The 52,057-nt window shown below is 70.0% G+C and carries 71 protein-coding genes (2 of these 71 only partly in view); 21 read left to right on the top strand and 50 right to left on the bottom strand.

The features are described 5' to 3' along the window. On the bottom strand, nucleotides 1-314 hold the start of the coding sequence (gene cds1 / locus AC07F3_RS19365; RefSeq protein WP_479115604.1) for an L-cysteine desulfhydrase Cds1. It extends 787 nt beyond the left edge of the window; 314 of the gene's 1,101 nt are visible here — the first part of the coding sequence; its start codon is at nucleotides 312-314; its stop codon lies off the left edge, out of view. 219 nt (nucleotides 315-533) lie between these two features. Here cds1 and AC07F3_RS19360 point away from each other — a divergent pair, with 219 nt between their 5' ends. Further along, nucleotides 534-863, top strand: a complete 330-nt coding sequence (locus AC07F3_RS19360) for a hypothetical protein (protein WP_479115602.1) — start codon at nucleotides 534-536, stop codon at nucleotides 861-863. 151 nt (nucleotides 864-1,014) lie between these two features. Continuing rightward, nucleotides 1,015-1,539, top strand: a complete 525-nt coding sequence (locus tag AC07F3_RS19355) for an ATP-binding protein (RefSeq protein WP_479115600.1) — start codon at nucleotides 1,015-1,017, stop codon at nucleotides 1,537-1,539. Between the two features lie 174 nt (nucleotides 1,540-1,713). Here the strand turns inward: AC07F3_RS19355 and AC07F3_RS19350 are convergent, their stop codons facing one another. Beyond that, the gene (locus tag AC07F3_RS19350; RefSeq protein ID WP_479115598.1) at nucleotides 1,714-2,001 is read right to left on the bottom strand and encodes an SHOCT domain-containing protein; all 288 of its coding nucleotides are present in this window, start codon (nucleotides 1,999-2,001) and stop codon (nucleotides 1,714-1,716) included. Nucleotides 2,002-2,167: 166 nt separating this feature from the next. Here AC07F3_RS19350 and AC07F3_RS19345 point away from each other — a divergent pair, with 166 nt between their 5' ends. The 3 genes from AC07F3_RS19345 to AC07F3_RS19335 are packed head-to-tail and all read left to right on the top strand — an operon-like array spanning nucleotide 2,168 to nucleotide 4,221. Continuing rightward, entirely contained in the window at nucleotides 2,168-2,737 is a 570-nt protein-coding gene (locus tag AC07F3_RS19345) for a TetR/AcrR family transcriptional regulator (RefSeq protein ID WP_479115596.1), read from the top strand. A gap of 36 nt (nucleotides 2,738-2,773) precedes the next feature. Further along, complete coding sequence (locus tag AC07F3_RS19340) at nucleotides 2,774-3,343, top strand: DUF4865 family protein (protein WP_479115594.1); 570 nt, start codon at nucleotides 2,774-2,776, stop codon at nucleotides 3,341-3,343. Next, nucleotides 3,337-4,221 (top strand): phosphotriesterase family protein, encoded by an 885-nt coding sequence (locus tag AC07F3_RS19335; protein WP_479115592.1) that lies wholly within the window; start codon nucleotides 3,337-3,339, stop codon nucleotides 4,219-4,221. Before AC07F3_RS19340 ends, AC07F3_RS19335 begins: the two co-directional genes overlap by 7 nt. Here the strand turns inward: AC07F3_RS19335 and AC07F3_RS19330 are convergent. After that, nucleotides 4,209-5,429, bottom strand: coding sequence for an ROK family protein (locus AC07F3_RS19330; protein ID WP_479115590.1), 1,221 nt, complete (start codon nucleotides 5,427-5,429; stop codon nucleotides 4,209-4,211). The genes AC07F3_RS19335 and AC07F3_RS19330 overlap by 13 nt on opposite strands. 179 nt (nucleotides 5,430-5,608) lie before the next feature. On the opposite strand from AC07F3_RS19330, the gene AC07F3_RS19325 reads away from it, so the two are divergent. Beyond that, a complete protein-coding gene (locus tag AC07F3_RS19325) occupies nucleotides 5,609-6,823 on the top strand; it encodes an MFS transporter (RefSeq protein WP_479115588.1) in 1,215 nt (404 codons plus the stop codon). A 53-nt stretch (nucleotides 6,824-6,876) separates the two neighbouring features. Here the strand turns inward: AC07F3_RS19325 and AC07F3_RS19320 are convergent, their stop codons facing one another. After that, nucleotides 6,877-7,281: a MarR family winged helix-turn-helix transcriptional regulator gene (locus AC07F3_RS19320; protein ID WP_479115586.1), complete on the bottom strand. Its 405-nt coding sequence runs from the start codon at nucleotides 7,279-7,281 to the stop codon at nucleotides 6,877-6,879. Between the two features lie 160 nt (nucleotides 7,282-7,441). Between AC07F3_RS19320 and AC07F3_RS19315 the strand changes: the two genes are divergently transcribed. Next, the gene (locus AC07F3_RS19315; RefSeq protein ID WP_479115584.1) at nucleotides 7,442-7,729 is read left to right on the top strand and encodes a DUF6332 family protein; all 288 of its coding nucleotides are present in this window, start codon (nucleotides 7,442-7,444) and stop codon (nucleotides 7,727-7,729) included. On the opposite strand, the gene AC07F3_RS19310 is transcribed toward AC07F3_RS19315, so the two are convergent. From AC07F3_RS19310 to AC07F3_RS19300, 3 genes are all read right to left on the bottom strand, one after another. After that, nucleotides 7,690-8,355: a response regulator transcription factor gene (locus AC07F3_RS19310; RefSeq protein ID WP_479115582.1), complete on the bottom strand. Its 666-nt coding sequence runs from the start codon at nucleotides 8,353-8,355 to the stop codon at nucleotides 7,690-7,692. The two genes, AC07F3_RS19315 and AC07F3_RS19310, sit on opposite strands and share 40 nt — an antisense overlap. After that, entirely contained in the window at nucleotides 8,352-9,611 is a 1,260-nt protein-coding gene (locus AC07F3_RS19305; RefSeq protein ID WP_479115581.1) for a sensor histidine kinase, read from the bottom strand. Before AC07F3_RS19305 ends, AC07F3_RS19310 begins: the two co-directional genes overlap by 4 nt. A 100-nt stretch (nucleotides 9,612-9,711) precedes the next feature. Then, the gene (locus AC07F3_RS19300) at nucleotides 9,712-10,410 is read right to left on the bottom strand and encodes a TetR/AcrR family transcriptional regulator (protein ID WP_479115579.1); all 699 of its coding nucleotides are present in this window, start codon (nucleotides 10,408-10,410) and stop codon (nucleotides 9,712-9,714) included. A 169-nt stretch (nucleotides 10,411-10,579) separates the two neighbouring features. Between AC07F3_RS19300 and AC07F3_RS19295 the strand changes: the two genes are divergently transcribed. Beyond that, the gene (locus AC07F3_RS19295) at nucleotides 10,580-11,035 is read left to right on the top strand and encodes a nitroreductase family deazaflavin-dependent oxidoreductase (protein WP_479115577.1); all 456 of its coding nucleotides are present in this window, start codon (nucleotides 10,580-10,582) and stop codon (nucleotides 11,033-11,035) included. Between the two features lie 37 nt (nucleotides 11,036-11,072). On the opposite strand, the gene melA is transcribed toward AC07F3_RS19295, so the two are convergent. From melA to AC07F3_RS19275, 4 genes are all read right to left on the bottom strand, one after another. Further along, on the bottom strand, nucleotides 11,073-12,383 hold the full coding sequence (gene melA, locus AC07F3_RS19290) for an alpha-galactosidase (protein WP_479115575.1): 1,311 nt from the start codon (nucleotides 12,381-12,383) through the stop codon (nucleotides 11,073-11,075). Nucleotides 12,384-12,444: 61 nt separating this feature from the next. Continuing rightward, nucleotides 12,445-13,332, bottom strand: coding sequence for a carbohydrate ABC transporter permease (locus tag AC07F3_RS19285; protein WP_479115573.1), 888 nt, complete (start codon nucleotides 13,330-13,332; stop codon nucleotides 12,445-12,447). Next, nucleotides 13,329-14,327, bottom strand: a complete 999-nt coding sequence (locus AC07F3_RS19280) for a carbohydrate ABC transporter permease (protein WP_114034907.1) — start codon at nucleotides 14,325-14,327, stop codon at nucleotides 13,329-13,331. The genes AC07F3_RS19285 and AC07F3_RS19280 overlap by 4 nt, the downstream gene beginning before the upstream one ends. A gap of 31 nt (nucleotides 14,328-14,358) precedes the next feature. Further along, a complete protein-coding gene (locus AC07F3_RS19275) occupies nucleotides 14,359-15,705 on the bottom strand; it encodes an ABC transporter substrate-binding protein (protein WP_479115571.1) in 1,347 nt (448 codons plus the stop codon). A gap of 368 nt (nucleotides 15,706-16,073) precedes the next feature. Here AC07F3_RS19275 and AC07F3_RS19270 point away from each other — a divergent pair, with 368 nt between their 5' ends. Further along, nucleotides 16,074-16,793 carry a TNT domain-containing protein gene (locus tag AC07F3_RS19270; protein WP_479115859.1) on the top strand — a complete coding sequence of 240 codons (720 nt, stop codon included), beginning with the start codon at nucleotides 16,074-16,076 and terminating at the stop codon, nucleotides 16,791-16,793. A gap of 40 nt (nucleotides 16,794-16,833) precedes the next feature. On the opposite strand, the gene AC07F3_RS19265 is transcribed toward AC07F3_RS19270, so the two are convergent. Next, entirely contained in the window at nucleotides 16,834-18,099 is a 1,266-nt protein-coding gene (locus tag AC07F3_RS19265; RefSeq protein ID WP_479115569.1) for a geranylgeranyl reductase family protein, read from the bottom strand. Nucleotides 18,100-18,276: 177 nt separating this feature from the next. Here AC07F3_RS19265 and AC07F3_RS19260 point away from each other — a divergent pair, with 177 nt between their 5' ends. Together AC07F3_RS19260 and AC07F3_RS19255 are read left to right on the top strand one after the other, a co-directional pair. After that, on the top strand, nucleotides 18,277-19,641 hold the full coding sequence (locus AC07F3_RS19260) for a M20/M25/M40 family metallo-hydrolase (protein ID WP_479115567.1): 1,365 nt from the start codon (nucleotides 18,277-18,279) through the stop codon (nucleotides 19,639-19,641). Nucleotides 19,642-19,723: 82 nt separating this feature from the next. Next, nucleotides 19,724-20,434 (top strand): MBL fold metallo-hydrolase, encoded by a 711-nt coding sequence (locus tag AC07F3_RS19255; protein WP_479115565.1) that lies wholly within the window; start codon nucleotides 19,724-19,726, stop codon nucleotides 20,432-20,434. Here AC07F3_RS19255 and AC07F3_RS19250 read toward each other — a convergent pair. Next, on the bottom strand, nucleotides 20,393-21,433 hold the full coding sequence (locus AC07F3_RS19250; protein ID WP_479115563.1) for an NUDIX hydrolase: 1,041 nt from the start codon (nucleotides 21,431-21,433) through the stop codon (nucleotides 20,393-20,395). The genes AC07F3_RS19255 and AC07F3_RS19250 overlap by 42 nt on opposite strands. Before the next feature lie 623 nt (nucleotides 21,434-22,056). Here AC07F3_RS19250 and AC07F3_RS19245 point away from each other — a divergent pair. Beyond that, a complete protein-coding gene (locus AC07F3_RS19245) occupies nucleotides 22,057-22,683 on the top strand; it encodes a GntR family transcriptional regulator (RefSeq protein WP_479115561.1) in 627 nt (208 codons plus the stop codon). A gap of 228 nt (nucleotides 22,684-22,911) precedes the next feature. On the opposite strand, the gene AC07F3_RS19240 is transcribed toward AC07F3_RS19245, so the two are convergent. After that, complete coding sequence (locus tag AC07F3_RS19240) at nucleotides 22,912-23,082, bottom strand: hypothetical protein (RefSeq protein WP_479115559.1); 171 nt, start codon at nucleotides 23,080-23,082, stop codon at nucleotides 22,912-22,914. 365 nt (nucleotides 23,083-23,447) lie between these two features. Here AC07F3_RS19240 and AC07F3_RS19235 point away from each other — a divergent pair, with 365 nt between their 5' ends. The 3 genes from AC07F3_RS19235 to AC07F3_RS19225 all read left to right on the top strand — a co-directional run bounded on the left by AC07F3_RS19235 (nucleotide 23,448) and on the right by AC07F3_RS19225 (nucleotide 24,127). After that, nucleotides 23,448-23,693 carry a winged helix-turn-helix domain-containing protein gene (locus AC07F3_RS19235; protein WP_479115557.1) on the top strand — a complete coding sequence of 82 codons (246 nt, stop codon included), beginning with the start codon at nucleotides 23,448-23,450 and terminating at the stop codon, nucleotides 23,691-23,693. 62 nt (nucleotides 23,694-23,755) lie between these two features. Beyond that, nucleotides 23,756-23,935 carry a hypothetical protein gene (locus AC07F3_RS19230; protein ID WP_479115555.1) on the top strand — a complete coding sequence of 60 codons (180 nt, stop codon included), beginning with the start codon at nucleotides 23,756-23,758 and terminating at the stop codon, nucleotides 23,933-23,935. 45 nt (nucleotides 23,936-23,980) lie between these two features. After that, nucleotides 23,981-24,127 (top strand): hypothetical protein, encoded by a 147-nt coding sequence (locus tag AC07F3_RS19225; protein ID WP_479115553.1) that lies wholly within the window; start codon nucleotides 23,981-23,983, stop codon nucleotides 24,125-24,127. A gap of 1 nt (nucleotide 24,128) precedes the next feature. On the opposite strand, the gene AC07F3_RS19220 is transcribed toward AC07F3_RS19225, so the two are convergent. The 7 genes from AC07F3_RS19220 to AC07F3_RS19190 form a co-directional block, all read right to left on the bottom strand. Further along, complete coding sequence (locus AC07F3_RS19220; protein WP_479115551.1) at nucleotides 24,129-24,314, bottom strand: hypothetical protein; 186 nt, start codon at nucleotides 24,312-24,314, stop codon at nucleotides 24,129-24,131. A 167-nt stretch (nucleotides 24,315-24,481) separates the two neighbouring features. Further along, on the bottom strand, nucleotides 24,482-24,607 hold the full coding sequence (locus tag AC07F3_RS19215; protein ID WP_479115549.1) for a hypothetical protein: 126 nt from the start codon (nucleotides 24,605-24,607) through the stop codon (nucleotides 24,482-24,484). Between the two features lie 83 nt (nucleotides 24,608-24,690). After that, nucleotides 24,691-24,927 (bottom strand): hypothetical protein, encoded by a 237-nt coding sequence (locus tag AC07F3_RS19210; RefSeq protein ID WP_479115547.1) that lies wholly within the window; start codon nucleotides 24,925-24,927, stop codon nucleotides 24,691-24,693. Further along, a complete protein-coding gene (locus tag AC07F3_RS19205) occupies nucleotides 24,924-25,073 on the bottom strand; it encodes a hypothetical protein (RefSeq protein ID WP_479115546.1) in 150 nt (49 codons plus the stop codon). Before AC07F3_RS19205 ends, AC07F3_RS19210 begins: the two co-directional genes overlap by 4 nt. Next, nucleotides 25,073-25,291: a hypothetical protein gene (locus AC07F3_RS19200; protein WP_479115544.1), complete on the bottom strand. Its 219-nt coding sequence runs from the start codon at nucleotides 25,289-25,291 to the stop codon at nucleotides 25,073-25,075. Before AC07F3_RS19200 ends, AC07F3_RS19205 begins: the two co-directional genes overlap by 1 nt. Nucleotides 25,292-25,293: 2 nt before the next feature. Further along, nucleotides 25,294-26,316: a hypothetical protein gene (locus tag AC07F3_RS19195; RefSeq protein ID WP_479115543.1), complete on the bottom strand. Its 1,023-nt coding sequence runs from the start codon at nucleotides 26,314-26,316 to the stop codon at nucleotides 25,294-25,296. A 23-nt stretch (nucleotides 26,317-26,339) separates the two neighbouring features. Next, a complete protein-coding gene (locus AC07F3_RS19190) occupies nucleotides 26,340-26,519 on the bottom strand; it encodes a hypothetical protein (protein WP_479115541.1) in 180 nt (59 codons plus the stop codon). 126 nt (nucleotides 26,520-26,645) lie between these two features. Here AC07F3_RS19190 and AC07F3_RS19185 point away from each other — a divergent pair, with 126 nt between their 5' ends. Next, nucleotides 26,646-26,867, top strand: a complete 222-nt coding sequence (locus AC07F3_RS19185) for a hypothetical protein (protein ID WP_479115539.1) — start codon at nucleotides 26,646-26,648, stop codon at nucleotides 26,865-26,867. 10 nt (nucleotides 26,868-26,877) lie between these two features. Further along, complete coding sequence (locus AC07F3_RS19180; RefSeq protein WP_479115537.1) at nucleotides 26,878-27,207, top strand: DUF6233 domain-containing protein; 330 nt, start codon at nucleotides 26,878-26,880, stop codon at nucleotides 27,205-27,207. Here AC07F3_RS19180 and ku read toward each other — a convergent pair whose 3' ends face one another. The 4 genes from ku to AC07F3_RS19160 all read right to left on the bottom strand — a co-directional run bounded on the left by ku (nucleotide 27,208) and on the right by AC07F3_RS19160 (nucleotide 30,444). Further along, on the bottom strand, nucleotides 27,208-28,137 hold the full coding sequence (ku, locus tag AC07F3_RS19175) for a non-homologous end joining protein Ku (RefSeq protein ID WP_479115535.1): 930 nt from the start codon (nucleotides 28,135-28,137) through the stop codon (nucleotides 27,208-27,210). 90 nt (nucleotides 28,138-28,227) lie between these two features. Beyond that, a complete protein-coding gene (locus AC07F3_RS19170) occupies nucleotides 28,228-29,109 on the bottom strand; it encodes a hypothetical protein (protein ID WP_479115533.1) in 882 nt (293 codons plus the stop codon). Nucleotides 29,110-29,113: 4 nt separating this feature from the next. Next, complete coding sequence (locus AC07F3_RS19165; RefSeq protein ID WP_479115531.1) at nucleotides 29,114-29,641, bottom strand: hypothetical protein; 528 nt, start codon at nucleotides 29,639-29,641, stop codon at nucleotides 29,114-29,116. A gap of 2 nt (nucleotides 29,642-29,643) precedes the next feature. Then, on the bottom strand, nucleotides 29,644-30,444 hold the full coding sequence (locus tag AC07F3_RS19160; protein WP_479115529.1) for a hypothetical protein: 801 nt from the start codon (nucleotides 30,442-30,444) through the stop codon (nucleotides 29,644-29,646). Nucleotides 30,445-30,886: 442 nt separating this feature from the next. On the opposite strand from AC07F3_RS19160, the gene AC07F3_RS19155 reads away from it, so the two are divergent. After that, complete coding sequence (locus AC07F3_RS19155; protein WP_479115527.1) at nucleotides 30,887-31,102, top strand: hypothetical protein; 216 nt, start codon at nucleotides 30,887-30,889, stop codon at nucleotides 31,100-31,102. Nucleotides 31,103-31,104: 2 nt separating this feature from the next. Here AC07F3_RS19155 and AC07F3_RS19150 read toward each other — a convergent pair whose 3' ends face one another. After that, complete coding sequence (locus AC07F3_RS19150) at nucleotides 31,105-31,740, bottom strand: recombinase family protein (protein ID WP_479115525.1); 636 nt, start codon at nucleotides 31,738-31,740, stop codon at nucleotides 31,105-31,107. Nucleotides 31,741-32,004: 264 nt separating this feature from the next. On the opposite strand from AC07F3_RS19150, the gene AC07F3_RS19145 reads away from it, so the two are divergent. From AC07F3_RS19145 to AC07F3_RS19135, 3 genes are read left to right on the top strand one after another with little or no spacing between them, the layout of a single operon-like run. Next, nucleotides 32,005-32,139: a hypothetical protein gene (locus tag AC07F3_RS19145; RefSeq protein ID WP_479115524.1), complete on the top strand. Its 135-nt coding sequence runs from the start codon at nucleotides 32,005-32,007 to the stop codon at nucleotides 32,137-32,139. Further along, nucleotides 32,136-32,447 (top strand): hypothetical protein, encoded by a 312-nt coding sequence (locus tag AC07F3_RS19140; RefSeq protein ID WP_479115522.1) that lies wholly within the window; start codon nucleotides 32,136-32,138, stop codon nucleotides 32,445-32,447. The genes AC07F3_RS19145 and AC07F3_RS19140 overlap by 4 nt, the downstream gene beginning before the upstream one ends. 2 nt (nucleotides 32,448-32,449) lie before the next feature. Continuing rightward, nucleotides 32,450-32,620: a hypothetical protein gene (locus AC07F3_RS19135; protein ID WP_479115520.1), complete on the top strand. Its 171-nt coding sequence runs from the start codon at nucleotides 32,450-32,452 to the stop codon at nucleotides 32,618-32,620. Nucleotides 32,621-32,746: 126 nt separating this feature from the next. On the opposite strand, the gene AC07F3_RS19130 is transcribed toward AC07F3_RS19135, so the two are convergent. The 24 genes from AC07F3_RS19130 to AC07F3_RS19015 all read right to left on the bottom strand — a co-directional run. After that, entirely contained in the window at nucleotides 32,747-33,226 is a 480-nt protein-coding gene (locus AC07F3_RS19130; protein WP_479115518.1) for a hypothetical protein, read from the bottom strand. Further along, complete coding sequence (locus AC07F3_RS19125; RefSeq protein WP_479115516.1) at nucleotides 33,226-33,447, bottom strand: hypothetical protein; 222 nt, start codon at nucleotides 33,445-33,447, stop codon at nucleotides 33,226-33,228. Before AC07F3_RS19125 ends, AC07F3_RS19130 begins: the two co-directional genes overlap by 1 nt. Continuing rightward, a complete protein-coding gene (locus tag AC07F3_RS19120; RefSeq protein WP_479115514.1) occupies nucleotides 33,444-34,106 on the bottom strand; it encodes a collagen-like protein in 663 nt (220 codons plus the stop codon). Before AC07F3_RS19120 ends, AC07F3_RS19125 begins: the two co-directional genes overlap by 4 nt. Beyond that, entirely contained in the window at nucleotides 34,103-34,417 is a 315-nt protein-coding gene (locus AC07F3_RS19115; protein WP_479115512.1) for a hypothetical protein, read from the bottom strand. Before AC07F3_RS19115 ends, AC07F3_RS19120 begins: the two co-directional genes overlap by 4 nt. Nucleotides 34,418-34,429: 12 nt before the next feature. Continuing rightward, nucleotides 34,430-34,786: a hypothetical protein gene (locus AC07F3_RS19110; protein WP_479115510.1), complete on the bottom strand. Its 357-nt coding sequence runs from the start codon at nucleotides 34,784-34,786 to the stop codon at nucleotides 34,430-34,432. A 2-nt stretch (nucleotides 34,787-34,788) separates the two neighbouring features. Then, on the bottom strand, nucleotides 34,789-35,718 hold the full coding sequence (locus AC07F3_RS19105; protein ID WP_479115508.1) for a GH25 family lysozyme: 930 nt from the start codon (nucleotides 35,716-35,718) through the stop codon (nucleotides 34,789-34,791). A gap of 1 nt (nucleotide 35,719) precedes the next feature. Continuing rightward, nucleotides 35,720-36,481, bottom strand: coding sequence for a C1 family peptidase (locus AC07F3_RS19100; protein WP_479115507.1), 762 nt, complete (start codon nucleotides 36,479-36,481; stop codon nucleotides 35,720-35,722). A gap of 58 nt (nucleotides 36,482-36,539) precedes the next feature. Continuing rightward, nucleotides 36,540-37,070 carry a hypothetical protein gene (locus tag AC07F3_RS19095; RefSeq protein WP_479115505.1) on the bottom strand — a complete coding sequence of 177 codons (531 nt, stop codon included), beginning with the start codon at nucleotides 37,068-37,070 and terminating at the stop codon, nucleotides 36,540-36,542. Between the two features lie 11 nt (nucleotides 37,071-37,081). Next, nucleotides 37,082-39,937 (bottom strand): hypothetical protein, encoded by a 2,856-nt coding sequence (locus tag AC07F3_RS19090; RefSeq protein ID WP_479115503.1) that lies wholly within the window; start codon nucleotides 39,935-39,937, stop codon nucleotides 37,082-37,084. Nucleotides 39,938-39,954: 17 nt separating this feature from the next. Continuing rightward, complete coding sequence (locus tag AC07F3_RS19085) at nucleotides 39,955-42,786, bottom strand: phage tail tape measure protein (protein WP_479115501.1); 2,832 nt, start codon at nucleotides 42,784-42,786, stop codon at nucleotides 39,955-39,957. 48 nt (nucleotides 42,787-42,834) lie between these two features. Then, nucleotides 42,835-43,311, bottom strand: a complete 477-nt coding sequence (locus tag AC07F3_RS19080; protein WP_479115499.1) for an SHOCT domain-containing protein — start codon at nucleotides 43,309-43,311, stop codon at nucleotides 42,835-42,837. Nucleotides 43,312-43,360: 49 nt separating this feature from the next. Beyond that, nucleotides 43,361-43,792, bottom strand: a complete 432-nt coding sequence (locus AC07F3_RS19075; protein WP_479115497.1) for a hypothetical protein — start codon at nucleotides 43,790-43,792, stop codon at nucleotides 43,361-43,363. A gap of 22 nt (nucleotides 43,793-43,814) precedes the next feature. Next, a complete protein-coding gene (locus tag AC07F3_RS19070; RefSeq protein ID WP_366342463.1) occupies nucleotides 43,815-44,015 on the bottom strand; it encodes a hypothetical protein in 201 nt (66 codons plus the stop codon). Between the two features lie 26 nt (nucleotides 44,016-44,041). After that, nucleotides 44,042-44,401, bottom strand: coding sequence for a hypothetical protein (locus AC07F3_RS19065; RefSeq protein ID WP_479115495.1), 360 nt, complete (start codon nucleotides 44,399-44,401; stop codon nucleotides 44,042-44,044). An 84-nt stretch (nucleotides 44,402-44,485) separates the two neighbouring features. Beyond that, a complete protein-coding gene (locus AC07F3_RS19060; protein ID WP_479115493.1) occupies nucleotides 44,486-45,631 on the bottom strand; it encodes a phage tail tube protein in 1,146 nt (381 codons plus the stop codon). Further along, nucleotides 45,628-45,822, bottom strand: a complete 195-nt coding sequence (locus AC07F3_RS19055; RefSeq protein ID WP_479115491.1) for a hypothetical protein — start codon at nucleotides 45,820-45,822, stop codon at nucleotides 45,628-45,630. Before AC07F3_RS19055 ends, AC07F3_RS19060 begins: the two co-directional genes overlap by 4 nt. A 56-nt stretch (nucleotides 45,823-45,878) precedes the next feature. Continuing rightward, complete coding sequence (locus AC07F3_RS19050; protein WP_479115489.1) at nucleotides 45,879-46,361, bottom strand: hypothetical protein; 483 nt, start codon at nucleotides 46,359-46,361, stop codon at nucleotides 45,879-45,881. 2 nt (nucleotides 46,362-46,363) lie between these two features. Next, on the bottom strand, nucleotides 46,364-46,912 hold the full coding sequence (locus AC07F3_RS19045; protein WP_479115487.1) for an NUMOD3 domain-containing DNA-binding protein: 549 nt from the start codon (nucleotides 46,910-46,912) through the stop codon (nucleotides 46,364-46,366). 2 nt (nucleotides 46,913-46,914) lie between these two features. Further along, the gene (locus AC07F3_RS19040) at nucleotides 46,915-47,577 is read right to left on the bottom strand and encodes a hypothetical protein (protein WP_479115485.1); all 663 of its coding nucleotides are present in this window, start codon (nucleotides 47,575-47,577) and stop codon (nucleotides 46,915-46,917) included. Between the two features lie 41 nt (nucleotides 47,578-47,618). Beyond that, nucleotides 47,619-47,894, bottom strand: a complete 276-nt coding sequence (locus AC07F3_RS19035; RefSeq protein ID WP_479115484.1) for a hypothetical protein — start codon at nucleotides 47,892-47,894, stop codon at nucleotides 47,619-47,621. 61 nt (nucleotides 47,895-47,955) lie between these two features. After that, the gene (locus tag AC07F3_RS19030) at nucleotides 47,956-49,320 is read right to left on the bottom strand and encodes a hypothetical protein (protein WP_479115482.1); all 1,365 of its coding nucleotides are present in this window, start codon (nucleotides 49,318-49,320) and stop codon (nucleotides 47,956-47,958) included. Nucleotides 49,321-49,433: 113 nt separating this feature from the next. After that, nucleotides 49,434-51,392 carry a hypothetical protein gene (locus AC07F3_RS19025; RefSeq protein ID WP_479115480.1) on the bottom strand — a complete coding sequence of 653 codons (1,959 nt, stop codon included), beginning with the start codon at nucleotides 51,390-51,392 and terminating at the stop codon, nucleotides 49,434-49,436. Further along, nucleotides 51,392-51,562, bottom strand: coding sequence for a hypothetical protein (locus tag AC07F3_RS19020; RefSeq protein WP_479115478.1), 171 nt, complete (start codon nucleotides 51,560-51,562; stop codon nucleotides 51,392-51,394). The genes AC07F3_RS19025 and AC07F3_RS19020 overlap by 1 nt, the downstream gene beginning before the upstream one ends. 50 nt (nucleotides 51,563-51,612) lie before the next feature. Then, a protein-coding gene (locus AC07F3_RS19015; RefSeq protein WP_479115476.1) for a hypothetical protein crosses the window boundary here: on the bottom strand, nucleotides 51,613-52,057 show its 3' portion. The gene runs 62 nt beyond the window's last position; the window shows 445 of its 507 coding nt (coding positions 63-507); its start codon lies off the right edge, out of view — the gene reads right to left on this strand; the stop codon is at nucleotides 51,613-51,615.

The following is a 52,057-nucleotide window of genomic DNA, read 5'->3' as shown; positions in this document are numbered from 1 at the left end:
ATCAGCTTGGCGAAGTACGCCTCGGAGACGGCGGTCGAGCCGCTGGACGCCTCGATCACCGGCTTGCCCGGCCGGATCCAGCCATTGCACAGGCCGTACAGGAACAGCGAGCGCGCGAGGCGGTGCTTGAGGCTGCCGGTGGGGTGGGTCGACTCGTCCTTCAGATAGAGGTCGATGCCCCAGGCCTCGGGCAGGGGAAAGCGCAGGAGGTGGGTGTCGGCGGAGCGGTTGGCATCGGCCTGGACCTTGCGCACGGCCTCCTTGAGCCAGGCGCGGTACTCCGGATCGCTGCGGTCCACATCGATGGTTTCCATGCCACTCCTCGTCGTGTTCTGGGTGCCGCCCCCACATCCGACAATACCCCTCTCACCTGCACAAACGTTCCCTTTGAGGATCCATAGGAGTGGCTTGTGGGGCGCCTGGTGGCACCTGGGCGCGGCTGGCCCGGACCCGATCCCCCGTGCGCCCTGGTGCGTAGGCTCGTCGTTGTGCAGACTGCCCACCAGGAACGATGTGAAGGGGGCCGGACGGTCATGGCGGAACCCGAGTTCAGTGCGAAGGGCGTACGGATCGAGCGGTGGACGCGTTCGCTGACGCGAGCCGGCCAGGTGCTGATCAAGGACGGCAGGCTGGCGCTGCTCACCAGCAACGGGCGGGAGATCGACAGCGCGCCCGTCGACGCGGTCAGCGCGGCGCGACCCCGGTTGCCGTGGCTCGCCAAGGAGGACCGCACGGTGGCGCGGCTGAACGGCACCCGCTACCGCCTGACGATGGGCGAGGAGCCGGACCGCTCGCGCGGCAGCGATCTGACCCAGCGATTCCTGCAGGCCATCCGTCAGACGACGCACGGCGCGCACGGCTGAAGCGCGTGAGCTTCCAGGGACGCGAGTTGCGGAGTACGCACCCCTGAGTCACGCTGATGTCACATCACCGAGGGTTGACCGGCGGTGACGCTCTGAGCAAGGCCGCCGGACCAGACAGCTACTTCCGGACCTCATTCGGGGAGTCGCAACCGTGATCAGCCAGCCAAGCAGGCAGTGCACGGTGGAGCTCCAAGCCCTGCCGTCGCGGATCGGACAGGTCCGCAGAATCGTATCGGCGCAGTTGCGCTACTGGCATCTGGATCCGTTGATAGACGAGGCGGCGCTCGGCGTCACCGAGTTGCTCACCAACGTCCACCGGCATGCCGAGCCCGACAAGATGTGCACCGTGGTCATCGAGCTGCTGCTCGACCGCCTCACCATCTCCGTCCACGACCACGATCCGACGCTGCCCGCCGTGCGGGACGCCGACGCCCTGGCCACCAACGGCCGCGGGCTCGCCCTGATCGCCGCGGTCAGCGAGAGCTGGGGCGTGCGTCCGCTGGGCGAGTCCGGCAAGACCGTGTGGTTCACGCTGGCCGTGCCCTCCCCCGCCGTGGCCCTGCCGCCGTACCCGCTGTACGGATCGAAGCCGACCACGCCGTTCACCTCAAGCCGGGCCTCGCACACGGTGCGTGGACGGGCGACGGCCGCCGCCCGCTCTCCCGTCGCGGGCTGACCGGGCGGGGCGGCACGGCAGCGCTCAGCCGTCAACCTGCCTTCGGCTAGCGGCACTTGGGACGTGAACGCGACGGCCACCCGACCGCCGGAGCCCCCCGCGCCGCCGCCGAGCAGACAGCCAGGGCCCTCACGTCACCGCCACCGGCGCCGTGGACGTCGACGGCGCCGGGGGTCACACCGCGCCGCCCTTGCCCGGAGGGGTCAGGGTGGTCCGCCCGAAGTGTTCCTCCAGGACGGAGATCCGGCGCCAGTACTCCTCCTCGTCGATCTCGCCGGCGGCGAACCGGCGGCCGAGCACGGCGATGGGCGAGCGGTCGTCCATCGGCGCCCGCCACGGCCCGCGGCGGCCCCGCGGGCCCCCGCGGCGCAGCACGGTGACGACGGCGAGGACCACGGCGGCCCAGATCAGCGGGAAGAAGAGGACCCAGGGACCGGGTCCCGCGTAGGCCAGGGTGTTCATTGTTGTCAGCTCCCTCGGTGGGGGGGTCGGTGATGCTTCGAGCCTCTCTCCGGCCAGGAGTGCGAGTCGTCGTACGGCCAGCGGCAGTCGCCGTACCCCGCGGGGAGTAGACCGGCGCTCGCCGCCTGCTCTGGATTCTGTACCTACTGGTATGTACAGTGATCGCATGAGCACTCCGGAGCGTCTGATCGAAGCCACCCGCGAGCTGTTGTGGGAGCGCGGTTACGTAGGCACCAGCCCCAAGGCGATCCAGCAGCAGGCGGGCGCCGGCCAGGGCAGCATGTACCACCACTTCGCGGGCAAGCCCGACTTGGCACTGGCCGCGATCCGGCGCACCGCCGAGGACCTGCGGGCCGCCTCCGCGGCCGCGTTCGGGGGCGACGGCACCGCGTACGAGCGGATCTCGGCGTATCTGCTGCGCGAGCGCGACGTGCTGCGCGGCTGTCCCATCGGGCGGCTGACGATGGACCCCGAGATCATCGCGAGCGCCGAGCTGCGCGCACCCGTCGACGAGACGCTCGACTGGCTGCGCGCCAGGCTCGCCGAGATCGTCCAGGAGGGCCTGGACCGGGGCGAGTTCGCCGCGCATCTGGTGCCGGGCGAGATCGCCGCCGCCGTGGTGTCGACCGTCCAGGGCGGCTACGTCCTGGCGCGCGCCTCCGGTTCGTCCGACGGCTTCGACGCGGCCGTGCGCGGACTGCTCTCGCTGCTCGCCCCGCCCCCCGCGTCCCGCTGACGCACCGCCCCACCCCCTTCGCCCGAGGAGTACGCGATGCACGCCCTGCAGTACGAGATCACGCTGCCCGCCGACTACGACATGGAGATCATCCGCAAACGCGTCGCCACCCGGGGCCATCTCCTGGACGACTTCCCCGGGCTCGGCCTGAAGGCCTATCTGATGCGCGAGCGCGCGGCCGGGGCACCGGTCAACTCCTATGCCACGTTCTATCTGTGGTCCACCGCCGAAGGCATGAACTCCTTTCTGTGGGGCCCCGGATTCCAGGGTCTCGTCGACGACTTCGGGCGCCCCCGGGTGCAGCTCTCGACGGGCCTGTCCTACCAGGAGGGACCCGCGTCCGGCGCCGTACCCACCGCGGCGACGCGGCTGCGCGTGCCGGTCCCGCACGATGTCGAACCGGCGCGGTTCGTGGCGGACGAGGCGGCCGGGGAGACGGCGCCCGGAGTGGTGGCGAGCGCCGTGGCCCTCGACCCGAGCCGCTGGGAACTCGTGCGGTTCACGCTGTGGGAGCAGCCCGATCCGCCCGCGCCGGGCGAACGCTTCCAGGTGCTGCACCTCTCGCAACCCGGGCGTGCGGGGCTGCGGTCGGGGCGGCAGTGGTGACCGCCGCGCACACGGTGCTCGGCCCGGTGCCGGCCGACCTGCTCGGGGTCGTCGACGCCCACGACCACCTCTTCATCCGCAGCCCGCTGCTGCCCGGTCAGGAGCTGGCCGACGTGAGCGACGCGGCGGAACGGCTCGCCGGGTTCGGCGCGCTCGGCGGCACCACCGTGGTCCAGTGGACGCCGTACGGCATGGGGCGCCGGATCGCCGAGCTGCCCGCCCTGTCGCGCACCGCGGGGGTGCACGTCATCGCGGCCACCGGCCTGCACCAAGCCGCCCACTACAGCACGGAGTTGCTCGACTCGGTACGCGGCCGGCTCGCCGAGCTGTTCGTCGGCGAGCTGACCCAGGGCATCGGCGACACCGGGGTCACGGCGGGCCTGATCAAGGTGGCGGGCGGATTCCACGGGCTCGACGAGCATGCCACGCTGACGATGGGAGCCGCCGCCGAGGCACATCACCGCACCGGGGCGCCGATCGCCGTGCACCTGGAGCTGGGCACGGGCGTGCTCGACGTACTCGACCTGCTCTGCGGGGAGTTGGAGGTACCGCCCGGCTCGGTGATCCTCGGCCACCTCAACCGCTCCCCCGACTTCACCGTGCACCGCCTGGCCGCCGAGGCCGGGGCCAACCTCGCCTTCGACGGACCCTCACGGGCCAACCACGCCACCGACTGGCGGATGCCGGACGCGCTGCGGGCCCTCGCGGACGCCGGGTTCGCCGACCGGCTGCTGCTCGGCGGGGACACGGTGACCCCGGACACCCCGGGCATGCCGTATCTGCTGCGCCGGGTGCGGCCCAGACTCGAAGTCGCCCTGGGCGAGGACCTGGTGGAGCAGATCCTGATCGACAACCCGGCGCGGGTCTACGCCTGGTGAGCCAGCGCGCCGAGCGGGTCGTCGAGCACCGGCTGCCAGGCCAACTCGGCCGCTCCGACCAGGCTGTTGTGGTCGAGGGAGCAGGCGAGGATCGGGACGCCGCCGCTGCGGCCCCACAGGCTGCGGTCGGCCACCACGGCCCGCAGCCGGTCCGGGTCCGCCTCCAGGAGCGCCTTGTGGAGGCCGCCGAGGACGATCCGGTCGGGGTTGAGGATGTTGACGAGTCCGGCGAGGCCGAGGCCGAGCCGGTCGATGAGCTCCTCGGCGGCGCGGCGCACGGCGGCGTCCGCGTACGCGTGGCGCAGCAGTCCCCGTGACTGTTCGAGGAGCGACACCTCGGGTCCGGGGACGCGGCCCGCGGCCGTGAGGAACGCCAGCGGGTCGGCCTCGACGTCGAGGCAGCCGCGGCTGCCGCAGTAGCAGGGGCGGCCGTCCGGGTTGACGGTGAGATGGCCGACCTCCAGGGCCAGGCCCGAACTCCCGGTGTGCAGACGGCCGTCGAGCACGAGCGCGCCGCCGACGCCGCGGTGGCCGGTGGCGACGCAGAGCAGGTGCTGGGCGCCGCGGCCCGCGCCGTGCCGGTGTTCGGCGAGCGCCGCAAGGTTGACGTCGTTGCCGGTGAAGGCGGGGCCGGTGATGCCGGCCGCGCGGACGCGCTCCGCGAAGATCTCGCGCACCGGGGCGCCCGCGGGCCACGCCAGGTGCAGGGGGTTGAGCGCGGTGCCCTCCGGTTCGGCGACGGCGGACGGCACGGCCAGGCCCGCGCCCACACACCTGCGGCCGCTGCCCTTGAGGAGGGCCGCGCCCGCGTCGACGACCTCGCCGAGCACCTGCGCGGGATCCGCCGAGACGGTCACGCAGCCGGGGTCCGTGGCGACGATCTCGCCGCCGAGGCCGACGAGCGCGGCGCGGAAGCCGTCCGCGTGCACCTGCGCGGCGAGCGCGACGGGCCCGTGGTCGTGGACGGCGAGCCGGTGCGAGGGGCGACCCTGGGAACCGGCCGCGGCAGGCCGGGAGTCGACCTGGATCAGGCCGAGCGCCTCGAGCTCGGCGGCGACCGCGCCCGCGGTGGCGCGGGTGACGCCCAGTTCGGCGGTGAGCACGGCGCGGGTCGGCGCGCGGCCGGTGTGTACCAGTTCGAGGGCGGGTCCGAGCGCGCCGCGGCCCCTGTCCAGCCTGGTCCTGGTGGTCGTCGCCTTGCCGTTCATGGGGGCGAGTCTCCCATGACCCCGGACGGAAGCGATCCTTCCGGAAGTTGGCCGGGCGACGGGTCCGGTCGCGGGTCCCGGCGGCCGCGGCGCGGGGCTCCGCCCGGGACACCGTGCGCGCGGCCTCAGCGCCGCGCGGGCCGGTTGATGAGTCGCCGCGCTGCCCCTATCCTGACTTTGTGCCGCTACTAAACAAAGTACGGACGGCCGCTCCGGGGGGTCCTGGCGAGAACAGCGCCGCACCCTCCCTGTTCCGCCTCCGCTCCGCCCTGACCGTGTTCTTCGCCCTCGACGGCTTCCTGTTCGCCGGCTGGGTCGTCCGCATTCCCGCGATCAAGCAGCAGACCGGGGCTTCCGCGGGCGAGCTGGGGCTTGCCCTGCTCGGCGTCTCCGCCGGGGCGGTCGTGACGATGGTGCTGACCGGGCGGCTGTGCCGCAGGTTCGGCAGCCATCCGGTGACCGTCGCCTGCGGCGCGCTGATGGCCCTCGCCCTCGCGCTTCCCCCGCGGACCCACTCGGCCCTCACCCTGGGCCTGGTGCTGCTGGTGTTCGGCGCCGCGTACGGCGGCATCAACGTGGCGATGAACAGCGCCGCCGTCGACCTGGTCGCGGCGCTGCGCCGCCCGGTGATGCCGAGTTTCCACGCGGCGTTCAGCCTCGGCGGGATGGTCGGCGCGGGCGTCGGCGCGCTGGTCGCGTCGGGCCTCTCCCCCACCGCGCACCTGCTGGCCCTCACCGGGGTCGGCCTGGTCGTGACCGTGCTCGCCGGGCGGGTGCTCCTGCGGCAACCGGCGACGGTGCACGCGAGCACGCCCCACGCCCAGGGACGTCGGCTCGACGGACGGGCCCGGCGCCTGGTGCTGCTCTTCGGCGTGATCGCGCTCTGCACCGCGTACGGCGAGGGCGCGATGGCGGACTGGGGCGCCCTGCACCTGGAACAGGACCTGGCCGCGGCGCCGGGTGTCGCCGCCGTCGGCTACTCCCTGTTCGCCCTGGCGATGACGGCCGGGCGGCTCTCGGGCACCGCGCTCCTCGAACGGCTCGGCCAAACCCGCACCCTGGTGACCGGCGGGCTCACCGCCTGCGCCGGAATGCTGCTGGGCTCCCTGGCCCCGACGATCTGGCTCGCTCTCGCGGGCTTCGCCGTGACGGGCCTCGGCCTCGCCAACATCTTCCCGGTAGCCGTGGCGCGGGCCGGCGCGCTCGCCGGGCCCGGCGGGGTGGCCGCGGCCTCCACGCTCGGCTACGGCGGCATGCTGCTCGGGCCGCCCGCGATCGGGCTGCTCGCCGAGTGGTCGTCGCTGCCGCTCGCCCTGACCACGGTCGCCGTCCTGGCCGCGGGCGCCGCGCTGATCGGCTGGACCGCGCGTCACGCGAGCGCACCCCAGGACTGAGACCTCATGACGATGAGCCAACTCGTCTGAGGGATGAGGGAGTTGACGACTTCTTAGCGGGGATCCCGGTGTATGAGCATCCGGGACAGCACCGCGCGCTGGAGCGGGAGCACCTCGGCATGGCGGGAGCGGCCCGACTCGGTGATCGCCACGCTCACCCCGCGCCGGTCCTCGCTGCACATCCCTCGCGTGACCAGGCCGTCCTTCTCCAGGCGCCCCACCAGGCGGGACAGCGCGCTCTGGCTGAGGTGGATGCGCGAGGCCAGCTCCTGCACGCGGAACGTGCGGCCCGGGTCGTTCCGGCAGCCCTCGGCCAGGACGTCGAGGACCTCGAAGTCGCTCGCGCCGAGCCCGTAGGGATGGAGCTCGCGGTCGAGTTCGCACGTGGTGCGCGCGTGCAGGGCGAGGAGCTCCCGCCATTCGTCCACGAGCAGGCGCTCGGTCTTCTCAGCTGCCATGGCGGCACGGTAGCAGAGCCCGACCGGTTTGTTGCATGTGAATTAAATGCATTCACACTCAATGCACGCGCATGTAGCCTGTCTTGTGCACGCACCGGGGGGAGGGACGGCCGACGGGCGACGGTTGCCCGTCGGCCGTCCCTGCTGTGAAACTTCGCGCATGGGGACACGGAGCCGGGCCGAGCGGGACGCCATCACGATCGAGATCGGATACGCGCTGGCCAGCGCCCTGTTCGCGGCCGGTGTGGTGTTCGGCGCGATCGGCGGCTCCGGCTACGCGCTCGAACTCCCGCACCCCCTGCGGCGGGTGCTCCTCCTCATCGGCGGCGGCTGCGCCGTCCTCGTCTTCGTCTGGCGGACCGTGCACGTCCTGTGGCGCTTTCCGTACGGGGCCGGCCGCGACCCGCGTCAGCCCAGCCAGCCCGGCCGCACCAGACCCGACTCGTAGGCCAGGACGACCAGTTGGGCCCGGTCGCGGGCGCCGAGCTTCACCATCGCCCGGCTGACATGGGTCTTCGCGGTCAGCGGACTGACCACGAGCCGCCGGGCGATCTCCTCGTTGGAGAGCCCGATGCCGACCAGCGCCATCACCTCCCGCTCACGGTCGGTGAGGTCGGCCAGGCTGTCGGCGCCGGCCGGTTCCTTCGAGCGCGCGGCGAACTCCGCGATCAGGCGCCGGGTCACGCCGGGCGAGAGCAGCGCGTCGCCGTCGACCACCGCACGGACCGCGCGCAGCAGTTCGTCCGGCTCGGTGTCCTTCACGAGGAATCCGGAGGCACCGGCTCGGATCGCCTCGAAGACGTACTCGTCGAGCTCGAAGGTGGTGAGCATGACCACCTTGACGGCGCCCAGGTCCGGATCCGAGGTGATCGCGCGGGTGGCGGCGAGACCGTCGAGCCTCGGCATGCGGATGTCCATCAGGACGATGTCCGGCCGCAGTCGGCGCACCAGCTCCAGCGCCTCCTGCCCGTCGGCGGCCTCCCCCACGACCTCGATGTCGGCCTGGGCGTCGAGCAGCGCCCGGAACCCGGCTCGTACCAGGAGCTGGTCGTCGGCCAGCACTACGCGGATCACGGGTTCTCCTTCGCTTCGACGGCCAGCGGGAGGCGGGCGGTGACGCGGAACCCTCCGGCCGGGGCCGGCCCCGCGTCGATGGTGCCACCGAGCGCCGCGGCCCGCTCCCGCATGCCGATCAGTCCGTTGCCGCTGCCGCCCGCGTCGCCGCCCGACGCGGGCCCCTCGTCGTCGACGCGCAGCACCAGCGCACCGCGCTCGTACCGGACCTCCACCCGGGCGGTGCGCGCCGCGGAGTGGCGTACGACGTTGGTGAGCGCCTCCTGCACGATGCGGAAGGCGGCCAGATCGGTGCCGGGCGGAAGGGCGCCGCGCTCACCGGTCGTCGTGGTCTCGACGGTGAGTCCGGCGCTCGCGGCCTGTTCGACCAGTTCGGGGAGGCGGTCGAGGCCGGGGGCCGGGGAACGCGGCGCCTCGCCCCGCGCCCGCAGCGTCTCCAGGACCTGGCGCACCTCGCCGAGCGCCTCCTTGCTCGCCGACTTGATGGTGGTCAGCGCGGTGCGCGCCTGCTCCGGGTCGGAGTCGAGCAGCGCGAGGCCGACACCCGCCTGGACGTTGATGACCGAGATGCTGTGGGCGAGCACGTCGTGCAGTTCGCGGGCGATCCGCAGCCGCTCCTCGTCGGCCCGCCGCTTCGCCGCGGCGGCCCGCCCGGCCCGCTCCCTGGCCCACTGTTCCCGTCGTACGCGCACCACTTCGGCGACCGCGATGATGGCCACCGCCCAGGCGGCGATGCCCAGTTCCTGACCCCAGGGTGCGGCGGCGTCGCCCGCCGGGGGCAGCCAGCGGTAGAGCCAGTGGGCGACCAGGAGGTGGCCGAGCCAGAGCATGGCGATCGCGGCCCAGGCCTGACGGCGGCGGCCCGCGACGACCGCGGCGAAGCAGCCGACCATGACCGGCAGGAACACCGGACCGTAGGGGTATCCGGCGCCGAGGTAGACCATGGCCGCGGCCGACGCGGCGAACACGGCGACGACGGGGTGGCGGCGGCGGACCAGGAGCACCGCGCAACCGGCGACCAGGAGCACATGGGCGAAGGCGTCCAGTGGGGCCCGGCCCGTCTGCACGTGCGCGGCGAAGTGGGAGCCCACGAGGACGAACACGGTGAGCGCGGCCGTCGAGGGCCAGGGCAGCCGAGCGGCGCGGGCGTCCTGGTCATCGGGCTCCCGCACCCAGCGCCGCAACCGGGGCGGCGGCCCCTTCTGCCGCCAGGACGGGCCGCCGCAGGAATCGGCGCCGGGTGACTGCTTCTCCATACCGGCCACGCTAGACCGCGGCCCGGGCCCGCGGCGTCAGCCGTGCGAGGTGATCACCCGTACTACGGGGGGAGTACGAGCCCGGGCGCACAGCGGGGGGTTATGCGGGCAGCACCAGGCCCACCGAGCGGGCCAGCTGCTCCGCGGCCTGCGCGAAGAACGGCTCGCGGTCCTCGACGACGCGGTGGAACTGGCCGAACACCTCGAACGACACGAGCCCGAAGAGCTGCGCCCAGGCGGCGACCAGAGCGGCGGCCACGGCCGGGGGCAGATCGGGGGCGAAGTCGGCGGCCATGCGCTCCGCCTCGCCACGCAGGGGCGCGGCCAGTGGCGGGGGTGCGATGCCCTTGCCCTGGTGGGCGTCCCGGGCGATCGAGATGAGGACGAGTCCGACCCGGGCGGCGGGGCCGACGGTCGCCTCGGGGGCGGTGTAGCCGGGAACGGGCGATCCGTAGATGAGCGCGTACTCGTGGGGATGGGCCAGCGCCCACGCGCGCACCGCGCGGCAGACCGCGGTCCAGCGGGCGGCCGGCGACGCGGTAGCCCGCTGCTCGGCCAGGGCCCGCTCGGCGGCTTCGCCCACGGCGTCGTAGGCGTCGACGATGAGGGCGGTCAGCAGCTCGTCCCGGCTGGGGAAGTACCGGTACAGGGCCGAGGAGACTATGCCGAGTTCCCGCGCGACGGCACGGAGCGAGAGCTTGGTCGCGCCGTCCGCCGCCAGCTGCCTTCTGGCCTCGTCCTTGATGGCCGCGGTGACTTCGATACGTGCCCGTGCGCGGGCTCCCTGGACGGTGCTCATGGCCCCAGTCTGCCAGCTGGGAGAGCAGTGGCCAAGAACGCGACTGCCGCACACAAAACAGATCAGCGACCCTTTTTGTGAGCAGTGCTCTTGCTTTGGAGCGGCGCTTCGGTGCAGACTGCTCACGAACGAGAGCACCGCTCTCTCTCACCTCCACGGGAGACACACCATGTCCGCATCCGCACACGTCCAGAAGCCCGGCTGGTTCACGGTCAACGTCTTCAACCGCGCCGTCGCCTGGATGACCCGGCGCGGCATCAGCGTCTGGGGCTCGCGGGTCCTCGCGGTCCGCGGCCGCAAGAGCGGTGAGTGGCGCCGGACCCCGGTCAACCTGATGACCTTCGAGGGGGCCCAGTACCTGGTGGCGCCGCGCGGGCACGTCCAGTGGACGCACAACATGCGCGCGGCGGGCGGCGGCGAACTGCACCTGGGCAAGAAGGCCGAGGTGTTCACCGCGGTCGAGGTCGCCGACGACGACAAGCCCGCCCTGCTGCGCGCCTACCTCAAGCGCTGGAAGGCCGAGGTCGGCGTGTTCTTCAACGGCGTCGGCCCCGACTCCAGCGACGAGGAGCTCCGCCGGATCGCCCCCGACCACCCCGTCTTCCGCATCACGATCACCCAGTGACCCCATCCGGCCGCCCGGCCCCCTCCCCCGTCGGGCCTCAGTGCCCCAGCACCACCCTCAACTCGGGCTGCAACAGCGGCTCATGAGCCCGTACGAGGTCGTCGCACAGGTCCCAGATCCGCTCGACGGGCAGCGCGGCGGCCGTCGCCGGATCGCTCATCGCGGCGTGCCGGATGTGGCGGGGCTCGCCGAGGACGGCGGCCCGCACCACCAGGTCGGTCACGGACACATAGGGCCGGTTGAGCGCCGCGCACTGCGCCGGCAGGGCGCCGATCCTGGTGGGCTGCACCCCCAACGCGTCCACCAGGCACGGCACTTCGACGACCGAGTCGGCGGGCAGGTTGTCGATCAGGCCCTGGTTGGGCACGTTGCCGTAGACGCTGCGCGGGGTGCCGGTGACGATGCTGTGGACGATCTGCGGGGCGTACTCCATGGTCCCCTCCACCGGCAGCGGCCGCCCCTCGGCCAGCGCGTCGCGGGTGCGGGCATAGGTGGCGAGGTTCTCCTCGACGATGTCGAGGTAGACGCCCACCGGAAGGCGCAGCCGGTCGATCTCCGCGTCGTGGTGCAGATACCAGGGCACGTACTCCGAGGAGTGCTCGCTGGTCTCGGTCGGGTAGTGGCCGAGCCTGCGGTACATGTCGACGCGCACCCGGCGAAGGAGTTCGGGATCCTTGGCGATGGCCTCGTCGAGGAGCGGGTACAGGTCCTGGCCGGCGCGCTCGAACCGCAGCACCCAGGACTGGTGGTTGACCCCGGCCGCGAGGTAGGAGACCTCCTCGAAGGGGGTGCCGATCAGTTCGGACAGGTCGTGCATCGTCCAGTACACCGAGTGGCACAGGCCCACGGACCGCAGCCGCGGGGCCACCCGGTGCAGGTACAGCAGGTTCATGGCCATCGGGTTGGTGTAGTTCAACAGCCAGGCGTCCGGGCAGAGTTGGGCGATGTCGGCGGCGAGCGAGCGCAGCAGCGGGAAGGTGCGCAGGGCGCGGAAGATGCCGCCGATGCCGAGGGTGTCCCCGATGGTCTGGCGCACTCCGTAGCGGGCGGGGATCTCGAAGTCGGTGCGGGTGGCCCGGTTCATGCCGATCTGGACGGTGTTGATGACGAAGTCGGCGCCGTCGAGCGCCGCGCGCCGCTCCAGGTGGGCGGTGACCGACGGCGCCGCGCCGAGAGCGGCCGCTATGTGGTGGGCGGCCGCCTCGCTGGTGGCCAGGCGCTCGGGGTCGATGTCGTGCAGGGCGATGCGGGCGCGGGCGAGCTCGGGGAAGGCGAACAGGTCGGCGAGCAGCCCCTGGGTGAATTCCACGCTGCCCGCGCCGATGAAGGCGATCTTGGTCTCGGTCATGCCGTGCTCCCTCGTGCGCGGGCGCGGGCGGCGGCCTCGTCCCGGGTGGTGACGGACGGGATCAGCCCTTCAGGCCGCTCGACGTCAGCGACTGGATGAAGGTCTTCTGCGCGAACAGGAACGCCAGGAGCACCGGAAGGACCGTGATGACGTTGCCCGCCATCACCGCGGACCACTTGGTGTGGTGCTGGCCCTGGAAGGTGGTCAGGCCGAGTTGCAGCGTGTAGTGCGCGTCGTGGTTGATGGCGATGAGCGGCCAGGAGAGGTCGTTCCAGGTGGCGAGGAACGTGAGGACCGCGACCGTGGCGAGTGCCGGGCGGGCCAGCGGCGCCACGATCGAGACCAGGACCCGCAGCCGCGAACAGCCGTCGATCCAGGCCGCCTCCTCCAGCTCCCGCGGCAGGGAGAGGAAGAACTGGCGGAAGAGGAACACCGCGAACGGCGTGACCAGGGACGGCACGATCAGCGCGCCGAGGGTGTCGATGAGGCCGAGCCACTTCATCACCAGGAACGTCGGGATCATGGTCAGCTGGAACGGCACGGCCATCGTCGCGAGCATCAGCCCGAGCAGCACCCGCGATCCGGCGAACCGCATCCGCGCGAAGGCGTAGCCGCCCAGCGCCCCGAGCACGAGGTTCGAGGTGACGGCCACGAACGCGACGATGCACGAGTTCAGGAACCAGCGCGGGAACATCGCGTTGCCGAGCACGTAGCGGTAGCCGCCGAGGTCGATGCCGTGCGGCCACAGCGCGGGCGGGAAGCGGTTGATCTCCGCGTTGCTCATCACGGAGCTGACGACCAGCCACACCAGCGGCAGCGCGAAGCCGATCGAGAGCGGCGCGAGCAGCAGGTGCCAGGGACTGAACGGCAGCCGGCGCCGACGGGCGGTGCGGCGGGCGGGGGCGCTGACGGAGGCGGCCGCCCCCTGGGTCATCGTGGGCGCGGTCATCGGCCCGCTCCTTCCGCTGGGACAACGCCCGCTCCCCGTACTCCGGCCGGCTGCGTGCGCTCGCGGTGGCGCCGGTAGAGGCGCAGCACCACGGCCGCGGCCACCAGGCCGATCGCGAGGACGTAGGCCGCGGCGGCGCCGTATCCGGCGGTGAAGTTCTGGAAGGCCTGCTCCCAGACGAAGTAGACGATGACGGTGGTGGCGCCGAGGGGGCCGCCCTTGGTGGTGACGTACACGAGGTCGAAGACCTGGAGGGCGATGATGAACTGCCACAGCACCAGGAACACCGTGACCGGGGTGAGCGAGGGCAGGGTGACGTGGCGCAGCACCTGGGCCCGGTTGGCCCCGTCGAGGCGCGCCGACTCCACGAGTTCGGCCGGTACGTCCTGGAGCGCCGCGAGGTAGACGATCACGCAGAACCCGATGCCGCTCCACAGCGAGATCAGCAGCAGGACGTAGAGGGCCTGGCCCGGGTTGGAGAGGAAGCCCTGCGGAGAGACCCCGATGTGGTGCAGGAGCGCGTTGGCCACGCCGAACTCGGGGTCGAAGATGAACGAGAACAGCACGCCCTGCGCGGTGGCGGAGACCACGAACGGGATGAAGACGAGGGTGCGGTAGAGCCCGACGAGGCGGATGCGCCGGTTCAGCGCGAGCGCGAGGGCGAGCCCCCCGGCCAGGCTCAGGGGGACGTAGACGGCCGCGTAGATCAGGGTGTTCTTGACGGCGGTGCGGAACGCCGGGTCCTTGCTGAGCGCGTGGTAGTTGTCGAGGCCGACCCAGCGGCCCGGTGTGACCAGGTCGTCCGCGCGGAACGAGAGCAGCAGCGACCACAGCAGCGGTACGACGCTGAGCCCGAGGATGACCAGGACGGCGGGGCTTATGAAGGCCCAGGCCGTGGCGGTCTCGCCGCGCGCCCGGCGGCGCCTCGCGGCGCGGGCCGCCGGGGTCGGGTCGAGCGTGAGCGGGCGGGGGGTCCGCGGCCCAGTACTTCTCATCTCTCAGGCCCTTCTGGTCACGGAGTCGGCTTCAGCGCGGGATCAGCAGGGCGGCGTCGGCCTTCTCGACGCACTGGCGCATGGCCTTGTCCGGGGAGGAGCGGCCCAGCAGGATCGCGACGACGGCCTCGCCGAACGCCTGCGAGATCTGCGGGTACGCCGGGTGCACGGGCCGGACCCGCGCGGACTCCAGGGCCTTGGTGAACACCGGGAGCCCCGCGGTCTGCGCGGAGTGGTCGACCCAGGCGGGCAGGCGTGCGCTCTCCGCGCTGAGCGGCAGGCTTCCGGCGCCGATGTCCCACTTGGCGTCCTGCTCGGGCGCGATGAGCCACTCGACGAACGTGACGGCGGCCTGGGAGCGGGCGGAGCCGTTGTCGAAGACGGTCCAGGTGTCGGGCCCCGAGATGGTGACCGGGCGGCCGCTGAACGAGGGCAGCGGCACCACCGCGTAGTCCACCTTCGCCGTGATGATGTCCGGCAGCGTCCAGGGGCCTCCCATCACCATGCCCATGCGTCCGGACAGGAAGACCTGGTACAGCTGGGCGCTGCCCGGCTTGGGGTCGATGTAGACGCTCTTGCCCTCGACGAGCGAGGCGATGGTCTCCAGGGCCCGGCGGCCCTGGTCCGCGAAGCCGATGTTCTTGCCGCCGGGCGCGATGATCTCCCCTCCGAGGTCCCACACCATCGGCCAGAGCCGCCAGGTGGTGTCCTCGTCGCCGACCCCGGGCCAGCCGGTGCCGAAGACGCCCTTGGAGGCGTCGGTGAGCTTGTGGGCGGTGTCGATGAACTCGGCCCATTTCCAGCCGGGTTGGGGCAGCGGGAGGCCCGCCCGCCGGAACAGCGTCTTGTTGCAGACGACCGCCATGGAGTCGACGAGGGAGGGCGCGGCGCGCACCTTGCCGTTGACGGTCACCGCGTCGCGCAGCGAGGGCCAGTAGTCGGTCCAGGGCACGGGGCCGTTGCGCAGGGCGGTGGTGAGGTCCACGACGCGGGGGCTGCGGGCGATGCTCGCGATGTCCGAGCCGAAGACGTAGGCGATGTCCGGGTACGAGCCGGAGGCCAGGGCGGCGGTCACCTTCTGGAGCATCACGTCGGAGGTCGCGCCGCCCCCGGTGTCGACGTGGATCTTGGAGTGGGTGCGGTTGAACTCGGCCACCAGCGCCTCGATCGCCTTCTTCGAGGTGTCGGTCTGGCCGTGCCACAGCTCGACGGTCACCGTCCCGTCGGGGCCCACGCCCTCGGCGGAGGAGCCGCAGGCCGCGAGGGCCGGTGCGGCGACGGCGGCCACCGCGCAGCCCGCCGTCGCCCTCAGCAGCGCGCGGCGGTCCGGCGCTCTGTGGGACGAGGGGGCGGTGGAGTGATCCGGGCCGGCGGGCATGATCCGCTCCATCCCTCGCGGGTACGTCCCCGCCTCGGACCCGGGTCGGATCCTGGCGACTCGGGCCGGGTGGGGGACCCCGGCATGGGTTCCCCGTCGGCTGGGCGCACCTCTGGCGGTGCCGGATCGCGCCGCGATCCGGGCCACTGGCTGGATGAAAGCGCTTCGCGCCGCCGGGCGTCAAGGGCCCGGCGCCGTGTCGTTGGGGCGCTGCACCGGATGGGGGTGCCGGGACTTCGCGCAACGGTCCCGATTCGGACCGCGACCGGCCGCTATTCGGCCGAACTTGCCACGGGCGGCCCTCAAGTCACTTTCCTCCCAGTACATGTGATGGCTCATCATCTCTGAGGAGGATCCCGGTGAAACCCCTGCGCAGACTGCGCGTTCTCGTCGGCACGGCGTTCGCGGCACTCGCCGCGACGGCGCTGATAGGCACCGGCACCGCGCAGGCGGCCTCGGACTCGGGCGTGGTCGCGGCCGCCCCGGCGGAGCGTCCGGCGGCGTGCACCGGAACGTACCGGGGTGACGAGCGGCTCGGTCCGAGGAACCTGCCCCGGCGCTGGGACGGACCGGTGGGGCCGCTGGTCACCGGCTACCACCGCACCGGCCACCAGGGCCCGCAGGCGTTCCTGGCCACCTTCTGGGACCCGACCGCCGGATCCTGGAAGTACCCGCCGAACGACGGCTTCGCCACCCGCCCCGACGGCACCCCGGACAAGCACGCCGTCGCGCTGCGGGTCGGCGAGGACCTGGACCGGTTCGGCTCCGAGTACGGCTCGTTCCTCGCCCCGGCCGGCGCCCGCTACAGCGAGCGGGCGCTGCCCCCGCAGAGCCTGATCACCCGCGAGGCCGCCCACCCCTGCGCGTACCACGCGTACGCGGTGGTGAAGTCGTTCACCGTGTGGCAGGGCCGGATCGCCCCGTGGTTCGACCAGCCGGGCGGCGGACGGCAGATCAAGCTGGACCCGGCGTTCGTGGACCCCGGTCAGGGGCAGTCCCTCAACGTCAAGTGGCTGCTCGACCACGGCTACCTCAAGGCCGAGACCCATCCGGCCGCCGCGGCGAGCGCGCTCGCGGGCCTCGGCTGAGCCCGGCCGGGCCGGGGCGGTGGACCCCGGCCCGTGCGGGTCAGCGGTCGACGGCGTCCAGCGCGCGCCGGGCCATCGGGTGGGTGCGCACCAGGCCGGCCAAGGTGGTGGCGCCGCGGGTGATGTCCGCGAAGGCCTTCCAGGCGGGCCTGAACCCGGTGATCGCGGCGTGCAGGAGCAGCGGGCGCTTCTCGAAGAGGGCGAGCATCCGGCGACCCACGCCCATCTCGACGCCGAGCCCGGCCTTGATGGCGAACGCGTAGTTCAGCGCCTGGCGGCGGGCGTCGACCGCGTCCTGCGACTCGGAGATGCGCACCGCCCACTCGCCCGCGAGGCGCCCCGAGCGCAGCGCGAAGGAGATCCCCTCGCGCGTCCACGGCTCCAGCAGGCCCGCCGCGTCGCCGCAGACCAGGACCCGGCCGCGGGACAGCGGCGAGTCGTCGCTGCGGCAGCGCGTCAGGTGTCCGGAGGAGACGGCCGGCTCGAAGCCCGCGAGGCCGAGCCGGGCGATGAAGTCCTCCAGGTAGCGCTTGGTGGCGGCGCCCTCGCCGCGCGAGGAGATCACGCCGACGGTGAGGGTGTCGCCCTTGGGGAAGACCCATCCGTAACTGCCGGGCAGCGGGCCCCAGTCGATCAGGACCCGGCCCGCCCAGTCCTCGGCCACGCTCGGCGGCACCGGGATCTCGGCCTCCAGGCCCAGGTCGACCTGCTCGGTCTTGACCCCGACGTGGGCGCCTATGCGGCTCGCGCTGCCGTCGGCGCCGACGACCGCGCGAGCGAGCACGGTCTCCCCGTCGGACAGGACGACGGCGACGGTGCGCCGGTCGGGCACGGCCGCGCCGTGCTGCTCGACCTTGGAGACGGTGACGCCGGTACGGACCACGGCGCCCTCCTTCTCGGCGATCGCGACCAGGCCCGCGTCGAACTCCGGCCGGTTGATCAGCCCGAACAGCATCTTCTTCGACCTGCGGGTGCGGGTCAGCCTCCCGTTCATGGAGAAGGTGACCGCGTGCACCCGGTCCTGGAGGGGCAGTTCGAACCCGGCGGGCAGGGCGTCGCGCGAGGGCCCGATGATGCCGCCGCCGCACGTCTTGTAGCGGGGCAGTTCGGCCTTCTCCAGGAGCAGCACCGTGCGCCCCGCGGCCGCCGCCGCGTGGGCCGCCGAGGCCCCCGCGGGGCCGGCTCCGACCACGACGACGTCCCAGACGGGCCCCGCACCCGGTCCGGTCACCGATTCGGCGGCGGGCTCGCCCTGGTGCTCCCCCAGCGGTCCGTCCGTCCCAGCGTCTGCGTTCTCGCTGCTCACGATGTGCCTTTGCTCCCCGTCCGACCCATGGCCCATGTTGACGACCGCATCCTACGGGGCAGTAGCCCCGCCCTCCTGTCCTGGCCCGCTGTGGGAGGATCGGCCATACCTTCGCCGTACACACACGCGCATCCGCGTATCTGTCCATACAACGTCGCACCCACGAGGAGCGTGCCCATGACCGCACATCCGATCGCCGAGACCGTCGCGTCCCTGATGCCCCGCGCCAAGGCGGAGCTCACGGAACTGGTCGCGTTCCAGTCGGTGGCGGACGAGGCGGTGGCGCCCAAGAGCGAGTGCGAGGCCGCCGCGAACTGGGTCGCCGACGCGCTGCGCGCCGAGGGCTTCGAGGACGTCGCCCTGCTGGACACCCCCGACGGTTCGCAGTCGGTGTACGGCCTGCTGCCCGGCCCGGTGGGCGCCCCCACCGTCCTGCTGTACGCGCACTACGACGTGCAGCCGAAGCTGGACGAGTCGGCGTGGGTGACCCCGCCGTTCGAGCTGACCGAGCGCGACGGCCGCTGGTACGGGCGCGGGGCCGCGGACTGCAAGGGCGGCTTCATCATGCACCTGCTCGCGCTGCGCGCCCTGAAGGCCAACGGCGGCGTCCCCGTCACCGTCAAGGTGATCGTGGAGGGTTCGGAGGAGCAGGGCACCGGCGGCCTCGAGCAGTACGCCGAGGCGCACCCGGAGCTGCTCACCGCCGACGCCATCGTCATCGGCGACACCGGCAACTTCCGCGTCGGCCTGCCCACCGTGACGGCGACGCTGCGCGGCATGACCATGATCCGCGTCCAGATCGACACCCTTGAGGGCAATCTGCACTCGGGCCAGTTCGGCGGCGCGGCCCCGGACGCGCTGGCCGCGCTCATCCGCGTCCTGGACTCGCTGCGCGACGAGCACGGCCAGACGGTCATCGAGGGCCTGGCCGCGGACTCCGCGTGGGACGGTCTGCAGTACCCCGAGGCCGAGTTCCGCCAGGACGCCAAGGTCCTGGACGGCGTGGCGCTGCCGGGCACCGGCACGGTCGCCGACCGCATCTGGGCCCGCCCGGCCGTCACGGTCATCGGCATCGACTGCCACCCGGTGGCCGGCGCGACGCCGTCCATCCCGGCGAGCGCCCGCGCCCAGATCAGCCTGCGGGTGCCGCCCGGCCAGGACGCGGCCGAGGCGACCAAGCTCCTTTACGCCCACATCGAGAAGCACGTCCCGTGGAACGCCCGGGTCACCTTCGAGCAGGTCGGCCAGGGCCAGCCGTTCCGCGCGGACGTCAACAGCCCGGCCTACACCTCGATGGCCGAGGCGATGGCGGTGGCCTACCCGGGCGAGGAGATGCAGTCCTCGGGCATGGGCGGCTCGATCCCGCTGTGCAATACCCTGGCCGCGCTCTACCCGGGCGCGGAGATCCTGCTCATCGGCCTCAGCGAGCCCGAGGCGCAGATCCACGCCGTGAACGAGAGCGTCTCGCCGCAGGAGCTGGAGCGCCTGTCGGTCGCGGAGGCCCACTTCCTGGTCAACTACGCGGAGTCCAAGCGGGGTTGATCCCGAAGGGTTCAGCGCTCGGCGGACATCGCGCAGAGCGTAGATCCATGCGGCGGGCGGCGTCGCACCGTACGTTCGCCGCATGGACCTCATACCGGTACTCCCCCGGCTGCACATGTTCCGCTTCCCCATCGGCCAGGCCTATCTGTGGCGCGACGACGACGGGCTGACGCTCATCGACGCGGGTGACGTGCACGCCGCCGCGCCCATCGAGGACGCGGTGCGCGGGCTCGGCCTCGATCCCGCCGCGATCCGCCGCATCGTGATCACCCACTGCCACCGCGACCACTTCGGCGCGGCCGGCGAGCTCGCCGAGCGCTACGGCGCCGAGGTGATCGCGCACCGCCTCGACGCCCCGGTGATCCGCGGCGAGCGGCCGACCCCGGAGCCGGTGCTCCTGGACTGGGAGCGTCCGCTGTACGAGCAGGCCCTGACGGTGCCCGAGGCGCCGCCGACCCGGGTGGACCGCAAGGTCGTGGACGGGGACGCGCTGGGCTTCGGGGACGGCGCGGTCGTGGTGCACTCCCCCGGCCACACCGACGGCTCGCTGGCGGTCCATCTGCCGCGCCACGGCGTGCTGTTCACGGGTGACAGCGTGGCCGGGGTCGGCCGGGTGATGGTGGGCGTCTTCAACACCGACCGGGAGCGGGCGCTCGCCTCGTTCCGCCGGCTGGCCGCTCTCGCCGCGGACACCGTCTGCTTCGGGCACGGCGACCCGCTGACCGACGACGCGGCGGCCGTCATGAAGGCCTCAGCCGACCGGGACTCCGGCCTCCAGGTTGAGCACGGTTGACCGTTCGCGGGCCCGCAGCGCCCAGCGCAGCCGCTCGAAGCGGGCGGGCGGCAGCAGTTCCGCGGCCTCCTGCTCGCTGACGAAGCGCCAGCCGCGCAGTTCGGCGCCGGGCAGCAGCACCCGCCCGGCCCGGTCGACGTCGAGCGTGCCGCCGTCGAAGAGCATGCGCAGACCGCCGAACCCGGGGGGTCTGGGCGGCTCCCAGTCGACGACCAGGAGCCGCGGTACGCGGTCGAGCCGGACGCCGAGCTCCTCCTCGACCTCGCGCACCCCGGCCCTCGCCGGGGCCTCGCCGCGCTCGACGACGCCGCCGGGGAACTCCCAGCCGGGCTTGTAGGTGGGGTCGACCAGGAGCACCCGGCCGTCCTCGTCGAAGAGCAGCACCCCGGCGGCCAGCGTCTCGGCGGTCGGCTCGGGGGTCTGCACGATCTCGCACGCGCGGGCCGCTCCCGATCGGACCGCCTCGGCTATTCGCTCGGCGGTCTCGCGCGGGCCGATCGCTCCGTTGTCGACGGCATGGGCGTCGGCGGTGAGCCAGCCGAGTGCGCGCCGGAAGGGTTCGATGTGCTCGTAGGCCCATCTGCGAACGCGCTGCTCATCGGCCTCGGGGTCGCCGGGGAACTCCACCCGGGCCGCGATCCGGGCCCGCAGGATCGTTTCCTCCTGGGTGAGCAGGACATGGCGCACGGGGATGCGGCGGGCCGCGAGCCCGCCGAAGATCTCGTCCCGGTACTCCTGCCTCAGCAGGGTCATCGGCACCACAAGCACCCCGCCGACCTCGGCGTGCAGCGCGGCGGCGCCGTCCACCACCAGGCGCCGCCAGATCGGCAGGTCCTGGTAGTCGGTCACCTGGTCCAGCATCTTCTGCGGCAGCAGGTGCCGCAGTGCCCCGCCGATCACCTCGGGGTCGTAGAACGTGCTGTTCGGGATCAGGTCGATCAGCTCGCGCGCGGTGCTGGTCTTGCCCGCGCCGAACGCACCGTTGACCCAGACGATCACGGTTCCCCCTCTTCGGTAGCCCCCAGTGGACTGCCCGCAACACCCTGCCACGGAAACGCGCGCCCGGCTCGGGCCGCCGCGAATCTGCTGATAGGAGGCGTTCGGCATGGCAGGAACTGGCCGCCAGGGGGCTTGAGATGGCCTTCGGACCGTCCTGAAGGGGGTGGACGCCGGGGACGCTACAGGGGATCACCCTTGGACATTCCAAGAGATTTTTAGAGAGATCTAGAGCCGCCTCCCCTTGATCATCTCCCAGTTCTTTCCCATCTCCCACAACAGACCAGGGTGGACCCCACACCTGGAGGGGTGCGGACGGAGTCCACCCTGGCTGGCTTGTGCAACGAACCAACCTGCCGCGTGACACGTTCATGACCGCCACACTTTCAGGCGAGTTTGCGCATATTCCGATCGGACAGAAGAAGAGCCCGCCCGTCCGCCGCTAAAGGGGTGCGCGGCAGACGGGCAGGCCTCCCGGCGGTCGAGGAACCTGAACCTCGCCACCGAGCTCTTACTTTTCCATTGCCTCCGGCATAGGCCTGGCCGAGATCCGCTCTTGATATATCAAGAGATCGCTTCGATTCTTAGCCTTTCGACCTCACTAGCAAGATCGCTGAGGGGTCGCGATGTCAGAGGGCGCGCTGCACCGTCGCATCGCAGCCGATCTGACCCGCCGGATCACCGAGGGCACGTGGCGCCCAGGCGATCAGCTCCCCTCGCGTGCGGCCCTCGCCGTCGAGTACGGCGTCCACGAGCAGACCCTGCGGCTCGCCGTGACCCTGCTCCGACGCCGGGGCGTCCTCGAAGGTGAGAAGCGGCGGCGACTGTACGTCGCATACCCTCCCGCCGTGCGCACCCTCACCGACTCCGACGCGCCTTGGCCGCACGGATCCGAGACCATCGAGCACGCACAATGCCGCGCCAGCGACGACCTGGCGGCCCGTCTCGGCGTTGCGATCGGCGCGCGTCTGCGCCGGGAGACACAGGAATGCTGGGATCCCGGGGGCCGGTCGGCGATGCTCGTCACGACCTGGTGGCGCGGCCGGCGACGTGAGCACGCCGCGTGCGTGGCCGAGTTGGGTGCGGTGGCGCTGAGCGAGGTGCAGGCTCACGCTCTTGGGTTGACTGTCGACACGCTGGCCTATCGGCTGGTGCGGACTCGGCTCGATGCTGCTGGGGTACCGCTGGAGACTGCTGATTTGATCCTCCCCGTTGATCGGTGGCTCGTGCGCCTGGGTTCGAGCGCACGCTGAGCCACCCCTCCGCTCCGGCAAGTTCACCGGGGTGGAGTTACGTGAGTGAACCACTGGCTTCGAGCCAGTGAAAGACCTTTGCGCAAATAAGCAAGACCGATCGTCAGGCGTAAACCCGCCGAGTGGGCTTACATCCACTTTCCCGCGCATATGCCGATGTCGGTACCGGTGTGCGGCGCATATATGCGTGCGGCCCGTGTACACCCCGTGTGAAGGCGTAACGGAACGTCACTGCCGGGGCTGCGCGGCGGCCTTGGCTATCGCGCCGCGTAGCGGCCACCGGTCGCGGGTGAACCAGTTGGAGTGCTGGCCGTCATGGCCGGGCTCGTCGAGACACCGGACCCCGGACATCTGGTTCCGGTCCCAGCAGAGCCCCGGCATCGGGGAGTCGTCGCTCATGCCCACGGGTACGTCGCCGCCCGTGTGGGGCCCGGCTTCGTGCGGCGGAGCAGGGGCCGGACACCCTTGCTCTTGGCGCACTCTTCGTGGGCGAAGAGCTGGGTTCCCGTGGCCGTCGTGCGGATGTAGCAGTCCGCGCCAGTCTTGTCGCAGTAGATGCAGGCTCGTGGCCCTTCGCTCCCGGAGGTCACGTCACTACAATTTGTCATCGGCGGTGCCCCTTGCTGGCGTCGTCCATGCCCCCGGGTCGGTCACACGGCCGCGGGGGTTTTCCCGTATCAGGCCAGCGTAGCGCGATAGGTGCGATAGGCGAGATAGGTGTACTGATCTCGCCTGGCATGCTTGGCGCGCCTAGCGTCAGGATCATGGAGTGGCAGCCGGAAATTCCCAGGTGGCGGCAGGTGTACGCGCTGCTGGAAGAGCGCATCTACAGCGGCGTGTACGCCCCGGGTGAGCGGCTGCCGTCTGCGCTCGCCCTAGTCGAGGAGACGGGCGTTAGTCCGGTGACAGCTCGGCGCGTCCTCAAGGAGCTGCGCGACGCCGGCTTGGCATACATGGAGCCGGGCATCGGCACGTTCGTGTCCCGCCTTCCGGAGCCAAAGGGCGATTGAGGCCGGGTACAGGAGCGATCCAGGCTGGCTTCATTGTCAGCCCCCAGCGGTAGCCTTGATCCATGTCTCCCACTCCCCTGCCTTATGGCTCCGTGCGCCCCGCGTCGGTGATCAATGAGGAGATTCGCGCCCTGATCGAGGGCGGTGGGCTCGGCTCGGACGCGTACCTGGAGCTGCTGGTGGAGTGGGCTGCGGCGGTGCGCGGCGAGGCGGCCCAGGCCGATGTCAGACCCGCCGCTTAAGATCCCGGCTCGTGGCTATCGAACTTCCTGACGAACTGATTGAGCTTGAGCGTGCGGCCGTGGCGGGAGGCTGCTGAGCGGGTCCAGGCGGCCATCACCGCGCACGCCGAGGCGATCAACAAGCCCCGGTTCGACGTGGAGGCCGAGCTGAAGCGCGTCGTGCGGCATCCCGAGGAGCCGGACGAGGGCTGACCTACAGCGCGGACTGGAACGCCGACGCGCTCGGTACATTCGCGGCCGCCGTGGTGACGCGGTCGAGGGCGGCCGGGACGCGTCCGGCGTGCTGGGCTGCGGCCCGGGCGGCGAGCGGGCGGCGGGTGGTCTCGGCCGGGACGGCGACAGTGCGTCGTGCGGCGGCGGAGACGAGCGCAGTGGTCATGCGGTCATTGTGCACGGCGCGTGAGACTCAGGGGCGCCATTCGCTGCGGAAGAAAGCAGCGGCCCGCCGGTCGCTGTCCCGGCGGGCCTCCAGCAGCAAGCCCCGCATGCTCGTAGGCTGTTGTTGATGCTGCCACAGTAGCGGCGGCCACTGACAACGGCGGGCGGTCAGTCGTCGTATCCGGCTTCGATCTCGCCGTCGTCGCAGCACTCGGCGAACTCGCCGTCGACTTCCTCGCCGCAACCGTTGCACCACCAGTAGACCGGGGTGCGCTCATCCTCGTCGGCGTCCATGCTGTTCCTCCCCTTAGGCGGGTACGGTTCGGGTGGTGCCCCGGCTGCTTTCCTCAGCCGGGGCACCGCTGCGTTCCGCGCCCCTATTCGTCGTCGTCCGCCGTCCATCGGCTGAGCTGGCTGACGCGGAGCGTGCGGATGCAGCTGATGACCTCGCGGGTGTCGGCGATCTTGCGGGTCAGATCGTCGATGATGCTCTTCTTCGCGGCGGCCAGCGTGGGCATGGCGTACTCGTAGTCGTCGTCGCCGGGGTGAACGATGACGATGCTGGGGTATGTCTGGTCGGTCCAGTCGGGGTAGTAGCGCTTCTTGCTGGTCACAGATGCTCCTTGTTGAGATGTTCGGCCTTGTTCTCACAGTCGTCGCGGTCGCCTTCGAGGACCCACCGCTCGTCCTGGCTGTCCCAGACGCCGTAGTCGCGGTAGCCGAGTTGTTCGACGGTGTACCGGGGTTCTGTCGTGCCCATCAGGGGCGCTCCTTGAGGATGTCGCGGATGTCAGAGAGGAGCGGGCGCTCGGTCGCCTTGTACTGGCCGTCGCGGTCGGTGAGGATCCAGCACGACGGACGGGAGACGCTTCCGCCCCGGATGCTCGGCTCATACGCGGGGGCGACCTTGTACCGGCCGTCACTGGTGACGTAACCGTTGGCGCCCTTGTCACGGCGGAGGGTTCGGGGCTTCGGCATGATCAGAACCCGTCTTCCTCGGCGCAGTCCTCGCACTCACGGCGCGGCTGCTCGTCGTGGTCAGGGCAGATCTCCAGCACCTCGTAGGCGCCTGCCATCTCCGGGTTGTCGGCGACGAGCCCCGTCGCGGCCTGCTCGGCCTGGACCTTGCCGACCTGGCCGTGGAACCCGGCCTCGATGCAGGCGCCGTCTTCGAAGATTCCGTACTCAGCGGCCTCGCTCACGGTGGTCTCCTGCGCCTTGTCGCTGTCGGTCTGGTCGATTTCCTTGAGGGTCTGTTCGAGCGCTCCCGCCAGGTAACCGACCCAATAGATCGGGTTCGCCCTCCAGCCGGTGGCGTCCCGCTCGGTGGCCTTCAGCTCCTTCAGGGCGCGCCGAGCGTGGCGGCTCGCATCGGACGGGTCGTACTCGACGGTGTCGTCTTCTTCGCAAGTGGCAGCAGGTTCGGTCACGATGGCCTCCTGTGTGTCGCGGGTGAAGTAGCCCTCAACCCAGGCGTGCAGCGCCTTGACGGCGTCGCGCTTCCGTGCGATGGGGTCGCTGTAGTCGCTGCCCCGGCTGACGATCCAGCCGGAGAAGTCGGCGCCCTCGTGCCTGTAGTGCCGCGTGGCCTCGGCGACGACCTCGACTTCATAGGGCAGGTCTTGACGGAGGATGTCCTCCAGGGCGGTCGCCGGGTCAACAGCCGGGTCGGAGACCCAGACGGCAGTGACGCTGAAACCGCCGTCGACGATCTGCACGTTCTCGGGGTTGTACGGCCGCCGGGCGGGCTGTTCGGTGACGACCCTGCGCACGTCGCGGGAGTGCCATTCGACGACGTCTCGGCGCAGGACGGCGGTCCCCTCGTAGCTGTCGCGGCAGTCGACGCGGACCGTCTTTGCGGTGACCTTCACGACCGTGCCGGTGCGCGAGTGCAGGCCGCGCCCGTTGAAGCCGGTCTCTCGGGTCATGAACTGGAGGCGGTCGCCCACGTGCACGTTGCTGGGGTCGACGCCCTCGAATGTCTCGGTCTTTTCCTCGGTCATCACGCTCACCGGACCTCCCCTGCTCAGGCGTCGACGTCGGCCACGAAGTACTGGGTGCGGCGGCGGCCCTGGTGCTTCGTCCTCTCGTTGAGGCTGTCGGCCTTGCGCTCGGCGATGCTCCGGACGACGGTCCATCCGGTCGATACCGGCTGACCCCAGACGTTCGGGGCGATCTCACGCTTCCGCATGACGTGGTAGCGCATTGGGTTCTCCTGTCGCTGCTTGAAGGGGGCTCGGTACCCCTTATGCCCTTTAGCTTGGCCTAGTGACTTGGCATTGTCAAGCGGTACGGCCTAGCGACTTGGCCAAGCAGATGGCAAGATGGCGACATGGACACCGCAAAGCTCGAACTCGCAGCTCGGCGCTACCGCGAAGCGGCCGCCGCACTCGACGCCGCCCGCGCCGACCTCCAGACCGAAACCGTCGCAGCGCTGCGACAGGACCCGAAGCGAGGCGACCAGGCCGAGGCCGCGCGCATCACCGGGTGGACGCGAGAGCAGATCCGGCTCCTCATGAAGGCCGCCGAGCAGGGGCAGCCTGAAACCTCGTAGACTCGAACATGTGTCCGACACGTCTCGTCTCGTCCAGCTCCAGTTCCTGCGCCGGTACCTCCTCGGCGAGCTGGAGCGCGTCGAACGCTGGATCGCCGCCGAGGAGCAGCGGCAGGCCGCCCAGGTCCGCTCGACACCACCGCCCGTACCGGACTGGGTCCTCTCCTATCCCCGCGCAGGCGCCACCAGCCGCCCCGACGCCGTCCACCTCGGCGACTGCGGCATGACCGGGAAACGCACCAAGCCGATCACGCGCGACCAGGCGCTCCGGGCGCTCGCCGAAGGCGTCGAAGCGTGCGCGTTCTGCCGCCCCGACAGCGAGCTCGGCGTACTGGACTAGCTAGGCGCTGCGGGGCTTCCGACCTGCAGTCTTCTTCGCGGGCGACTTCTTCGCCGTGGCTTTCTTGGCCGCGGTCTTCTTTGATGCCGCCTTCTTGGCGGTGCCCTTCTTCGGCAGGTCGTGCACCGTGGCGTTCTCGTCGGACTCGCCGCGACCGGCCTTCGCCGCCTTCACGGACGCATTCAGCGCGGCCATGAGATCGACGACCTGCCCGCCCGACGCGGCCGCCCCGCCCTCCACCGGCTGAGGCTGGCGGTTCTCGGCTTTCGCGGCCAGGAGCTCCTCGACCGCCTCTCGGTAGCGGTCGGTGTATTCGCTGACGTCGTCCTGGGCCATCGACTCCAGGAGCTGGATCGCGGCGTCGACCTCCTCAGTGGTGAGGTCGACCGGCTTGGGGGCCAGGGTCTCGGGGCTGCGGATCTCGTCATCCCAGTGCATCGCGTGCAGGACGATCACGTCGTCGCGGACACGCAGCAGGCCGAGGCGCTCCCTGTTGTGCCACGAAAATTTTGCGACGGCCACCTTCGCGCTGCGCTCTAGGGCCATCCGCAGCAATTTGTACGGCTTGGCTGCCACGGGGCTGGCGGCCTCAAGGTAGTACCCGGCTCCGACACGGACTGGGTCGATGGTGTCGGCCGGGATGAAGGCGACGATGTCGATCGCCTTCGCCGTGGGCAGTGGCAGCGAGTCCAGCTCTGCATCGGTGACCTGCACAAGGGTGTCTTTGGAGACCTCGTAGCCCTTGCCGATGTCCTCCTGGAAGAGCTCCTGCCCGTCGATCTCGCAGACCTTCTTCGTGCGCACCCGGCCCATGTCGGCGAGATGGATCTGATGGAAGGCGATGTTGCGGTTCTCGGTGGCAGCCACCACGCGAATAGGTATCGTGACCAGGCCAAACGAGATCGCACCGGTCCATATGGGGCGGGGCATGCAGGCCTCCCAGGACCCCCCTGGTCGGACATCCAGCCTACGGGCGCCACCCCGCCCCGGCATGCGGTGCTGCGCCTGGCGACGAACGCCTCACACCTGGTGTTCGGTCACTATGTCGATGCCTCCGGCGTGAGTGGGCCCAACGCGCAGAAGGCGGAAGGCGGCGTGGGGACGGCAGTCGACGATGCGGGTTTCGCCGCTGGGACCGTAGGTGTAGTGCTCGGGCTCCGGCCAGGGCCGCAGAGTCAGGTAGCGGTCCGCGAGGCCTGTGAGTGTCAGGGTCTCGCCGTCGGCCGCCCCTCCTTCGAAGACCACGTGGGTGATGCGGTCGGCGGCTTCGATGCGGTCGACCAGCTCGAGCACGGCGTGGGTGGCCCGGTGCTCCTGGCCCGCCTTGCCCTTGCGGCAGTCCCCGCATCCCGCCTGCGGGGCGGGGATGAGCTTGGGGTGGGCCTGGGTGAAGTGCGTGACGGCGGCCTGGTGGGCGTCCGGCATCAGCGTCAGGGCGCTGGCGCGCGGTCCCGCGATCAGGTGCGGTGCCCGCTCGTCGTCGCCTTCGAGCTTGAGCTGGAGGGCGAGCTGCCAGCAGTCCGTGCAGTCGGCGACGCTGGCCATCCAGCCGGAGAGGGGCCAGGGGCGGCCGACGGCGGGCTTGAGGCGCTTGCGGTGGTAGCCCTTCACCTTGCGCATGAAGTTCTCCTCGGTGGAGAGCTCCAGGGACTGGCGCCACGTGTCCACCTCGTGCGAGGGGCCTGAGCGGATCTTCTCCTTCAGGAAGGCCTCGTTCTCCGAAAGTACAAGGGCGCACAGCTCCTCGTAGCGGCCGGCCACGATGAACGGATAGCAGCGTGAGCAGGAGTGCCAGATGGTCCGGGCGGTGTCGGCGGGGAAGAGCCACGCCTTGAGGCTGCGGGACCTTCCGCAGAACTCGCAGCCCTCGTCGCCCCACATGCTCCAGTCGTCCCTGGTCACGATCTCAGCCCTTCTCGTCCGTCGTCCGGCCGGTGGCGTCGAGTGCCTGTTCCGCGGCGTTGCGCAGCCATGCCGCCCGTGTGAGACCTTCCGCCTTGGCCGCGGCTTCGATCCGGTCCAACAGGTCTTTGGGGTAGGCCACGTTGATGGGTGTACCGATGGCCGGGCGGCCGCCTGCCGGGCTCGGCCCGGACTCGTCCGGGGTGTCGGGGAACCACTTGGCGAGGTTGTCCTCGGCATCGTCGGCGCCGCAGGCGAGGATCCAGTCGCGGGCTTCGTCGTCGGTGAGGAATCGCCACCGGTCGCGGCCGTTGAACTCGCGGCGGGAGTCGACGTTCTCGACCCAGCGGCCGCCCTTGGTGCGATACAGGGCGGCAGTCTCGGTCTGGAGGCCGGAGAGGACCCCGCGCATGTTGTTGCCGTCCCACCGGGTGCCTTCGACCTGGACAACCTCTGCGGCGTCGAGGTCGAACCAGCCGAGGCGGGCCTGCTCGCCCCAGGTGTCGGTGCCGTAGATGGTGATGCGGTTCATGATCAGTAGTCGCCTTTGAGAGAGGTGATGTACGCGGACGCTTCAGCCTTGGAGAGTTCCTCGATGCCTGCACGGTCGGTGGGGCCGACGAAGAACCCGCCGCCGTCTCCGATGTGGTCCCGGAGGGCGAGGAGTTGCAGGATGTAGTCGACCTGGCGCGGGGTGGCCAGAGTGCCCTTGCTCTGCCGGATGGCGGCGAGCTGCTGCTCGCGGGCTTCCCGGACGGCGGCCTCGGCGGCATTGACCGCGTCCCGCTTGGCCTTCTCCCGGATGCGCTCTGCTGCTCCTTCGGCATGCCGCTTGGCTACAGCGATCAGGTGCTCGGCGGGGCTCTTGGAGCGGTTCTGCGCGGGCAGTTTCTGCCCCTCGTCCCAGGTGGCGCGGTGGTCGGACGGGTCGTTGGGGCCGGAACCGGCGACGAGCCAGTAGTGGCCTCGCTGGATGCTGCGGGCCGGGTAGTGCTCCAGGGTGAGGTGGTATCCGGCGGGGAGGCCTTCGATGACCTGCACGAAGAACTCGGCACGCTCGCGCGTGGAGAAGGTGCGGTCGGCCCAGAAGTCGGGGGTGCCGTCGACGCGGCCGGTCTTGTAGGCGGTGCTGCCGTACTTCGTGGTGATCTCTGTGTAGTGGTAGGTGGCCATGCGGGTCCTCCTGGCGCCGATGGCGATGCGGTGGGCGAGGGAGGCGGTGTCGATGACCCAGCGGCCGGCGGCCTTCACGGCGGCGACGGCGCCGATCCGGCACCAGGTGCGGATGGTGGGAACGGTGACGTTGGCCTGGAGCACCGCTGCGGTGGTGTTCATCGAAGCCCCCTCGAAGGTTTTCAATACTGACAACGTACTCCGGCTGCGCGGAGTTTTCAATACTGAAAACCAAAGTCCGCCCCGTCCGAAGGGACGGGGCGGATGGCCATCGAAGGATGGGGGCGCCGGCAGGCGCCAAAACCGGGACCGCTGGATCCCCGCGTAGGCGGGGAGCAGTTACAAGCGCATTGGTCCTCGGGGTCATCCCCGCGTGCGCGGGGAGCAAGAGCATCACTGCTCGTAACGCGGGCCACCCCCGCATCGGCGGGGAAAGTGGAGGTTCGAGATGAACCCCGGTTCCGACTCGCGGAACACCCCCGCAGCGGCGGGGAGAAGAGCCTCCACGGTAGCGGAGCCGGTGCGCCGGTGTCCCGCACTTCCAGCATCCGCCCGGAGGCAGCCTCGAAATGCCGGAGCCACGGACGAGACGCACCCTGGATGCATGGCCAAGCAGCACGCGATCGTCGTCTACCCGCCCGACGAGCAGGGCGCCCGCCGCGTGCGCATCGACGGCACCACCCTCGGCCGAGCCACCGACCTCCACGACCTCGTCATCTGGCTACGCAGGGCCGGACTGGAGGTCGACGACCTCGACGTGGTGCGGTCACCGCTCATTGAATGGCGCGGAGGCGGACCCGAGGATTGGCAACCGACCTGAGTTCAGAGGGCGGCGACCTCGTTCGTCTCGCTGTAGGCCTGTAGCGCCTGAGAGATCGCGCCCAGACTTGCCTCCCGGATCTCACCCGACTTGGTCTTGTAGGTCATGTGGGGCCGGATCTGCCGCAGGGTGTAGCCCTTGGCCTGGAGGGCGGCGGCCTGGATGGTCATTGCCTCGCTCATCACCGGGATGCGGCCGAGGGACTTGCCCTTGTGGCGGGCGGCGTCGAGGCCGCCCTTGGTGGCGCGGGAGATCTCCCGGCGGCGGTCTTCTGCCAGGGCAAGAGCGAGGTCCAGGACGAACGACCGCTCGCGGTGGTCGCCGGCGGCGATGCCTTCGAGGACACGCACGGCGGTTCCGGCTTCGAAGAGATCCGAGAGGACGAGGAGTCCTTCGAGGAGGTTGCGGCCGAGGCGGGATACGTCCAGGACGCAGAGCATGTGATCGCCGTCGGGGTCGAGCTTCCGGGCCAGGGTGAGGGCGTCGAGTGCGGCGGTGAGGCCGGGGCGGTCTGCGGCCTTGAGCTTGCCGGAGATCTTCTCTTCGAAGACCTCGGCGCAAAGGGGATCGAGCCGGTTGTGCTGTCGTGCGGTCTCTTGCTTGTCGGTGCTGACGCGGACCAGTCCGACGAGAGCCATGAGGCCTCCATCCTTCATCAAAGGGTGTGGCTAACTCAGGTGAACATACCGCATAGATGAACACGCAGATGAACAAGTCCGAGCATTGGCGCGCGCTCAAATCGGACACAGCGTCGGCGTGCGCTCATCAGCGTCAGTCGACCGTTAGGTGAACGGCACCGATCCCCCAACTCCCCGCGATCAACAAGACGTTAAGCGCTACCCGCTCACGATGGTCTTGGCGCGAACCCTTGACTGCAAGTCTTGACTTGCTACCTTGAGTTCATGCGATACATCCTGACGATGCGCATCGAGGCCGATGACGACATCAGCGAAGAGCAGATCAAAGAAGAGATCTACGACGCATGCGCGGACGTACCGTTCGGCTTCGACATCACCCGCGTCGAGGGAGAGCAGTGAGCGACCGCCTCATCCCGAACGGCTTCTGCTGGTGTGGCTGCGGGCGTGAGGTCGGCCTCGGGAAGTTCTTCGCCCAAGGCCACGACAAGACCGCCGAGGCCGCGCTCATCGCCCTCCAGTACGAGGGGAGCGTGCCGCACTTCCTCCACGCCCACGGCTACGGCCCCCAGCACTCCGTCACCGGCGACGCCGTCGACAAGACGGATTGGGAGGAGTGCAACCAGTGCTCCACGAAGCCCGGATACCGGGGGGCTCCGCTCAGCGTCCGTAACCACAAGCGCAAGTACCACGCGGACAAGGAGGGCTGACCATGCCTGACGATCGCACCGTCGCCGACATGACGGATGAGGAACTGCGAGCCAGCGGGATTTCGCAGGAGTGGCGCAGCGGCCTCGCACAACAAGACTGGCCGTACCGCGATGGCGCAGGCAACGAGCTTGCACCCCAGAGCCCTGTTCCCGACGCCGTCAGCGAGAAGTGAGGACGTCACAGCAGTACGCTCCTCGACCTGGTCATCAGCGCCGTGTGCGCCTGGCTCGCGATGAGCATCTGGCGGCGATCCCGGGCATGACGAAGGCCCCCTCCCGAAGGAGGGGGATCGGATCAGTCAGTCAGTCGGGGGCGCGTGGTGTTCGGTGACGACTTCGGCGGGCGGCGCCATGTCGTGCCGCCACACGCGCAGCGGCTCCCACAAGGGGCCTGGCAGAGCGTGCACGCCGAGATGCGTCCGGTGGTGGACCGGGCACAGGACTTCAAGATTCCCGGGCGACTGCATCCATGCGGCGAAGTCGTCGTCGTTCTCGAAGTGGTGCCCGAACGCCTTCTCGGCCAGGGCGAGGTCGACGCCCCCGGCCAGGCTGAACTCGACGTGCGTGTGGTGGAGTTCCATCGGCCCCGGGAAGGTGCAGCCCGGGATCGCGCACGTCAGCAGGCCGAGCCGCCTCAGTCGTTCCTTGGCCGCGTGGAACAGGTGATAGTGCGGATCGTGCTCGCGGGGTTCATGCGGCGGCACGTGAGCGATCCAGTGCGCGGTCCCCGCCTGGTCGTGTGCCTCGACGAGGTCCGGGGTTCTGTCGTGCTCGGTCATCAGGACTCTCCTGTCGTGCTGTCGCGGATGACGGCCCTGGTCTCGGCGTGCTGCCGGTCCGCGTGACGGCGCAGCGCCACGTGCTGCAGGACAAGCGCCGGGGTGCCCCAGATCACCGACGCCGCCAAGTTGCCGGCAACGTCCGGCCAGTGGAACAGCAGCAGATAGACGTCGAGGACACCGACCGCGAGCGCGGCGAGGATCCACCAGGTGCGGGTCACGGGAGCCTCCGGTACATCGACGACATGGCCAACGCCCCCACTCCGAGAAGACCGCGCCGGGCGGCCGGCGAAGGCGACGGACTGGAGGCGGGGCTGCACTTGTAGCGGGGCGCGTTCGGGTCGAAGCCGTTGACAGGCGCGCAGTTGTAGGTGATGCCCTGCGGGTCGGTGTACGTCCAGCCGGCCGGAGGCTGGCCGTCTCTGCCGCCCTTGCCCGGAGCCCCGTTGGTGCCGTCCTTGCCGGGGGCTCCGGACGGGCCGGGGATGCCCGGCTGGCCGGAAGCTCCAGCTGCTCCGGTCGGGCCGATGGCGCCGTTGATGCCCGGTACGCCCGTGGCGCTACTCCCGGTCTGGCCGGTCGGCCCTATCGGTCCCGTGGGCCCGACGGGACCAGGTTCACCCTGCGGGCCACGGGGCCCGGTGACGGACTGGCCCGGATCCCCCCGCGAACCCGGGGGGCCGGCTATCGGCTGATGACCGAGCCCCTGCACCTGCCTAGCCAGGGCGTCCCTGGCGTCATTGGCTGTCCGCAGGTCATGGCCGAGGGCCTGCATGGTGATGACGATCCAGCACAGGACACCAACGCTGACGAGGACGCCGATGGCGAACCAGGCGTCGGTCCGGCGGCGCGTGGGCCCTGGCGTCGCATGCACGCTCACAGCCCCGCTCCCCTCGTCGAGAGGTACACCTGCAGCAGGACCAGCAGGACCGGCACGACCAGACCGGTGAAGATCAGGCGCCGGTCAGCGGCGCGCTGTTTCTCCTGCTCTCTGCGTGCTTCCTCGATGCCCTTGACCCGCTCCAGGAGCTGCTTGTGGGCCTCGTCGCGCTGGGCCTGCTCGATCTGGTACCGCTCCATCGAGACCCGGGAGTCGATGCGATCTCCGAGGATCCGGATGTCGTCGCGCTGGTCGCCGAGCCGGTCTTCGAGGCGACGGGCCAGCTCGCCGACGGACGGGTCCTCGGGCATGCCCGTCTCCGATCAAACAGCGGTCGGCCGGCTGATCGCTGCGGCCGGGACCCTGGCGGTGACCTGGGTGCGGGTGAAAGCGGCGACGAGCGCGGTGGCGAAGCTGAACACGATTGCCTGGGTGTCGGCCGACCAGTGGAGGCCGAAGCCGACGGCGGCAGCCATCCCAGCCTGGATCAGCCCAAGGAGGGCTGCGCCGATCCCGTCATGGACCTCGAAGGCGATGATGACCGCGACCGCTGCGGCGGCGACCGTGTTGACCGTGGCCTGCTGCTCCACGGTCGTGTGAATCCAGAACGCACTGATCAGCTTGACTGCGGCAGCGACGAGCCCGAGAACCAGAGCCGGTTCTCTTCCGAAGATCTTCATGGTCACCACACCTCAATCGAGTAGGAGACGCCAGCGGCGTCGGTCTGCAGGGAGAGCTTCACGTCGGGGGCCGTGATGTCGACGTCGACGACCCCGGCGCCCGCGTCGAGGGCGACGTCCTTGATGCCGTGCCAGACAGTGCCGTTGTGGAGGGCGACGCGGACCGAGCCCTTGACGGGCTTGTCGCTGATCTGGTCCATGCCGAGGTGCAGGCGCCGGTTGTACGACGACCAAGCGGAGCCGTGCGGGAGCAGGACGACGGTGGGCTGGGTGCCGGTGTCGACCCGGCCTGTGATCCATTGGGGCATGTCGGTCTCCTGAGAGGGCGTGGGAGCTGGGGCCGGGCCGGGCTGGAACGACAGGGCCCAGTCGCGGAGTTCGGCGGTGCTGGAGAGGTGGCAGTAGTCGCGGTCGACGCCGTTGTCGCTGTACTGGTGGAACAGCCACGGGGCCTGGATGCCGGGGCTCCCGGCGGTCTGTCCGGCGGTGGCGATCCACAGGAAGTCGCCGTAGTAGCCGCTCGTGTCGACGTTGCGCCAGTAGTCGGTGTTGGCGTACATCCCCACCGGGTTGTGCGGGAGGCGGCCCTTCACGTACCGCAGCCAGGCGTCCTTGTATGCGGCCTGGGCGCTCTTTGGCACGTTGGCGTTGGCGTCGTCGTAGCCCTCCCAGTCGAGAACGACCAGGTCGCCTGGTTGCCAGTTGACCTGGGAGAGGAAGAAGTCCGCCTCGGCCTGCGGGGAGTTGCCCATGTGCGGATACGCGTAGCCGCCCCAGACGAGCCCGTTGGCCTTGGCGTGGTCCCTCTGCGTGTGCCAAACCGGGTTGATGTACGACAGGCCCTCGGTGACCTTGACGAAGGCGAACGACAGGCCGCTCGTGTCGGGTTGGGCGGGCTGGTAGGAGGCCCAGTCCTGGCCGTAGATCCCCATGTCAGGCCGCCGTCGCGGTGGTCCAGGCGGGCACGGTAACGTCGCCTTGCTGGGACAGCAGCCAGCGCAGGTCGGGGGTGGTGAGGTAGGCGCGTCCGTTGATGCCCCAGTCGCTGCCCCACGAGTTGGTGATCCAGTAGTCGCCGGTCGCGGCGTCGTACTGGGCGATCTCCACCTCGTGGCCGCCCGCCACGCCGGAGGACTGGTCGACGACGAGTCGCCCGTCGCCGTCCGGGCTTTCCATCGACTCCAGCCAGACGATGCCGATCATCACCGGGCCGTGCTGGAGCGCCGAGGTGAGCGCGGCGAGCGAGAACGCATGGCTGTAGCCGGTGGCGAGCCCGAGCGCCTTGAGTGCCTTGGCGACGCCGAGGCCGGAGCTGCCGGTGTCGGTCGGCGGGTAGTGCCCGGGAATCGAGTCAAGGAGCGTCGCCAGGGAGTACAGGCGGACCGCGAAGTCCTCGTCCGGTGCGTACACGCCCGGGCCGAAGATCCCGTGGGACGCGCGGGCGGCTGTCGTCGAGATCGTCACCGACGTAAGGCCCGGCCGCACCGAGCTGTCCGTGACCAGCAGGCCCGTGCCTGCGTTGGCGGTGCATGACCCGAGCTGGCCCTGATCCAAAATAGGGGCGCGCCGGACCCAGGACACGGACTTGATGGCGGTCTCCGGCAGCACGCCGTGTGCGTGATCCAGCGACCGCGGGTCGTGCTCGACGTGCCGACCGAACCGGCCTGCGGCGGGGATGAGTTCGATGTGCGTCATGGACCCTCCAGGGCATGGCGAAGGCCCGCACGGTGGCGGGTGAGGGCGATAGGGAAGGTCAGCGAGACAGCCAGAAGACCCTGAGTGCGCTGTTGAAGTCCGTGCCGGTGTAGGTGCTCAGCGTGCCGCCGGAGTCCTGGCGGGCCTGGAGCTCGACGTAGTCGGTGGTGCCGTTCATGACGAAGAAGTCGATCGTCGTGGCGCACCACCAGGACGCGCCCGAGCCGCCGGCGACGGCCGCGCCGATGGACGTGGCGCCGTTCATGGTCAGTCGGGCGGCGCGCTGGGTTGTCGCCGAACCGGCGAAAGCGGCGGTGCCGATCACGCAGTAGGTTCCAGCGACGGTCGGCGTGTAGCGGCTGTTGTTGGTGACGTTGCTGTGGCCGCCGTCGGAGTCGAGGGTCTCCGTGTCGATTGCGACGGACACCCAGGTCGCGTTGGCGACGGACTGCGAGGATGCCTGGTACCCGCGGAAGACCGGCACCGCCAGCGTGAAGTTGTTCAAGTCCCTGACCTGCGCGTTGAACAGGGCACTGGTCCAGTAGTTGCCGGGGGCCTCGGTGGGAGGCGACGGTACGGTGCGGGCCATCGGCCCTCCCCTCAGTAGGCGAACGCGGCAGAGTCGAATTTGCTGGAGGCGTCCCAGGTGGTGGGGTCCGCGACTCCGGCAGGCAGCACCTCGTTGATCAGGTCGCCTGCCGTGTGGGCTTTGGTGGTCGGAGCCGTGAGCGTGATGACTGCGCTCGTCCAGCCCGTCGATGTGGCCCCCACCGCCGAGATCGTCACCGTCTCCTGGTTGGCGGTGTTCTGCCCGAGGACGACCTGCGTTCCGGCGGCAAGCTGGGTGGCCAGCGGGTTGGTGTTGTCCGCCGAGTTGTTGACCGTGATGCTCGTGACGCCGCTGGCGATCGTGGTCTTCAGCGTCGTGTGCCAAGCCGCGAGCAGGCCGTAGGGGGTGAGGTCGACGGGGCTGCACTGGAGTGTGCAGAACGCCTCGGCCTTGTCATCCATGTCCCACTGGATCGCCTCGACGAAGCACTCGATCTGAATGGGCGCGGCCGGTGCAGGCGGCCGGCGCATCACCCGTATCCGGGTGCCGAGTTCGAGGCCGAGCAGCACCGGCCACAGGCTCGGGTTCGCCGACGGATGGAACTTGAGTGCGCTCACGCGGACAGCAGGCTGCTTGTACCGGGACAGCAGATAGTCCGCGGCATCCTGGCACTCGGCCGCCGAGCTGGAGTTGACGGTGCGGGTCAGGGTGCGGGGGAAGTACTGCGTGATCGACGTCGCGTCCTGGGCCGCGAACTGCTGGTTGGGGGTCTGCTGGGTGACGGTGACCTGGTTGGCCAGGCGCGTCGGGTCGTAGTCGAGCTGGCAGTCCTCGTAAGGGAACTCGCCGCCCGCCGTGTTCTCACCGAACACATACATGGGGGTCAGCGAGTTGTAGCGGGCGGACCTGGCCTTGAAGTTGATCGCGCCGGAGCGGTCGACGAAGTGGGCGCCGTTCTCGGTGTCGACGACTGCCTGGAGCGCCGATACGGCGTCCTGGCCGCCGAACTCCGCCGGGCCCATCGAGGTTGTGACGCCCGTTTGGATCGACGTGGCCGCCGTCCAGCCCGCGTAGCCGAGGATGCGCTTGTAACGGGTGTCCGACGAGTCCCCCGCGAACGCGCTCTTCCACGCGTTGTACATGTTGGCGATTCCGGCCCCGCTGGATCCGGCGATGCCGTTCCAGTCGGGGAATTCGGCGGCGAACGAGATGTCGCCCTGGAAATTCAGAATGGTGCCGCCGCCGTTGGTGGCGTCGACGAAGCCACCCAGGCTGTCGCTGATCAGGCCGGTGGGGGTGTAGGTGGTGGGGATGGAGCCGTAGAACGCAGCAACCGCTCCGTCCTGCGACGCGAGCACCTGCTGCGTGGTCTGGTTGTATCCGAAGATCAGCAAATGCCAGTTGCCGTCAACGCAGTTGGTGGCTCCGCCGAACGTGTATGCCCCTCCCGCACCGCCCGGGCCCTGGATCCAGATGATCGGCAGACCGGTGGTGTCGAGGTAGAGGAAGATTTTGGAGCCCGACGGAGTGCCACCGGAGCGCTGGCCATCCATGCATGACCACAGGTAGACGCCGCTGGTGATGGCGGGGCCGGTGTAGCGGAAGGCGAGCATGCGGATCCACTGAGCGGGATTCGCGGGCCCGACGATGCCTGCGGAGGTCAGTTTCAGATAGGTGGCCCCGGAGATGAGGTTGGTGCCGGGGTTGGGGTTGTTGATCGTGACGACGCTGCCCGAGCTGCCCGTGTAGATGCCGGTCGTCGGGTTGGCGGCGGTGATCTGTGTGCCGAACGCCAGCGATCCGGACCCGTACTTGGAGACGGCGATCTTGGCCTGTGGGTTGTTGCCGGTGGCGTCACTCGCGCCGATGCTGCCCTGGGGGTCGTCCAGCTTGAACAGGAATGCGGGCGAGTGGCTGTTGATCTCCTGGGTGAGCGGGTCCGACAGCTGCCTCTGCGACAGCAGGGCGAACGCGTCGACAGCGGTCGGCGCGACCGTGCCGTAGGTCCCGTTGAACGACCACAGCGAGGGCAGGCGCTCCGTGTAGCCCTGGAACATCGGGTACCAAACGCCCGGGGACACCCACGTCGAGGCGCTGGAGCCTTTTTCCAGCTGCCAGCCGTCGACCTGCACCGCGCAGGTTGCCGCAGCCGATGCCGCGGTCTGCACGCCGAGGTAGACCCCGGCGGCGTTCGCGGGGCATGTGCCGGTCACGGTGATCTGCGTCCACGCGGCCGTCGGGGACCCGGTGAGCGTCACTGTCGTGCCGATGGAGGGGCTGAAGGTGCCGCCGCCAAGAGCCCACCACGTGATGAAGGGCTGGACCTGGAGCGACGTGGATGCGGTGACGTTCCTGACCTGCATCTGCACCGTGTAGGTCTGGCCCGGCAGGGCCGCAGGCTGAAGGGTGTAGCAGATCATCACCGGGGAGCCCGTGCCCGAGGGCACGGACGCCTGGAGGACGGTGGCACCCTGCCATGCCGTGGCCGAGGCGGTGATGGTCGGCGCGTTCCCCGGGTCGGTCTGGCTGAACACATCGGCGCCGTACAGGTTGGCCCCGATGGCGTACCCGCCGAGGTCACCGCCCGTGGCCATCACCTGGGAGAGCAGGTTTACCGACGGCGGCCACATGGCCCGCTTGCGCCACGGCTGGTAGGGGGCGATGTGGCCGTAGTACGGGCCGCTGCTGTTGAGCGGGTCCAGGCTGCCGTCGCCGTTCCTGACCGTGGTCGACAGCTCGCCCGCGCGGACCTGGTCGAGCTCGTACTGACGGCCCCGCTGAATGCCGACACGTCCTCGCGTGCCCGGGGTGAGCTCGACGTACCGGTCCCAGGGCGCAGTCGCGGTCGCGGTCCAGTACGGGCCCCAGGCGTCCTCGATGATCGGCCAGTTCGGATTGATCGCCACTCAGGGCACCTCCTCGGCTATCGGTGGAAGGCCTGCCAGGTCTGCGAGTTGCGGCCCGCCATCTGCAGGAACGCCCTCTGGACGGTGTCGCGCAGGTCGTTCTCCGCCAGGACGGAGCCCTGCACCGTCAGGTTGATCACGACCGTGGGTGCTGCCCCTGTGCTGCCCGCGCCGGCGAGGGCGAGGCCGGCGGTGGACAGGGAGCCGCCGAGGCCGCCGGAGACGCCGACGGCCAGGCTTGCGCGGGCTTTGCCGGTGATCCGTCCCATGGCGGCCTCGACGTCGCCGGTGCCGCCGTCGATGCCCTTGGCGAGGAGTTTCGTGATGTTCCGGCCGCCGATTTCCGGTGCGCCGGAACCCGACAAGGGGCCCTTCTTGGCCGGGGACCAGGGGAGGTAGGCCTTGATGTCGCTGACGATGCCGCCGATGGCGCCCCCTACGGAGCCGACCATCGACCGGATGCCGTTGATCAGGCCCTGGATGATGTTCTGTCCGGCGTTATAGAGGAGGTCCCCGAAGCCGCTGGCCACCGACGTGATCGTGCCGGTGATGTCGTGGAGGGCCTGGGACGCCAGGTGGAGCAGGTCGTGCCAGGCTTTCGACCAGTGGCCGGTGATCAGGTCGAGGATGATCCCGAAGATATTCATCAGCAGGTGCAGGCCGGTGGTGACGATGCCTGAGATCAGCCGCCACGCCACGATCACGGTGTCCCGCAGGAGGTCCCAGACCAGCTTCCAGAAGCCGGCCAGAAACCCGAGGACGATCTTGACGTCGGCCCACCATGCCCGCACGGCGATCCGCATCCCGACGAACAGGACGTTCCAGACCTGCTTGATCTCATCGGAGTGGGAGTGCCACCAGGTGACGAGGTCGGCGATCCGCGCCCGGATCCACGTGATCACATTGTCCTGGAACCACTGGACGACCTTGTGGACGCCGTGAACCATGGAGTTCCACGCGTTGATGAAGTCCTGCTTGTGGGCGACAAACCAGTCGATCACCAGTTGCACCGCCCGCCGCAGCGGGGGCAGTACGGTCGTTGCAAACCAGTGGATCACCGCACCCGCAGCCTTGAGCGCCACCTCGAATATGTCCTTCAGGACGCGGCCGATGGCGTGGACGATCTCCCGGAAGATCTTGAAATGCGTGTAGGCGTAGATCACTACAGCCGCGATCGCTGTGATCGCCAAGAACACGGGATCGATCGCCGAAGTGGCGGCAACCAGTGCCACCACCACGCCCCACACCGCAGCCACCAGTGCGCCGCCGATGATGGCCGCCAGCGCCTCCATTGCCAACTTGTGCTGGGTGATCCACGAGACCCCGTCCCGGATCCAGCCCAGGACCTTCGTCAGCGGCGGCAGCAGCTTTTCACCGATCCGGATCCCGAGGGACTCCATCCCCGACTTCAGCCCGTCCCAGGCCGTCCCGATGTTGTGGGAGGTGGTCTGCCAGGCATCACCAAAAGTGTTCGCGGACTTGGTGAGTTCGGGGTATTTCGAGTTGTAGCGGTCCAGCTGACCCATCAGCACGGCGAGACCGGAACCGGCCTTCTTGCCGAACATCTGGGTGATGACACCGCCCTGCTCGGTGGCGGTGATCCCGGCCTTCTTGAACATGTCCTGCAAGTGGTTCAGCGCCAGGCCGAGGCCGCCCTTTTGCATGTCGTCGGCCAGCGTGTGCTGCGTGTATCCCCACTGTTCGAGGAGCTTGATACCGCCCTTGGCGGGGACGGCCAGGGATTGCACGGCCACGCGGAGGTCGGTCGCGGCAATCGCGCCGCGGATGTTGTTGTCGCCGAACGTGGCCAGTGCGGCGCCGACGTCCTTGAGGGAAAGGCCGTAGCCCTTGACGACGGCAAGGACACCCGTGCCGAGCGCTTTGGCCAAGTCCTCCATCTTCATGTCGCCGGAGCCGACGATCGCGTTGAGCTGGCCCATCGCCTGGCTGAAATTTTCGACGCCGGGGATGCCGGAGGCGACGGCAGCATCAAGGGCGTTCTGCACGTCGACGAGATTCGCCCCACCGATCTTCGCGCCCTCGGCGGCCGTCTTCAGGATCTCCATCGCCTTCTGGCCGGTGATCCCGGTCGAGGCGAACGACGACTCAACGTGGAAGAGAGCCTCGGCCAGCGAGTCCGGCGAGAACCCGACCTGGCCCGCCAGCCCAAGGACGCCGTTGGCCAGGGACTTCATCTCCCCCTGGGAGACGTTGGCCTGCGTATTGAGCTTGGTCATCTCCGTGTTGAATTTCGAGGCACCCTTGATTGCCTCGAACACACCGAAGCCCGCCGCTGCGAGACCCAGGGCGTACTTGTGCAGTCCGGCGGCAGTGCCCTCAAGGGCCGTACTCGACTTGGCCGCCGATGTCGCCGCCGCATCCCCTGCGGTCTTCGAGGCGAGGGCGCTCTCCTCCGCCGCCGCCGTCGTATCTTTGGCCGCGATGGCTGCGCCGGCGGCGGCCGTCCTGAACTCGGCGCCGAGCCCGGCGACCGCGACCTTGGCCTCGTCGGCCGCGGCGGTGACGCCGGTGGCCATTTTTTCCGCCGAGGCGGTGACGCCGTCCAGGGCTTTGGTGCCGGACTCGTCCAGGCCCGTGGCGGCTTTGGTCAGGGCGCGCAGCGCGGTGGCGACGGAGCGTATCGCGGTCTTGGCCACGTCCATCGGCTCGGCGATGCCGTCGCCCATCCGGATCGCCGCATCCAGCACGATCTTGAAGGCGTCGGCGGCGGCCTGGGCAGGCTCGGGAAGCCGGGCCAGGGCGGTGCCCAGCGATGTGACCGTCTTGAGGGCCCCGGTGTCTTTCGCGCCGAGTTCGACGATGACCGGGGGCAGGAACGACTCGGCCACCGCACCTCCCAGGGGGTAGGGGGCGCGGTGGCCGTGGGGATCAGATCACTACGAAGGGCCGCCCAAGAGGCGTGCCTTGGCCTGCTCGTACTCTGCCGGGCTCATCAGGCCACGCTGTACGAGATCAGCGAGTCGTGTCAGCTCGCCTGCCAGCGACGGCGGCTGGTGCAGGTTCTGAGGCATCGGCGTGTGCCGGGCCTGGATCGCGAACAGCAAAGTGTCACGCAGGTACGCGAACCGCTGCGACTGGCCGGGCAGGACCCACAGCGACAGGGGGTTCTTGTTGACGCGGACGCGGCGCTGCGGGGCGAGCGTCCCGGCCGTGAGCAGTGTGAACATGCCGGAGCCCATGCCGGATGCGGGCCTGAGCTCCACGCCGGACAGCTGGTCGAGCGGGACGGACACCGTGCGGCGGTTGCCGAGCCCCGTGTGCCGGACGGTGACGGTCCAGCCGTCGAACGTCACATGCCCGCGAGATCCTTTGACGGTGAGCGGCAGTTGGCCCGGCGGCGGTGGCGCGTTCATGGGCCGGGAGACTACCGCCCCGGATCCGGCGTGGGGAGGTGCTGGACCATCACCGGATGGCGCGGCCCCATATCTGTGCGACCGCCTGCCGGAACGCGGTGTCGTGCACCAGCGCCATGGCCGCGGGTTTCAGGTACGGGCGCGCAGGCAGGCGGCTGGCATGATTCCGCCCGGCCAGGCCGCCGAGCTCCTGGATCCGCGCGTACACCGTCGTGGGTCCGATGCGCGAGACCCACATGTCGCCCGCCCGGACGGGCACCGTCGAGGTCACGCTGGACCGCAAACGGCCGCTGATCAACGCGGGGGGCTCGCCAGGACGGGACGGGGTAGGCGTGCCGCGCTGGTGCGAGGTGCGCGACAGGTTCGCCTTCGTCTTGCCTTCGAGGAGCCTCGCGCCGGTCTCCACGACGCGGGGGGTGGCCGCCTGGATCCGCAGTTCCATCTCCCGCAGGGCCGTCCGCAGCTGTGCGACACCGGTCACCTGGAACACTGCGGCCCCCGTTTCACCGGTCTCGTGATGCCTGTTCGGCCTGGCGTCGCGCGAGGATCAGGTCCCACACGTAGCGGCGTACATAGATCGGGGTGGCTTCCAAGTCCCGCCAAGACCAGCCCATTTCCCGCATGATTTCGAAATCGACGACCTCTTCCGGAGCCGGGCCGGACGACCATGTGCCCTCGTAGATGGATTCGGCAGGCCAGATCACATCGTTGAGGTACGGGTCGTCCAGCCCTAGTTCCCCGGGTTGCGGACCGCCTGGATCTCCTCGCCGATCCGCTGCTGGATCTCCAGCGGGAGCTTGGCTACGAGTTCGGCGGTCGCGGGCAGCGGCAGCGGCGCCTGGTCGTCGGAGTCGTCGGACGCGTCGTAGACGTGCCAGGCCTTGACGAGGCGGGCTATGACGGCACATCCGGCCTTGAAGGTCTCCATTTCGTCCTGGCTGCCGTCCTCGCGGGGCGGGGTGTCCGGGGGCTGGAGTTCCTGGACGGGCACCATGCGGGGGTTCTTGATGACGACGTGGATCGGTTCGTCGCCTTCCTCGGTGAGATCCGGGAAGGGCAGCATGATCGTGCGGTTGGCGTAGCCGGGCACGGTGGTTCTCCTCGCAGAGGGCGTTGAGGGCGTGATCCCCGGCCGGGCGCGACGCCCTCACGCGCAGCCCGGCCGGGGAGTAGGTCAATACGCCGAACTTTGGAAGTTGCGAAGGGTCGCCTGCATGGCCCCGCCGTCGGTGGTGTTGTAGATCCCCGAGAGGCTGAAGTCGGCCTGCACGTAGGGCTGGCTGAGGTCGCGCTTGCCCTTGAACCAGCCACTCTTGGACATGGTCAGCGACAGGGACTGGCCGCCGCGGGCGACGGGCTGTGCGAGCGCGGCGGTGCACGCGGTCTGCGTGTAGTTGATGTACAGCGCCATGTCGAGCTGGTTCTCGAAGATGGCCTTGTAGGTGCCGTCGACCTCGATCGGCCCGGCGAACACCTCGCGCGGCGTCTGCGTCCCATCGCTGGAAGCGATGGCTTCGGTGGCGCGCTTGACGGTCGCGTCAAAGGTCAGGCCGCGCGTCGAGCTGGCACCGCCGTTGGTCATGGTCCAGGACCAGCCGAGCAGCGGGTCATACGTCGAGAACGTCTCGGACTGGGTGGTCTGCGTGACGGACGGGAACGACATGTACTTGACGCTCGCGGTGACCGCACCCTTCGGGTCGATCTTCAACTGGAGATCGGAGAGGCGGCAGTACGAGCACGACAGCGTCTGTGTCGTGTCGTACAGGGTCAGGCTGTACGTCGGCAGCGCGCTGGCGGACTGCTTGAACGCGTGCGTCGTCTGCCCGACCACCGTGACCGATGAGGAGTGCGCCTTCGTGAGGCCGCCCGCCGGGGACGCGATCGGAATCGTGTACGGGCCCGACCCTGACGGCGTGCCGGTGGTCGCGTACTCAAGGTTTCCGGCGGTGTCGATCGCGATGGTCGTGCCCAGCGGGATGCTGGCCACTGTCGAGATCGACGTCGCACCGACGGTCGTGGATGCCGACAGCGTGGTGGACACCCCGGGCGTCACCGTGTCCGGGCCGATGATCCCCGCCAGGAAATGCCCGAGAAGGTCCGGGTAGGCCATCACGTCGAGGTTCCACTCGGCGTGGACGACGCCCTGATACATGCCCTGCAGGATCGTGTCGTTGCCCCGGACGGACTCGTCCTTGATCTCGGTGAACATATCCTCCATGTCGCCCTTGGTGAAGGGGATGCCGACCGTCGGCGCCAACCACGTGCCGGGGGTGACCTCCTTCGCGAGGCCAATCGTCGCGAGCCTTGAGATTGCGGTCACTTCTGCGGCTCCTCACCGGTGGACGCCGCCTCGGCGGACGTGGCCTTCTTGCGGGCGGTCTTCGGCGCCTCGTCCTCGACGGGTTCGAATCCGGCGATCGGGTGGGGCCAGTCGACGGTGTCGCCGGGCTGGACGGTCGCCGGGATGTCCGGGACGTCCACCGCGGCCTCGTGGGTACTGCGCTGGAGCACGGGGGCCTCCGGGCATGCAGAAGGCCCCCGCAGCAGCAGGGGCCGGAAGGGAAGGATCAGCCGGTGATCTCGGTGTCGTCGGCGAAGTACGTGACCTCGCCGTGGAATTCGGCGATGCCGAGCGTCTGCTCCGGGTCGGTGAATCGGACCGTGACGTACTCGGGATTCTCGGCGACGGACAGGAACCGGCCGCCATGCGATTTGTCGCCGGTGAACCCGCCGATGCGGGTCAGCAGGAGGTCGACGGCCGCGTCGAACGCCCGCTGGTCATCCTCTGCGCTGCCCTGGCCCGACGACAGGGGCCAGATCAGCTTGAGGGCGAACTCGTAGGTGGGCATCCTGCGGACGTGCGCGAAGCGCTTCTCGTGGATCTGCCGCCTGAGGACGAAGACGTTCGAGGAGCGCTTGCCGGGAGTGCGAGGCTGGTAGGCCTGAACGTTGGCCCACGGGCCGCCCGCTGTCGCGAGCAGGGCCGGCAGGCCGTCGCCGGCCGTGGTGAGCCAGGCGACCTCACGGTCAACAGCATCGGAAGTCGCCACGCTCACCTCCTGCGGCGCCGGATGCGGATGCGCTTCGACTTCTTCACGTGGTGGCGGCCGAAGTGCGTTCCGCAGTGGTGCTTGAGGCCGAACCGGGTGGTACGGACATGCTTGCGGCGCAGCCCGAAGTGGGTCGCCATGCGATTGACGCGATGCTGCTTGCCGTGACGGCTGCGGGACTTGCCGCCCGTGCTGCGATGCGTCGCAGCCGTCTTGTGCGCGACGACCCGGGGGTGCGCCTTGGCCTGGTGGCCGGCGAGGGTGCTGCGGTGGTGCCCCTTCAGCCGGGCGGAGATCTTCGCCCGAGTCGCGGCGGACAGGCGATGGCCCTTGTGGTGGCGGCCCCTGAGCTTGGTGGAGATCTTCGCTCGGGTGGCCGCCGACAGGCGGTGTCCCTTATGGCGGGGGTGCTTGCCCCTGAGAGCGCGGGCGATCTTGGCGCGTGCCGCTGTCGAGATCTTGTGGCCCTTGTGCGGGTGCTTCTTGCCCTTCATGCGGGCCGAGAGTTTCGCCCGGGTCGCGGCCGACACCACCCGCTTACGGCGGGCCACGGTCAGCGCCGGGTGTACGGGGCGAGCATCTCCAGCGCGTCCGACCTGAGCGCGTCCGGATCATGCCCGGAGTGGCCGTCGACAGGGTCGAGCTGCTTCACCGCCATCGACGCGGCCATGTACTGACACGCCTGCACGAGGTCGGCGGGAACCGTGCTGTATCCGCCGGAGTACGTGACGACGATCGTTGTGCCCGGTGGTACGAACGTCCCCAACTGGAAGCGGACGTGCCCGGTGTCGGTCTCGTACTGCACCGTGGACACGCTCAGCGCCTGCGTGCCGGAGTAGGACCGCAGCAGGCTGATCGTGCTGATGCTGCCCGTCCACAGCTCCGGATAGCGCGGCGGGTGCTCGCGGACCCAGAAGTGCCGGGTCAGCAGCGTCGAGCCGAGGGACTGGGCGCGGGAGAAGCCGAGTTGCGACGTCGGGTCGAGGGGGACGTAGGCGTCCATCGCGTCCTCAATGTCCATCGCGTCCGCACGCTGCGACTCCTTGACGCCGGCGAACGGCGCCAGCCGTCGGTCGCAGGCCGACTCGCAGGCACGGGTCGCCTGCAGCATCAGGTTCGTCACGGCCTGGGTGCTGTAGCCGGACACCAGGTTCGCGAACGGCCCCTCGTTGAAGCCGGCGACCGTAGCCAGCGGGGTGACCAGATCCTGCGGCATCGCTCACCTCCAGGTCGGATGCGGGGAGGTGAGCGGGCCGGTCACTCGCTGGTCTCGGTCTGGGTCTTGCGGGGGCGGCCTCGCTTGGCCGGGGCCGCAGGGGTCTCCTCGGCGTCCGGCTTCTGACTGCCGGTCGGTTCCTTGTCGTCCTCGGCCGCCTGCTGCTCAGGTTCGGGCTCGGGGGCGACCTCGGAGAATCCGGGGATCGCGAGCAGTTCGGCCACCAGGTCGACGTCGTCGACCTCGACGACGTCGCCGTCGTGCTCCCAGCTGTGGCCAGGGCATGATCCGGCCTTGTCCTTACGGATGAACGGCATGCGCCCTCCTTCAGGCACAGCCCGGAGAGCCCAGCAGCGAGCCGGGCTCTCCGGAAGCGGACTAGATGTTGGCCACGAGGCGACTCAAACGCCCGACGTACTTGCTGCCGCGCAACGCCAGGCAGGTATCAGTCAGAACCGCGAACGGGAGAGTGTCCGGGGCGGTGACGGTGGGTGCGAGCGGCAGGATCTGCATGTTGCGGGTGTAGGGGCGGACCATGAAGTTGGGGTCGCGCGGCACGAGGTAGATGTCCTCGGCGGCGTTGGTGACGGTGCGCGGCTTGGCGCCGGTGTTGCCGCCCTGGTAGGCGGCCGGGCCGGTGTTGCCGGAGCTGTTGGTGAGGAGGTTCGTGCCGGTGTCGATGATCGACGTGACTGCGGCGCCGGTGGTGTCGAACGCGTCGACGACGCCGACCAGGGTCTCCGTACCGGCACCCGTGGACCGGTACACCTTGTAGAGGACCGGGCCAGCACCGTCGGGGAGGTTCGACGGTGTCGAGAACGAGAGCGTGACCGTCGATGTGGAGCCGGTGGTGGTCTGGGAGACCTCGGTCGCGGCGGAGATCTCGCCGAAGCGGGCCACGACCGCGGACACCTGGTAGTAGTACGTGGCCGCAGCCAGGGTGCCGCCGGTGGTGGCGGTTCCGGTGGTCACGGTGCCCATCTGGTTCGACCGCGGCGACAGGAACGAGCTCTTGACGATCGGCACGTCGCGGTAGGTCGGCACGTTCAGGCCGGCGCCGATCGTCGTGGTGGGGGCCATGAATCGCTGCTGGTTCACGAACGCCTGCGACACGGCGGAGGCCATGCGCGGGCTCATGACGAACATGTACTCGCTGCCGACGGGCATCGCGGCGTTCGTCTCGACGAGGTCGATCAGCTCGTCGAGGTTCTTCAGCGCGAAGTTGCCGCCAGCCAGGTCCAGAGCGTTGACGAATGCGTTGGAGCCGGTGCCCGCAGTCCAGTTGGACACCAGGTAGTCCAGACCCGTCGAGATCGGGTAGAGGCCGTTGACGGTGGCGCCGTCGTGGCCCCAGATGCAAGCGTTCTCCAGGGTCCACAGCATGCTGGTGACGGTGCCGTCGAGTTCGAGCTGGCGCAGGTCGCCGACGATGTCGCGGGTGACGGTCTGCGCGAACCCGGTCACGGAGCCGACCGCCTGGTACAGGCGGATGTTGTAGACGGCCTGCTCGTAGGTGGAGTTGCCGATCGGGCGGGCACCGCCGTCGACGACACCACCGGAGTCGGGCCGCTGGACTCGGCGGTTGAAGAAGTACTGCGTGCTGTTCCACTGCTTGCTCGGGATCGCGGCGAGCAGCGGGGCGTACCGGCGCTGGTACTCAAGGAGTACCGGGTCGATCGCCTTGGGGATAAGCGGGCTTACTGCGCCGGCGGTCGTGATCGCTTCCTCAAGCTCAGTGGGCATGGAAGCGCCTCCATTCATGCAGAAGCCCCGCGCCGGAGTCCGGGGCGGGGCTAGGGGTTCGGGGTATGGCGAAGGCCCCGCATCGGGCGGGGCCTTGGGGAGGTGCTGCCTGCCTACTGGGCGGGCTGGGGGGTGCGACCGAAGGTGCCGAGGAGGATCTCGGCACGGTCGGCGAACAGGTCTTCGGCGTCTTCCTTGGCGGCAGTGGGCTGCTCGCTTTCGTGGACGCGGTAGCCCTTGCGTGCCGGGAGGCCGTTCTCGCGGAGCATCTGCTCGCGGAGTTCGTCGCGGGCGGCAGTGACGCCTTCGGCGACGAGACGGGCGATGCGCTGCTCGTCGGTCTCGTCGACGGGCTCCGGCACGGCGACAGTCTCGGTGGCCGGCTCGGCGGGCGCGGTTTCGCGGGTGGGGGTGATGCGGTCGAGGAGCTGGGTGAACTGCTCCTGGGTGAGCGCGATCATCGGGGTGCTGGCCGTTTCGGCGGCCGGGGTCGTGGGCTCGCTCACGGCGGGCACCTCCTGGGTCGTATCGGTGGTCTCCTCGGCCGGGATGGCCGGGGTGGTCTGGGTGCGCGCAGCGTCAAGGGCGTCGTTGACCATTGCGGCGGTGATGTGCTCGCCGGGCTGGAGCTTTTCGAGGGCACCGGTCGCCTTCAGGGCGGCGAGGTGCTCAGGGAGAAGCGGCATGCCTGCGGCTGCGTGCGGCATGGACTCGGCGGGGCCGTCGACCGCAGGACGGTCGGCCGGGGAGGGCTGATATGTCGCCGAGGACTTCATTTGCTGACGCAGGACGGAGCGCAGGGCAGCCTCGTCGAGTTTGGAGTCGCCGTCGACATGCATTTGGATCTGCGACTCGGGAGCTGCCGATTCCATGTCGCCGTCGGTGTCGGCGTGTGGGGCGCCGTCCACGTCGATGTCGGCGTCCATGTCGGGGTCCATGGCCTGGAGGGCGTCGACGGCGGCGGTCATGGCGGCTGCCGTGATGACGCGGAGTTCGGCGGGGTCGATGCCGCAGGCTCGCATCGTGAGGGAGATGGGCCCGTTGTAGGCGTCGATGCAGAACCCTGCGCCGCCGCCGGGACCGTCGGGGTAGTACTCGCGGATCTCCCCGAGCCGGGTCGCGGTCTCTTTCATGGAGCCGTCCTTGTTCCAGTTGTCGGGGATCATCGACGTGAGGCCGAGGGCTGCGGCGCGGGCGATGATGTGCGCCCTGATCTTGTCGTGGTCGGCGCCACCGCGTCCGACGGCCTTGATGGCTTTGCGCAGGTCGGACTTGGACCTGATCGGGTATGACGGGTCGCCGGAGGCGTTCTTCATCGCCTGGCCCTTGCCGACCATGTCGGCCTTCTGCTTGGCCGTGTATGCCTCGTCCGCGACGATCGCGCGGGCCGCCGCTGCAATCTCCCGGCCCCATGCTGGGTCGACCCTCTCGGCATTCCAGGTGAGGGCCAGCTCGCCGATCTGGCTGTCCGGAGAGAGCCAATGCACCTCGTGTGGCCCCTTGCGCAGTACCACCTCGTCGACCGGCTGGAGGGTCGCCTCGACCGTCTCGCTGATCGGCGTGCGGCCGAGAGCGGACTCGGCGGCAGCAGGAGCGTCCGGCAGGTACGACGCTGCGGTCACGGTCGCGCCCAGCACGCCGGGGGTGGCGGTGAAGTCGACGGCGTCGACCTCAAGGTCGTCGGCGGTGGTCACGCTCTCGCCCTGGTGCTGGATCCGCTTCACAGGGCCGAGCCAGTATCCGTGGATGCTCACAGACTTGAGGGCGGGGGTCTTGCCAGTGATGAGCGCGGCGATGTCCCGGCCGGGTGCCGTGTCGTAAAGGTCGGCCGTGTAGGCCGCGGATCCGTCTTCACCGACGGTGACCCCTGTCAACCTGCCGACAATCTTGCGGGAATCGTCTTTGGCCTCATGGTGAGTCCGCATAACGATCGGCAGGCCCTGCGGGTCGGCGATGCGTTCCGTCATTCGGGCGGCGGCCTTGGCGATCAGTTCGCGGGAGTAGAGGCGTCCGTTGCGGCTTACGCCAGGGGTGAGCATTGTGCCGCTGATTGTGGCGATCCGCTTGTCCATCAGCGTCCCCTTCCCCGTAGCTGTGTGGTGGTGGGGCGTGGCTGTCGGCGGGTTCCGGCGACCAAGCGGAGGATCGCGGCCCGCACACGCTGGTCGCTGTCGATGGCGTCGAGGAGGCGCTCGATGAACTCGGCCTCGTTGTCTGCGGCTTCGACGTCGGCGAGCGTCACGGCCTTGCGGGTAGCACGGCGCGGCTTGGGCGGGATCTCGTACACCGGGCTCACCGGCCGATCACCGACGCGGAGAACGTGACGGCGGTCGGCGTGCCGGTCGTGGACCAGCCGAAGCGGGCGGTACCCGTCAGGACGGCGGTGACGATGCCAGTGGCTGCGGGGAACGGCCCGATCTGGACAGACGTGACGCCGGCGCCCGTGAGCCCGGCGCTGGTCCATACCCGGTACCAGACGCCGTCGGAGCCGAACCGGTCGACGAAGAAGGTGATCGCGGGACTGGTGCCGCCGGTGAATGACACCAGTGTGACGTCGACTGCGAGCCCGGACACGGCTGCCGTCGAGAACGACACCCCCGTATTGCTCACCGCTTGGGCGCCGGACAGGTAGGTGATGAACGTCGTGGTCGTCGTGGACGTCGTCACCGGCACGCTCGTGCCGCCCACCACGCCCTGGATCGACGTGACGCTGGCCGCCGGACTGCCCGCCGTTCCG

Source organism: Streptomyces sp. NPDC045846 (genome assembly GCF_056431605.1).
This window is presented reverse-complemented; position numbering and strand designations above follow the sequence as displayed.

Coding starts and splice junctions, on each gene's coding strand:
- AC07F3_RS19360 (WP_479115602.1), top strand. CDS start 534: ATGGCGGAACCCGAGTTCAGTGCGAAGGGCGTACGGATCGAGCGGTGG.
- AC07F3_RS19350 (WP_479115598.1), bottom strand. CDS start 2,001: ATGAACACCCTGGCCTACGCGGGACCCGGTCCCTGGGTCCTCTTCTTC.
- AC07F3_RS19345 (WP_479115596.1), top strand. CDS start 2,168: ATGAGCACTCCGGAGCGTCTGATCGAAGCCACCCGCGAGCTGTTGTGG.
- AC07F3_RS19340 (WP_479115594.1), top strand. CDS start 2,774: ATGCACGCCCTGCAGTACGAGATCACGCTGCCCGCCGACTACGACATG.
- AC07F3_RS19330 (WP_479115590.1), bottom strand. CDS start 5,429: ATGAACGGCAAGGCGACGACCACCAGGACCAGGCTGGACAGGGGCCGC.
- AC07F3_RS19320 (WP_479115586.1), bottom strand. CDS start 7,281: ATGGCAGCTGAGAAGACCGAGCGCCTGCTCGTGGACGAATGGCGGGAG.
- AC07F3_RS19315 (WP_479115584.1), top strand. CDS start 7,442: ATGGGGACACGGAGCCGGGCCGAGCGGGACGCCATCACGATCGAGATC.
- AC07F3_RS19305 (WP_479115581.1), bottom strand. CDS start 9,611: ATGGAGAAGCAGTCACCCGGCGCCGATTCCTGCGGCGGCCCGTCCTGG.
- AC07F3_RS19300 (WP_479115579.1), bottom strand. CDS start 10,410: ATGAGCACCGTCCAGGGAGCCCGCGCACGGGCACGTATCGAAGTCACC.
- AC07F3_RS19295 (WP_479115577.1), top strand. CDS start 10,580: ATGTCCGCATCCGCACACGTCCAGAAGCCCGGCTGGTTCACGGTCAAC.
- melA (WP_479115575.1), bottom strand. CDS start 12,383: ATGACCGAGACCAAGATCGCCTTCATCGGCGCGGGCAGCGTGGAATTC.
- AC07F3_RS19285 (WP_479115573.1), bottom strand. CDS start 13,332: ATGACCGCGCCCACGATGACCCAGGGGGCGGCCGCCTCCGTCAGCGCC.
- AC07F3_RS19280 (WP_114034907.1), bottom strand. CDS start 14,327: ATGAGAAGTACTGGGCCGCGGACCCCCCGCCCGCTCACGCTCGACCCG.
- AC07F3_RS19275 (WP_479115571.1), bottom strand. CDS start 15,705: ATGCCCGCCGGCCCGGATCACTCCACCGCCCCCTCGTCCCACAGAGCG.
- AC07F3_RS19260 (WP_479115567.1), top strand. CDS start 18,277: ATGACCGCACATCCGATCGCCGAGACCGTCGCGTCCCTGATGCCCCGC.
- AC07F3_RS19255 (WP_479115565.1), top strand. CDS start 19,724: ATGGACCTCATACCGGTACTCCCCCGGCTGCACATGTTCCGCTTCCCC.
- AC07F3_RS19245 (WP_479115561.1), top strand. CDS start 22,057: ATGTCAGAGGGCGCGCTGCACCGTCGCATCGCAGCCGATCTGACCCGC.
- AC07F3_RS19240 (WP_479115559.1), bottom strand. CDS start 23,082: ATGAGCGACGACTCCCCGATGCCGGGGCTCTGCTGGGACCGGAACCAG.
- AC07F3_RS19235 (WP_479115557.1), top strand. CDS start 23,448: ATGGAGTGGCAGCCGGAAATTCCCAGGTGGCGGCAGGTGTACGCGCTG.
- AC07F3_RS19230 (WP_479115555.1), top strand. CDS start 23,756: ATGTCTCCCACTCCCCTGCCTTATGGCTCCGTGCGCCCCGCGTCGGTG.
- AC07F3_RS19220 (WP_479115551.1), bottom strand. CDS start 24,314: ATGACCACTGCGCTCGTCTCCGCCGCCGCACGACGCACTGTCGCCGTC.
- AC07F3_RS19215 (WP_479115549.1), bottom strand. CDS start 24,607: ATGGACGCCGACGAGGATGAGCGCACCCCGGTCTACTGGTGGTGCAAC.
- AC07F3_RS19205 (WP_479115546.1), bottom strand. CDS start 25,073: ATGGGCACGACAGAACCCCGGTACACCGTCGAACAACTCGGCTACCGC.
- AC07F3_RS19200 (WP_479115544.1), bottom strand. CDS start 25,291: ATGCCGAAGCCCCGAACCCTCCGCCGTGACAAGGGCGCCAACGGTTAC.
- AC07F3_RS19195 (WP_479115543.1), bottom strand. CDS start 26,316: ATGACCGAGGAAAAGACCGAGACATTCGAGGGCGTCGACCCCAGCAAC.
- AC07F3_RS19190 (WP_479115541.1), bottom strand. CDS start 26,519: ATGCGCTACCACGTCATGCGGAAGCGTGAGATCGCCCCGAACGTCTGG.
- AC07F3_RS19185 (WP_479115539.1), top strand. CDS start 26,646: ATGGACACCGCAAAGCTCGAACTCGCAGCTCGGCGCTACCGCGAAGCG.
- ku (WP_479115535.1), bottom strand. CDS start 28,137: ATGCCCCGCCCCATATGGACCGGTGCGATCTCGTTTGGCCTGGTCACG.
- AC07F3_RS19165 (WP_479115531.1), bottom strand. CDS start 29,641: ATGAACCGCATCACCATCTACGGCACCGACACCTGGGGCGAGCAGGCC.
- AC07F3_RS19160 (WP_479115529.1), bottom strand. CDS start 30,444: ATGAACACCACCGCAGCGGTGCTCCAGGCCAACGTCACCGTTCCCACC.
- AC07F3_RS19155 (WP_479115527.1), top strand. CDS start 30,887: ATGGCCAAGCAGCACGCGATCGTCGTCTACCCGCCCGACGAGCAGGGC.
- AC07F3_RS19150 (WP_479115525.1), bottom strand. CDS start 31,740: ATGGCTCTCGTCGGACTGGTCCGCGTCAGCACCGACAAGCAAGAGACC.
- AC07F3_RS19145 (WP_479115524.1), top strand. CDS start 32,005: ATGCGATACATCCTGACGATGCGCATCGAGGCCGATGACGACATCAGC.
- AC07F3_RS19135 (WP_479115520.1), top strand. CDS start 32,450: ATGCCTGACGATCGCACCGTCGCCGACATGACGGATGAGGAACTGCGA.
- AC07F3_RS19130 (WP_479115518.1), bottom strand. CDS start 33,226: ATGACCGAGCACGACAGAACCCCGGACCTCGTCGAGGCACACGACCAG.
- AC07F3_RS19115 (WP_479115512.1), bottom strand. CDS start 34,417: ATGCCCGAGGACCCGTCCGTCGGCGAGCTGGCCCGTCGCCTCGAAGAC.
- AC07F3_RS19110 (WP_479115510.1), bottom strand. CDS start 34,786: ATGAAGATCTTCGGAAGAGAACCGGCTCTGGTTCTCGGGCTCGTCGCT.
- AC07F3_RS19105 (WP_479115508.1), bottom strand. CDS start 35,718: ATGGGGATCTACGGCCAGGACTGGGCCTCCTACCAGCCCGCCCAACCC.
- AC07F3_RS19100 (WP_479115507.1), bottom strand. CDS start 36,481: ATGACGCACATCGAACTCATCCCCGCCGCAGGCCGGTTCGGTCGGCAC.
- AC07F3_RS19095 (WP_479115505.1), bottom strand. CDS start 37,070: ATGGCCCGCACCGTACCGTCGCCTCCCACCGAGGCCCCCGGCAACTAC.
- AC07F3_RS19080 (WP_479115499.1), bottom strand. CDS start 43,311: ATGAACGCGCCACCGCCGCCGGGCCAACTGCCGCTCACCGTCAAAGGA.
- AC07F3_RS19040 (WP_479115485.1), bottom strand. CDS start 47,577: ATGCCGCAGGATCTGGTCACCCCGCTGGCTACGGTCGCCGGCTTCAAC.
- AC07F3_RS19035 (WP_479115484.1), bottom strand. CDS start 47,894: ATGCCGTTCATCCGTAAGGACAAGGCCGGATCATGCCCTGGCCACAGC.
- AC07F3_RS19030 (WP_479115482.1), bottom strand. CDS start 49,320: ATGCCCACTGAGCTTGAGGAAGCGATCACGACCGCCGGCGCAGTAAGC.
- AC07F3_RS19025 (WP_479115480.1), bottom strand. CDS start 51,392: ATGGACAAGCGGATCGCCACAATCAGCGGCACAATGCTCACCCCTGGC.